Raw genomic sequence first — 52500 nt, forward strand, 5'->3', positions numbered from 1 at the left:
AGCCATGAGCAGGTTGAAGGTAAGGTAACACTTACTGGAGGACCGAACCCATAACTGTTGCAATAGTTCGGGATGACTTGTGGCTAGGGGTGAAAGGCCAATCAAACTCGGAAATAGCTGGTTCTCCGCGAAATCTATTTAGGTAGAGCGTCGACCGAATACCCCAGGGGGTAGAGCACTGGATGGGCTAGGGGTCCTCACCGGATTACCAAACCTAACCAAACTCCGAATACCTGGGAGTACTAGTCGGCAGACACACGGCGGGTGCTAACGTCCGTCGTGAAAAGGGAAACAACCCTGACCTACAGCTAAGGTCCCCAAGTTATGGCTAAGTGGGAAAGGATGTGAGGATCCCAAAACAACCAGGATGTTGGCTTAGAAGCAGCCATCATTTAAAGAAAGCGTAACAGCTCACTGGTCTAAATAAGGGTCTTTGCGCCGAAAATGTAACGGGGCTAAAGCCATACACCGAAGCTTAGGGTTCGTGAGCAATCACGAGCGGTAGCGGAGCGTTCTGTAAGCTGATGAAGCCGTACCCGTGAGGGGCGGTGGAGGTATCAGAAGTGCGAATGCTGACATGAGTAACGTAAGGGGAGTGAGAGACTCCCCCGCCGAAAGACCAAGGGTTCCTGCTTAAAGTTAATCTGAGCAGGGTTAGCCGGCCCCTAAGACGAGGCGGAAACGCGTAGTCGATGGGAACCACGTTAATATTCGTGGGCCTGGAGGTAGTGACGGATCACACAAGTTGTCCAATCTTATCGGATTGAAAGGGCAGCGGAGTGGTTCCAGGAAATAGCTCCTCCTTATAGACCGTACCCGAAACCGACACTGGTGGTCAGGTAGAGTATACCAAGGCGCTTGAGAGAACTATGCTGAAGGAACTCGGCAAATTGCACGCGTAACTTCGGAAGAAGCGTGACCCTTTTCTGCGCAAGCAGAGGAGGGTGGCACAGACCAGGGGGTAGCGACTGTTTATCAAAAACACAGGGCTCTGCGAAGCCGCAAGGCGACGTATAGGGTCTGACGCCTGCCCGGTGCTGGAAGGTTAAGAGGAGGGGTGCAAGCTCTGAATCGAAGCCCCAGTAAACGGCGGCCGTAACTATAACGGTCCTAAGGTAGCGAAATTCCTTGTCGGGTAAGTTCCGACCTGCACGAATGGCGTAACGACTTCCCCGCTGTCTCCAGCATAGACTCAGTGAAATTGAATTCCCCGTGAAGATGCGGGGTTCCTGCGGTTAGACGGAAAGACCCCGTGCACCTTTACTATAGCTTTACATTGGCATTCGTAGTGGCATGTGTAGGATAGGTGGTAGGCTTTGAAGCCTGGGCGCCAGCTCAGGTGGAGCCACCCTTGAAATACCACCCTTATCACTATGGATGTCTAACCGCGGCCCGTTATCCGGGTCCGGGACAATGTATGGTGGGTAGTTTGACTGGGGCGGTCGCCTCCTAAAGAGTAACGGAGGCGCGCGATGGTGGGCTCAGAACGGTCGGAAATCGTTCGCTGAGTGCAATGGCATAAGCCTGCCTGACTGCGAGACTGACAAGTCGAGCAGAGACGAAAGTCGGTCATAGTGATCCGGTGGTCCCGCGTGGAAGGGCCATCGCTCAACGGATAAAAGGTACGCCGGGGATAACAGGCTGATGACCCCCAAGAGTCCATATCGACGGGGTTGTTTGGCACCTCGATGTCGACTCATCGCATCCTGGGGCTGGAGCAGGTCCCAAGGGTATGGCTGTTCGCCATTTAAAGCGGTACGTGAGTTGGGTTCAGAACGTCGTGAGACAGTTCGGTCCCTATCTGCCGTGGGTGTAGGAATATTGAAAGGATCTGTCCCTAGTACGAGAGGACCGGGATGGACGGATCTCTGGTGGACCTGTTGTGGCGCCAGCCGCATTGCAGGGTAGCTATATCCGGACGGGATAACCGCTGAAGGCATCTAAGCGGGAAACCCACCTTGAAACGAGTATTCCCTGAGAACCGTGGAAGACGACCACGTTGATAGGCCGGGTGTGGAAGAGCGGCAACGCTTGAAGCTTACCGGTACTAATAGTTCGATAGGCTTGATCGTTCTCATTACTTATATCCATCAAGGCGCAATCCGAAGGATTGTCGCCATTCTCACTCACGCTTGTTCCGCCCTGCGGGCGGCGCTACGTGGGTGCGGCGCAACAGCGCCGACGGTCGGTCGACCTTGCGAAGCTTGGCTTCGAAGGGCGCCAGGCTGAAAGAACGTCAAAGGCACAACAAAGACCAGCGAACAGCTTAGAGAAAGCAGCAAATAGGGCTCCCTATTCGCTACTCACTATTGGCTATTCGCTCAAACAGCTTCTCGATTTGAACGTGCGTTTTGCCGACCTGGTGGTTATGGCGGAGCGGCTGCACCCGATCCCATTCCGAACTCGGCCGTGAAACGCTCCAGCGCTGATGGTACTTCGTCTCAAGACGCGGGAGAGTAGGTCGCTGCCAGGTCTGCAAAGCGCATGTTCACCTCACATCCAGATCACAGTCTCCGGATGAAGACAATCTTCTCTCTACGATCTTAAGGCCCGCCAAACGGGATCACGGGCCGCGCAAGCGGCCCTTTCATTTGGCGGCTCTTGAATCAGGTAAGATCAAACTTACCTCCAAGGACGCAAGCAAACGCTTGCTCGTAATCGCAAGCAAACGCTTGCTCGTGGTCGCAAGCAAACGCTTGCTCGTAGTTGACGCGGGGTGGAGCAGCCCGGTAGCTCGTCAGGCTCATAACCTGAAGGTCACAGGTTCAAATCCTGTCCCCGCAACCACTTTCATCATAAATCAATAACCGTCCCGGTCTAACCGGGGCGGTTTTTTCGTTTTAAGGGCGGATATGCATTGACCGCTCCAATCGGCCTCACGCCGCTGGAGTCCCTTCCCCGACCGCCTTGAGTCTACTACCCACTCGCACGCGGCGAGGGCATTGCTAATGCATACCCAATCGGCCGGAAGACATTCTGCTATCGGCCCAAAGCGGTCGCTACACGATTCATGCTGCGTAATTCAAATCAGGACGTTCCAACCCCGTCCTGCGCGCATTCGACGACTATGTTCACTGCTTCCTGAAGCAGCGTGCCCAACCGCCGGCCCTTTTGCCAGAACACGACATAGTGATAGAGCGCGCTTGGCTCGAAGGGGCGGACGTCCACAGGAAAAGACGCATATTGCCGGGCGGCGAAAGTGTTGCTGCTTGAAATACCCAGACCCGCGGCGACGAAACTGACCTCTTGGCCAATGATGTCGACCTGTATCGCGAGATGCGGCTCCGCCCCCATATAGCGCATGGCGTTCTCATTCATCAGATGCGACTGCATCTGGGGTTCGATATCCGCTAGCGGTTCCCCCACGAGGTCTTCAGGCCTGATGATGTCCTTTTGCGCGAACCGGTGGCCGCGGGGGAAGATGTAGACATTGGTCGCGATCGTTACCGGGCGCCAGTCGAAGACGTTGCCGTCCAGCGGCAGCCGTGAAATTCCGATGTCGGCGCGGCCTTCCAGAACGTGGTCCGCCACTTCCGGGTAGGTGCCGGATTTGAGAACGATGCCCGCGACCTGCTGGCGTGAGCGCAGCCTATGGAAAGCCTCCGGAAGAAGCCGCAGCGAGAAGATGTGCGGCGCCGCGATGCTGATCGTATCGCTGTCGATGCCCTTCAGCGTCTCGACCGTCTTGGCGATCCTCTCCATCTGGACGAAGGTCGCGTCGCTGTCGCGAAAAAGGATCATCGTCTGGGCCGTTGGCAGAAGCCGCCCCTTGTCGCGCACGAACAATTGCACCCCGAGCAAGCCCTCCAGGATCCGAATTTGCTGGCTGACGGCGGGCTGGGTGATCTCCAGCGCCTTGGCGGCAGCCCGCTCCGAGCCCGACCTGACCACCTCGCGTAGGATCTGTAGCTGGCGAAGCGTGATGCCGGTTTTCGAGATTTCCACCATGATGAAACGTCCGTGCGGCTGCCGATCGCGGCGTACTGCGTGCGAGGTCAACTTATACTGCCATGCCGATTGCGCCAGACTGATTGCTGCAATAGCGCCGATGGCGGTTATCCGGATTGAGATGATCTTCAGCCATATTAGCTGAGCTTATCGAAAAATATCTTCGCTTATAAATTGACCGCTGAAAGCTCCGCGGGCAATTGTGAAATCAAGACGCCGTCTCCGAAGGCGCTTGGCGCCGAGGCAAAGCGACGCTGCCACAGATCGACAACCGAAAGCAGAAGGATGATGCCGCTCCATGCGCGCAGCAAGGGCTTTGTCGTGTCCAGCATTCCCGGCGTTTCGTATCGGCGGCGCGCGATCTCCGGCGCGGAGCGCCTGATGCCTGGCGGTCCGATATCTGACCAGGCCCCGACGCACGGCATCCGCGCCGAGCGGATCGAAAAGCGGCTTGGCGGCAACGACGTCCTGCGCGGCGTCGATCTCGACGTCTGTCCAGGCGAAATTCTCTCGATCCTCGGCAGCAGCGGCTCGGGCAAGAGCACGCTTCTGCGGTGCCTCAATCTTCTGACCGTCCCCGACCGCGGCGACATCTGGATCCACGGCGAGAAGCTGGCGATCCGAGCGGCATCACAGCATGGCTGGCCGGCCGCCATCCTCGACCAGCGGCAGGTCCGAAGGGCGCGGACTTGCGTCGGCATGGTGTTCCAGAACTTCAATCTCTGGCCCCACAGGACGGCGCTTGAGAATGTCACGGAAGGTCCCGTGCTCGTGAAGGGACTTCGGCGCCATGCAGCAACCGATCTCGGGCATCATTACCTCGCCAAGGTCGGGCTCTCGGGCAAGGCGCACGCCTATCCCCATCACCTTTCCGGCGGGCAGCAGCAGCGCGTGGCTATTGCCCGTGCGCTGGCGATGGAGCCAGGCGTGCTGCTCTTCGATGAGCCTACCTCGGCGCTGGACCCGGAGCTGGTGGGCGAAGTGCTGCGCGTCATGGCAGCACTTGCTGAGGAGGGGCGCACCATGGTGATCGTCACCCATGAACTCGCCTTCGCGCGCGAGGTGTCGACGCGGGCGGCCTTCATGCATCGCGGGCTGATCGAAGAGGAAAGCCCACCGCGGCAATTCTTCTCCTCTCCCGTCTCCAGCCGCCTTCGCGGCTTTCTCGCCTCACATCGGTAGAAGGACCTCGCGCATGGACGGATTCGCCGCGCAGTTTGTCAGCGGACTGAAGACGACAGTCCTGCTGGCGCTCGTCAGCGGCGCGCTCGGCATGGCGCTCGGATTGCTTGCGGCGGCGGGGCGATTGTCGCGGTGGAGGGCTGTGAGCCTCTCGGTCGGCCTCTACACGACGATCGTTCGCGGCGTGCCCGAACTCATCATCATCCTGCTGATCTATTTCGGCGGAACAGTCGCCATCAGCGCCTTTTTCGGCCGCTATGTCGAGGTCAACGCCTTCCTTGCCGGGGTCGTCTCCCTCACCGTCGTTTTCGGGGCGTATGCGGCGGAAATCTTCCGAGGTGCGGTGCTTAGCATACCCACGGGACAGATCGAGGCGGCCCGCTCGCTCGGGCTGCATCCGTGGCAGACCTGGTTGCTGGTCATCCTACCGCAGATGTTGCGCATTGCCCTGCCGGCGCTTGCTAACCAGTCGATCTCGCTGGTCAAGGAAACCTCGCTGATCTCGATCGTCGGATTGACCGATATCATGCGGGTCGCCGCCATCGGCGCCGGCTCGCTGCGGGCGCCGCTGACGTTCTATCTCGCCGCATCGGCCGTCTATCTCGCGCTGACCAGCCTTGCGCTGGTGATCTTCAATCTTCTCGAACGGCGCTTTGCCGTTCCTGGACGGTGAGGCGCCGGGTCATGGACATCTCACTCCTCTTCACCAGCATCCTCACCCTTGCCGGCGGCATTCCGCTGACGCTGCTGCTGACATTCGCATCGCTCTCTGCAGGCCTCGTCCTCGCTGTGCCGCTGGCCTTCATGCGCGCGTCGTCTCGCAAGTGGCTCTCGCTGCCCGTGCTTGCCTATACTTATGTGTTCCGCGGCACGCCTCTGCTCGTCCAGCTTTTCATCATCTATTACGGCCTCGGCCAGATCGGCGCCATTCGCTCGAGCGTGCTGTGGATCCTGCTGCGCGATCCTTTCTGGTGCTGCCTGTTGGCCTTTTCCCTGAACGGCGCCGCTTACACGACGGAGATTTTTCGCGGCGGCATCCAGGCTGTTAGTGCAGGTATGATCGAGGCGGCGCAGGCGGTGGGCATGTCGCCGTTGCAGATCAAGCGCCGGATCATCTTCCCGATCGCCGTCCGATGCGTGCTCCCCTCCTATGCCAACGAGGTGATCAGCCTGGTGAAAGCGACGTCGCTCGCCAGCACCGTGACATTGCTGGAGATAACCGGCCTGTCGCGAAAACTGGTTTCGGAAACCTTCGCACCCTACGAGATCTTCATTGCCGCCGGCGTGCTCTATCTCGGCCTGACATTCCTCCTGGCCGGCTTTTTCCACCTGCTGGAAGCCCGGTTGAATGGCGCGCCAAGGGCAAAAGCACACCAGCATCGGGTCGACCTGCAGCAGGTGGCCCATGGACAATAGTCCTCGTCAAAACCCATTGCCCGTCGCCGAGACGGCCTGGCGTGAAATCAACCTGTCGGCCATCGCCTCAAACTATCGCGCCGTCCGGGCGGCGGTCGGCCAAGGCACGAAGATCTTCGCCTGCCTGAAGCAGGACGCCTATGGATGCGGGGCGGGCAAGGTCGCGTCTGTCTTATCCGCGGCGGGCGCCGACGCCTTCGGCGTGGTGTCGGCCGCCGACGCGCTGGCGGTGCGGGAGGCGGCGCCGGGAAAACCCATCCTCATGTATCCGGGCATCGGCCCGGACGCCGTCGATCTTGTTCGCGATCTCGACCTGACGATTTCGATTTCTGGCGAGGAGGATCTGGCGGGCTGGCTGGCGACCGGCGCGCCACTAAAGGTTTTCGTCAAGGTCGATCTGGGTTTCTGGCGCGCCGGCGTGTCTCCCGCGAACCTGCGACGCCTGCTCGATCTATGTGCTTCGCAGCGCAGCATCGCCGTTGCCGGTCTCTATGCTCATCTCAGCGAGTTCGGCGATGCCGGTTCCTCGGCGCCTGAGCAGGTTGCGCGCCTGAGCCCGCTTCTCGAAGAGCTGAAGGCAGCGGGGCGCCTCCCCAAAACGATCATGGTCTCAAGCAGCGAAAGCCTGCTTCACCATCCGGAATTCGACATGGGCGCGGTCGATCCCGGTGCGCTCCTCTTCGGGCTGGTCCGTTCCTGCGCCGGGCGCCGCACCTTATCCATCTGTGCGGCCTTGTCGGCGATCAAGGCGCGTATCGTCGCGCTGAAGACGAGTGACGACAGCATGGGAGCGCCGCCGGACCTGCCGGGGTATCGCCCGGACATGCGCCTCGCGGTGCTGGGCATCGGCTGGGGGCACGGGGTGCCGCGGCACCTCGATGCCTCGGCTTCGGTGCTCGTCAGGGGACGGCGTGCTTCAATCGTGCCGCCGATCCATCTCGAACATCTTCGTATCGATGTCACGGACATTCCCGAAGCCATGCTCGGGGATGAAGCGGTGCTGCTCGGCTCTTCCGGCGGCGACCGCATCACTCTGCCCGAGCTCGCCAGGGTCTGGAAGACAGACGAAACCGGCGTCGCCTGCGGCCCGCGTGAGAGCCTGCGCCGTATAGACGTTGCACGAGAATTCAAACCAAACCAACAAGAAGGGGAATGACATGAGAAGACATCCGACTTGCGCCCTTGCGGCTTTCCTGCTGGCCGCCGGTCTCGCCCATGCCGAAGAGCGCACGGCCATCACAATTGCCTCGGAAGGGGCTTCGCCGCCTTGGGATTTTATCGACACGAAGGGCGCGCTCGTCGGCTTCGATATCGATGTCGGCAAGGAGCTCTGCACTCGGATCAAGCTGCAATGCACCTTCGTCGCCCAGGATTGGGACGGTATCATCCCCGGTCTTCTGGTGAAGAAATACGATGCGATCATGGCCGGCATGTCGATCACCGAAAAGCGCAAGAAATCGATCGCCTTCTCCATTCCCTATGCGGTGGCGCCGAACCAGATTGTCATGCGCCGGGGGCTCGGCCTGCCCGCAAGCGATATCGATGCCAAACTGAACCTGACCAACATCGACGCGGCGAAGAAAGAGACTATCGAAAAGCTGCGGGAGAGCCTGAAGGGCAGGACGCTGGGTGTCCTTCGCTCGTCCAATTCGGAGGCGGTCGTTCGCGAGCTCTTCGGCGATATCGCCTAGGTTCGCAGCTATGACAGCCAGGAAAACATCAAGCTCGACCTCGCGTCCGAACGCATCGACGGCGGCCTGGGCGACCGTCTGATGTGGAAGCAATTCCTCGACACGCCGGAAGGCAAGGCGGTCGAATTCTTCGGCCCGCAGCTTTCAGGGGGCACCTGGGGTCCCGGCGTCGGTGTCGGTCTTCGCAAGGAGGATGCCGATCTCGCCGAGGCCTTCGATAAGGCCATCGACGCGAGCGTCAAGGACGGCGCGCTCGGCAAAATCAGCCAAAAATGGTTCGGCGTGGATATTTCCCCGCAGCTCGCCAAGTGAGCGCTCGCCGTCGATGTCCGGCGGCCTCAAAACGAGGATTTGAAGCGCGTCGCCTGATCCGTTTCAGCGCGACGCGCTTAAGGACGCTTTCCAAAAATATCTCCAGGGTTCGCTATTCATGTCTTCACCGTTCACGCTCGTCCTGACCGGGCAATCCCTCATTCATCACGATCTCCGGCAGGTCCATGACGAAGGATTTGCCGCGATCAAAGCGCTGATCCGGCAGGCCGACATCGCCTTCACCAATTTCGAGACGACAGTGTTCGGCCGGTATGGCGGATGGCCGATGAAAGGTTCCTTCTTTGGCTGTTCGCCGCCCGTCGTGCTGGATGCTTTGAAGGACGTCGGCTTCAACGCCCTGGCGCTCTCCAACAATCACGCCTTCGACCTCGGCCCCCCTGGCGTCCTGTCGACGCTCGAAGAGGTGGCGCAAAGAGAATTCCTTTACGCCGGCATCGGTGACGATGCCGCGCATGCGCGTCGGCCGGGAATGAAGACCTTCGGCAGGCGACGGGTGGCGCTTGTCGCCATGGACGCGGGGCCAGGCCCGGCGACCATGTATGCGGCCGACGCGACGGACCGGCGCCCCGCGAGGCCAGGCGTCAACGGGCTCGATGTATCGAGGCGGTTTGAGGTCGATCCCACAGTGTTTGCAAGCCTGACGGGTATTCAGGAAATGTTCCAAAGCAGTCGGATGGAGCGGGCCAACTATGCCCAGCCGCACGATCCGCCTGAACTCCGATCGCCTAACGAGATCGACTTTTACGGGACGATCTTTTGCCGCTCCTCGAACAACAGCCGCCGGATCCTGGTGGACGAGGCGAGCCTGCAAGGCCAGCTCTCGGCGATCCGTCGGGCCGCCGCGGAGGGGGCCTTCGTCATCGCCTACCTCCATCACCATCATTGGGAGCCGAATTGGCGGGAGGTTCCGGTATGGGTTCAGTCGCTCGCGCGCGCCTGCGTCGATGCCGGGGCCGGGGTGTTCGTCAGTCACGGCGCTCCCGTCCTGCAGCCCGTGGAGATCTATCGCGGCGCGCCGATCTTCTTCGGGCTGGGCAATTTCCTCTTCCATCTCAATGCGGGCGAGGTGGTGTGGAGCGCGCCGGACGTCTGGAAGAGCATGGTCGCGACGTGCAGCTTCGATGCCAATGCGCGGCTGCAGTCGATCGACTTCCTTCCCATCGTCATCGGCGGCGAGAGGATGCTTAGCGCCGAAAATTATCATGAGCGCATCGTTCCGGCTCCAGCATCGCAAAAGCTGGGGGCGAAGATGATTGAGGACCTGGCGGCCCGCTCACGCTCGCACGGCGTATCGATCGCCGTCGAAGCGGCCAATGAAATGACAGGTGGTTGCTTTCGAGCAGAAGGCTCGCTTTGACGTCTCGAAAGGTGAGAGGGATTCGGCGGACCGAGTGGGGAGTCCGCTTCAAAGAGAGAGGCACCTCGCCGCGGGCGATTCTCGCGCACCTGCTCAGTTGTGCGGCGCTCCTGCAAGCCTTCATCACGAACCCTTTTCTTTACCAACAGCGAGCGTCGGTATCGGCGGCTGTGGGTCCCCGCAACCACTTTCATACCTTGCGGTGCTTGGGCCACAAGCCTACCTTTCCCTTTTAGGCGGAAGAGAGGGGGTGGCCGTGATAGCCCGGATTTTCGCCTCGCTCGGATTGATATCGGTCGCAATTTTCTTCGGCGCCGCCGCACCGGCATGGGGTGACGAATGCCTCATCCCGAAGGCTAGCGGACTAGAGATCGGCGGCTTGGTCGTTGCTCAGGGTGCCACATCATTGCGGGGCGCTCCGCCGCAAGGCTCATTTGGGACTCTTGGAGCGAGCTTAGGCGCAACCAAAGCCGGTGCCTCATACACTGTTCAAGATAAAAAGTGCGTCAGAGTCATATTTTTGGGCGCCAGCTATGGCTGCTCCTTAAGGGCGCTGGTGGGGTTCTGTCCGGAACCGATGACGCGCCGTTCGAATATTTCACCCCTAAGAACTGAGGAGGATATCGTGTCGGGGGATGCTCCGGGCTTTTTCGAAGTCCATCTCGCCTTTACGTTAGCTTTTCAATCATGCTAGCTTTAGTCGGACTATTTTACTTTGGGGTTTGGTCGCGCTCGTACGTGTATCCGGCGCAAGTGATGGTTCCATTCCGACGTCAGCTCATCGCGGTCGCGCCGGTTGGTCTGATCACAATGGCTGTATATGCAAAGACGGTTTTGCCGGGCATCACCAACGGCGACGACGATGCAACCGATATAGCTTTGATTGCAGGTTACGCAATTATATACGGCATGCTGTCGCGCGAAACTCTAGACAGAATGCTCGCTGGCGTGAGGGCTCCGATCGCCCTCCCTCAGCCGAACGATCCGGCGGCGTCTGATCAGCGTTAGCGGGGTCATATTTTCCTACCGCCCACGACACATTGGCCAAATTAACCCGGCTCACTGTGAAGGTCTTCGCTCGCCTGTACTGTTCCAGCGGTCTGGCATGTCGCCTGGCTTCGGCGCTATGACGATCCGGCTGCGGCCCGTCGTGAATCTCGTCATCCGAGAGTACCAAAGCTTTCCTACCGTGCCCGGTAGTCGATCGGGGAGGTCTTCCCCTCAGCGGACCGCGTGCGAGGCGACAAGGTGGTCGAAATACTCGGATACATATTCGTCCACGACGTTGTAAGAAACGCGCGTTCGATCGAAGATCCTCTCTTCGTCCTCCTCGAACACCGCCGCTACAACCGGATCGGGCGTGCCCGCGAAGGCGGCGTCAAAAGCTGCCTTATTCTTGAACACGACTCCATGACAACGTCGAAGCCCGTGTCGCCGGTCTGCCCTGTGAGCCAGTCCGGCATGGGATTCAGGTGGCGACGCATGTAGCGGAGGATGCCCCGCCGATCGAGATACTTCTCAGCCAGCTTGCAAGTGTGGCAGCCCCCCCTTGAGGCAGTCGACCTCCACGAACAACAGGTCACGATTCTGTCTACTGTCGTCGTTATAACCAAGTGGACATTTGTAAATGCGTGGTTGCCCTTTGCTTGTGCTATGCCTAGAAGCACATTGCCGGGGGAAGATCAGGGGCTAGGTCTAGGGCGTGGGTTCTAAGTTCGAGAAGCTAAACAGGCTGCGCGAGTCTCTGCGCGAGTCCAACCATGATTTTCGTGCAAGTACCCAGCTGTTCAGTAGCTTGGACGTCTCGAAAATTGATCGCGATATGGATCTCGCTGGTCGCGGAAAGGAACGTGGCGAAGCGAACCAACCGCCAAAGAGCGCGAAGAATCTCGATGACGTCGAACATGCCATCGTCGAACGTGTCGAGGATGAGAAGAAGGCTTGCTATCATACTCTTGAGGACAGCCTCCAGCTTCTAGGTGGGCGTCTAGCCGGGCTGGATTTCGAAGAGCAGTTCGGCCTGATCCGCCAGGCGAATGCAGCGAGCGTATCGGATTTCAAGGCTTCGGTTGCCGTCGGGTTGGACGAGCTCCACGGATTGAGAAGGGCTCTTAACGACGCTGAGAAAGAGCACTCTTGGTTCAAGGAAAAGCACGGCTTGGTTCGAGCCGCGCGCGTGCAGCACGGCGCGGCTCACATTTTCAGGCTGTCGCTGCTGCTGTTCTTGTTCCTCATCGAGACTGCAATGAACGGCAGCTTCCTCGCGAAGGGAAACGAGCAGGGCTTTTTTGGAGGCATCCTCGAAGCCGCGGCATTCTCCTTCATCAACATCGGCGCCGCGCTGCTGTTGGCGGTTTTCTGCGCCCGATTGGTCACCCACCGGTCCATTTTTTGGAAGTTGGTAGGTATCGGTTCGATCATTTTCTACATTGCGTTGGCCGTGACCATAAACCTCGCCTTGGCTCATTATCGCGAGGTAAGTGGGTCGCTCGCAGACGGTGCGGGCGTAGAGGTTATCCGGTATCTGCGTGCTGATCCAATGGGTCTGACGGACGTGAAGTCCTGGTTGCTCTTTGGCATCGGGCTCATGTTCTCGCTTTTCGCGTTTATCGACGGCTGGTTCGTGTTCGACCCGTATCCAGGATACGCGGGCGTTGAGAATCGGCTGGTTTGCCGGCGCGAGGACTACATCGATCGCAAGAAGGAGCTGATCGAGGAACTGCAAGCTGTTCGGGACGATCACAACGAAAAGGTCGAGGACATCGTCAAGGAACTTGGCAGTCGTCGCAGGGAGCAACGCGCGATCGTCGATCATCGCTCGAGGCTTCTGGCGCTCTTTGCTCAGCATCAGGATCAGTTGGAGCGGGCCTGCAATCAGCTTCTTTCCAAATACCGCGAAGCGAACATCCAGGCCCGAACGGAGCCGGCGCCCAAGCATTTCGGATCGCCCTACAAGCTTGATCGGATAAAGCCCCACGTCTCGGGAGAGGGAGAGTGGAGCGAGTCTGACATCGGCTCATCGATCCGCGACGCACAGGAAGAACTCAACGCTCAGGTTCGGCTGATCGGCCAAGAATGTGAACGTGGTATTGAACAATACCGGGACCTCGACAAGCTTCATCCCGACAGTGTGAGCAATGGCTAGGCGGTCTCGTAGGCGCAAGAAGGGCCAAGCGGGCACGATCGTCGCAGCTGTTGCCCTAGGCATTTTATCGGTCGCAATGTTGGCCGGCTTTGGCTGGATGTGGTCTAGATCCGGCACTGGTCAGATCGATGCCAGCACGAATTGTCCGTTGGGCGGGCCGACCAGTCTAACCGCCGTTCTGATCGACGCTACTGATCCGGTTTCAGCAACGACGATGGCGGATCTGAAGAATGAATTCCGCAAGGCCATCGCTCGTGTCGAGCCGGGCGGCTATGTGAGGATTTACACGCTGAACTCTGATCCCGGCGATCTGACCGTGATGTTCGACGGGTGCAACCCAGGGGATGGGTCGACGGTGGACAGTTGGACCAATAATCCCGCGCGTCGCCAGAAGAAATGGGAAGACGCTTTCGGCGATCCCCTTAGCAAGCTCCCTGACGAAATTCCGAATAGCGACTCCGTGAGCCAATCGCCGATCATGGCTGGCATCCAGAAAATCAAGCTATCGCTCTTCGATAGCAACTTGGCGGGACCGGGCAGCGCAAAGCGGTTGGTTGTCGCGTCGGACATGATCGAGCACACGTCGCTTTATTCCCAGTACCGATCGGGCCTCGACTACCAGAAATATCTCAACAGCGCCGCCGACCGAACCTACGGCACCTCGCTCGATGGGGTGAACGTCACGATTCTCTATGTCGATAGGGCAAAGAAGCCATTCCAGTCGCTCGACCACGCCGAGTTCTGGACGCAGTGGGTCCAGAGCCACCATGGCGAGTTCGAGAAGCTGGTTGGCTTGGAAGGGTTAAACTGATGGCCAGGAAACACGACCATGCCTTGTTGGGTCATCCAGGTTTTCCGCTGGTTGTCTTTGCGGCGTTGACCCTTGGCGGCTGTGTCTTCATCGCTGTCGCCAAGCTGTATGGTGTGAACCCAATTGTGGCGGCGGGCATACCGGTCTGCCTGATGTTCTTCTATCTGGGCGTCTCGATCTTCACGGGTAAGCTGCGGCTTCACGATGAGCAGACCGGCGACAACCTCTACTACATGGGCTTCCTATACACACTGACGAGCCTTGGGGTGTCGTTGTTTCAGTTTGGTTCGGAGGGTTCGACTGAAACCATCGTCAGGAACTTTGGTATCGCGGTGACGTCGACGATCACGGGGATCGCGCTCAGAATTTTCTACAATCAGATGCGCCGGGACCCTGCCGATATTGAGCGGACGGCGAGACACGAGCTCGCTGACATGACGCGGCGGGTGAGAGCTGAGATGGAAAGCGTGACGAGGGAGTTTGCGGACTTTCGCCGCGTTAGCCATCAAATGCTCGAAGAGGGCTTCGCGGAGATTGCCGCGCAGGCGGAGCGCAACGGCGAGCACATCAGATCCGCCCTAGACAAAATTGCAATGGAGGCGATCAAGCCGGTCCAGGAGGCGTCAGGCAAACTCAGCGATGCGCTCAAGGACAATTTCGGGCAGATCGAAAGTCAGTTCTCGTCGATTGCGCAGCGCGTCGAGGCGGCCGCCGATTTGCTCGACAAAGCCAATGGCTCGATGTCCACGTCGGTGAGCAAGCTCGGCGCGCAAGCCGACACGGTGGCCACGAAGCTGGAGAAGGTGGTCGTTCCTGACGAGGTGCTGAAGAACGATTTGGCGCCGATGGTGAAGATGCTCGGCAGCGCGGTCGCGCAGTATGCCGTGAAGACCGAGACCGCCTCGCAGGAGCAGCAAGGTCGCATGACCAGTCTTGCCGATGCCGTGGCGAAGGTCGCGAGTGGAGTGGAGCGGGCCGCCGTTGCCGCGGAGAAGACTGCCGAGTCTGTTCAAGCCCAGCAGAACGTGACCCAGGCGCTCGCGGCGGTGGTGCAAAAGCAAAGCAAGGACACTAGCGAGCTCGTCGCAACGCTCGCGGAAAAGAGTCTCCACGTCTCGCGCCCGAACCATTCCGCCAACGGCACAATAGCAATCGAGCCGACACCTTCGGTGACGCCTGCGGCTAGTGTCGGCGAAGAGGCGCCGATCAAGATTGCGGAGAGCCCGCAAGGCGACTCCTTCCAAACTTTGAGCGGCACACCGCAAGCAGAGAAGGTTGAACCGCCGAGAAGATCCAGCTGGTGGGGCAGGTGAGCGACGTCGGCGGAACATCAGTCGCTTTCGAGCGCAAGGGCTATGGCCGCGGCCTAATCCTTGGCCTGACGATGGCCGAAACAATGCTGCTTCTCGTTTTCTGCCTTCTGTTGGCCGCCGGCGCCATCATAGCAAAGAAGGAGAAAGAGGCGGCGGAGGCACTGAAGGTTGCGCAGTCCGTCCAGGAGAACGTTCGCAAGCTCGAGGAGGAGAACAAGCGGCTGGTTGCTCAACTGAATGCGCTGATCAACCCCGCGACGGGCCGCAATGTGCCTGACCGGGAATGGCGCGAGCTTGTCCTGGCGAAAGAGGCCGTCGAAGCAATCAGGAAGGCGGGACTAACGGTTGAAGAGGTCGTGAAAAGGGCACCGGTCACCAAAGTCCTCGCCGAGAACGACGTGGACGTCGATCAGGCCAAAGAGATGTTCGAGCACATGAAGGTGCTGAAGGAATATGGCTACATTGGCGCGGCCAAGACCTCGAAGGACCTTTCAGACGCGCTGAAGAAGGCAGGTGAGGCCACGATAGCCGCCAAGCCACACGATTGGCCACCAATCATCAGCCTCAGCGAGCTTAAAGGCTATAATTTTGAATCCGGCAGCGCGGAGCTTTCCGATGGCTTCAAGACGAAGCTTCGTTACATGTCGAAGACCATCGCCAGTATCGCGACTTCGTATGGGGTCGACGTCATCGAGGTGATCGGCCACACGGACGAGCAAGCAATGTCTGGAACGTCATCGAACATGGACAAAGATCTCCAACCGGTTCTGGCCGGAAAGGTCCAGGTTGGTAAGCTACATCCAGCCGACAACGCGGGCCTTGGATTGGCGCGTGCAATTTCGGTCACGAGCATCCTTCGCGGCATGCCCGAGCTGAAAGGGTTCACCATCCTGCCGATGTCGGGTGGCCAACTGATATTGCCTGGCGACCGTCTGACGGACGGGGCACAGGCTGGCGACGTGAAGGCAAGACGACGAATTGAAATCAGAGTGAGGCAGCGCTCCCGCGAGACAGATCTGGCGCCGACGGGGGGATCGAAGTCATGAATGGGACAGAATGCTCGTGACCTAGCGCTCACAGCATCGAGTTGGGGGGCTCAAAGGGATGGGGTTTTACGTTCGCAAATCGGTCAGCGCAGGACCGTTCCGGTTCAACTTTTCATCGGGCGGCGTCGGTGTCTCCGTAGGTGTGAAGGGCCTTCGGATCGGGACTGGCCCACGGGCCCATTACATCCATGCAGGCGTTGGCGGTCTTTACTATCGCGGGACGCTCGGAAAGGCCGGCGCGAAAAACATTGCTAGACGGCCGGCGCCTCAAACACCGCACATACAGCCGCAACCGACTGCGCCGGAATACGTGGCCGACGGCGTCGTGATGAGGGAGATCGAATCTGGCGACGTGATGGACATGCGCGATGAGACCTCATCCGAAGTGCTGGACGAAATCAACGCCAGACAGTCGCAGACGCGGCTCTCGGTGATCCTGGCGGTCTTGTTCGGCGTCGTAGGTTTCCTTGTCGGAACGGCAATCGGAGGTGCCGGGCCGGTGGTGGGAGTAGCTGCCTTCTTACCCGGCATGTTGATCGGCAAATGGTTTGACGGCTATCGCCGGGTGAGCGTGCTTTACTACGATCTGGAACAGGACGCCGAGGCTGCCTATGGCAGGCTGGTGGCCGCATTCGAAACGCTTACGGGTTGCGCGGGAAGGTGGCATGTTGCGGCAGGGGGCAAGATCGAGGATTTGACGACTTGGAAACGTAACGCCGGTGCCAGCATGCTTGTCGACAAAAAGCCGACGACACTTGCAACCACGTTGCCGCAGGTTGTCCGCAGCAACGTCACGCCGCCTTCGATACACGTCGGCAGGCAGGTGCTCTATTTCATGCCGGACCTTGTCCTAGTGAAAGACGGAAATCGCTACGGCGCCATCGGCTATGGCGATCTTCGAATCCAATTTGCACCGAGCAATTTCATTGAGACTGGCCAAGTTCCATCCGATGCTCAGGTGGTAGGCCATGCTTGGGCGCATCCCAACAAGAACGGCGGCCCGGACAGGCGGTTCAAAAACAATCGTCAGATTCCGATCTGCCGATATGAGGCATTGCGGCTATCGAGCGCGAACGGATTAAATGAGCTCGTCGAGTTCTCGAAAACGAATGTCAGTCAGCCGTTCTGCCAGGCAATCTCAGCGCTCGCCCAAGTGCACGGGTCGCACCGATCGACACTGTACTCGGCGGGGCAGCGCAGCCTAACGTCCAGATCCTGAACCTTCGTACGCAGGTAGGTTGACCTGCGCAGCCAACTCAGCAGAGGCCCTCGCAAGGTACGCCATCGCCGTCTCGGTCGAGCTTGCCGCCCCATGAGCAGTTGTTCAGGTACCAATGCGCTTCCTCGCAGGAGGAGATTTGCGAGCAATAGCGTCGAGGCTGGCAGGAGTAGCTCTGCGCTACCTTGCCTTGGCTGATCAGGCCGATCTTATTATTCGTCGGCGGCTTTGGATCGTCCAAATGGCCGGCCCGCCACTCCCATGGGGCCTCGAATTCGCCAGTCCAGATTCCCACCTTGGCTGACTTTGCTTGCGCCTGCAGCTCCGCGTATGCGCCGTGGCTGTATCGGGGCCAATCAAGAGCCTGGCCGTGCTCAACCATCCAAGACGCTACGCTGGCGCCGTCCGCGCGGCGACAATCGCCCACGAAGCGGTGATACCTGTCCCACGACACGAAGTTGCATTGCACGGGGCGAGAGGCGGCCAAGAAGGTGTCCAAGGCCTCGGCTGCTCGACGCCCGCACGGATAATCGGCGCCAGTGGAATCTTTGCAGAGCTGCCGGCTTTCAGGTGCATCGATACCGTTGAAGCGGATGCGCTGACCGTGGATTTCGATCGTGTCACCGTCCACAACTGACGCGGTCCCCATTATTTCCGGTGGGTTGGCGGTAGTCCAGTTAGCTATGGTGGCGCCAAGTTCGCTGTGGCTGCCTCCAGTGAGGGAAAGGGCGGCGTAAGCTGAGGCCGCCAGTCCGACGATTGCTAGTGATACGACCGCAAGGGTCCGGCCGCGGGAAACGCGGACAACAGAGCTTCGGCGGCCGCGCCTTAGGCGCGACCGGTGTCTCTGGGATTGCCGATCGTTCTTCAATTGTTAGCTCCCCGCACGAAAAGGCGGCCTCAGCGTCCTCGTCCTCTCTTGGCCGGCGCCTTTCTTGCCACGGTCTTGCGGCCAAGACCGAGCGATTTGGCGAGGTTGGAGCGGCTTTCCGAATAGCTGGGGGCGACCATCGGGTAGTCGTGTGGCAGTCGCCATTTTTCCCGATACTCGTCGGGGGTGAGGCCGAAATGGGTGGCCAAATGCCGCTTAAGAGATTTGAATTTCTTTCCGTCCTCAAGGCAGATGATGTAGTCCGGCGTCACAGATCGCTTCGGATTGACGGCAGGGACCTGTGCTGGCTTTTCAGGTTCAACTGGTTGACCAATACGTGCCAACGACGAATTTACGCTCTCGATGAGGTCCGGCAGCGATGATACGGGGACAGCGTTTTTGCTGACATAGGCTGAAACAATGTCGGCGGTGAGTTCGATGATTGATCCCAAGTGGTTGTGAGGTTCGTCTGCCAATTCAAAGCCCCAAAAAATTTGCCAGCGTAGCTTGCTATCTCCGACCTTACTTCAAAACAAGCCGATCGATCGAATCAATCCTGCACGAACGATTGTATTGTTAACAAGAGGGTTTTGGCCGCGCCGATTGCGGAGGCCGCCTGACGACAGGGAAATTTTCTCTGTATAGAATCGTCGAACTCGCTTGAGAATAGGCAATTGGGGGACCTACACTGGGGCAAATCCCATAGAGGCGCCAATCGTGACATCTTCCAAACTCCCTCCCAAGAAACCGCGTAAGCGGGCCAGGACCGCCGAGGAACTTGAGAACTTGGGGCGAGCCCCGAGTGCCGGTGCCTTACGATTCCGCAGCGGGATTCGATGATGACAAAGACCTAATCGAAGCGGCCGCTTTCGCCGCGCGCGAGAGGCCGTCATCGTTGGATACCGACTGAGGAAGCGCCCCGACGATCGATCTCTTGGTCAACTCCTATAACCACGAGTTTCAGCCGCTTCATCGCCGGTCGTTGCAGCCTCCTGTGCGGCTACGGTTGCAACGCGCGAGATAATGTGGAACAAATAAAGAACGAAGTAAGATAGACTCATTAGTCGGGCCTTGGCCGGCTTTGTGCATCACTTCCTTACATTCGCGGGCCACTTCGCGATTGTTTGAAGCCGAGCCTAGAGCCGAAATCTAATGGTCCATGCTATCGCATCCATAAATGTTGAGGTGCAGTCGGCAAGAGATCTTTATTCACAAAGTCCAAAATGGACTGATTTTTTGTTGCGACCGCCACTGCGTAGGTTCTATGTGTTTCATTCTGCGCGGGGGGGTGTAGTTGTCAGACGTCGAAAAATCGGTCTTCCAGAGCGACCTGCCTCTGAGGGAGAAACTCGAGCGCGCCAGGATGGAGCTGCTCGATCTTTCCGCCCGCAATCGGCTTTTGAACGTGCCGCGGTTTTCCAAGAGCGCGAAGACGATCGACGTCGTCGATGAGCGGTCATCCGAGATCTATCGGTTGCTGGTGAATGAAGGCAAAGCCTTTACCTTCCTTGCCGGCAAGCCCGACAGGCCAAAGGCAGGCCAAGAAGCCGCCGTCGACGACGAGATTGATTATTCGCCCATTTCCCTTGCTCAGCCGGAGGATGATGAGACCGACGACCGAGGCGTATCCGTGCGACATTCAGACACGAAGCTGCAAACGCGGATGACTCCCACCGGCTTACAACGCCGGCTCCTTGACCTCTACCATGATGCGAGGACGCTGGAAGAGGAGCAGGGCGTCAACATCCTCTTTCTGGCTCTCGGAATGCTGAAGTGGATTGACCCAAACAACAAGGAAAACATCCGCCAAGCTCCGCTTATTTTGGTACCGGTCCGTCTAGAGCGAGGAACGGCTGGAGAGAAGTTCCGGCTGCGCGCCAGGCCGGAGGATCAGAGCGCGAACCTCTCCCTCGAGCTCTATCTCGATCGGATGCATAAGCTCGCCATGCCGAGCTTCGATGTGGGGGATGACTTCGACGCCTCGAAATATCTCGATGCCGTGGCTGAAGCGATCTCGACCAAGGAGGGTTGGGAGGTGCTCCGGGACGACATGGTGCTGGGCTTCTTCTCCTTCGCGAAGTTCTTGATGTACCGAGACCTTGATCCCGAGATCTGGCCCGTAGGATCGAAGATCATCGAGCAACCGAAGATCCGTTCGCTCCTTTCAGATGGCTTTGAAGCACGCGAGCCGCTGATGTCTGACGATATCGCGATCGATCCGCACATCGCCCCTGCGGAGATGTTGCATATCGTCGACAGCGACAGTTCACAGACGCTTGCGATCCACGATGTCCGGAAGGGCCGCGACCTTGTGATCCAAGGTCCCCCGGGCACTGGCAAATCGCAGACGATTGCAAACGTTATCGCGTCGGCCGTGGCTGACGGAAAGACGGTGCTTTTCGTGGCCGAAAAAATGGCCGCGCTTGAGGTCGTGAAGCGCCGCCTGGACAATGCCGGGGTGGGGGATGCCTGCCTCGAGCTCCATAGCAACAAGGCGAACAAGCGCATGATGCTGGAGGAGCTGCGTCGTACTTGGCAGCTCGGATCGCCTCGAGGACAATTCCCGTCTGCGCTCACCGACCAACTCTCGCGGGCGCGCGACAAGCTCAATGCGCATGCCGACCGTATGCATGTTCCGTTCGGCGCATCAGCCCTGACGCCGTACCAGGTTTTCGGCCAGCTGACCCGGCTCAGGCAGAACGGGCAAAGACCCGTAGATATCGAACTCGAAGGTGCCACAGATTGGACGAGCGAAGACGTTTCGTCACGCCGGAAGCTGCTAGACGAGGTCTCTCAGCGGATCACCGAAATCGGGCTCCCCATCCACCATCCCTGGAGAGGAGTTGGCCTGGATGTCGTACTGCCAACCACCGTCGAGCGGCTCGTCCCGCGCATCGGATCATTGCTGGATCAAGCGAGGGCCGTGCAGGCCAAACTGATCGACATTGCCGCGATGATCGAGGCCGAGCCTCCGAGAATTTTGAGCGACAGCGGCGAGATCGAAGATCGCGCAGAACTCCTAGCGTCGGCACCAGAGCTGCCCGCTGATGCGTTGGTCTCGCCGGTATGGGACGACCAGCCTAAAGAGATCTCGTCACTTCTTTGGACAGGATCGGATTTCGCCCGCAAATACGACGACGTTTCGCAGCACTTGGCGGCGACGGCGATCGACACTCCAATAGAAGATCTCGAGACAGAGCTTGCAAAGCTGCCGTCGGAATTTTCGACAGACGGCTTCGTTCGCGCGCACCAGCTGACTGTCCTGCTCCCGCGCTTGCGGGATGAAGCGGAACGGCTGAACCAGGAGCTCGGGTCGACGGTCGTACCGGACACGCTGGCAGGGGTCGTTAGATTGATCGCGACGGGCGAGAGAGTTGCGGCTGCCCCTGACGCAAGCCCCGAGGCGTTTGCCGCAACGGTTTGGGACTCAGGTCTCGAACAAGCGGCAGACCTTGCCGAGAGCGTCGCGACGCTTGAGGCGGTACAAGCAGAACTGAAGGGCAAGGTCGTCGATGTTGCCTGGAACACGGATGTAGCAGCAACAAGGCAAGCCCTCGCCACTCATACGGGCCTGTTGAAGGCATTGAGCGGTGATTACCGGCGCGCCAAGGCGTTGGTTCGATCCCTTCTGGTCGGTTCCAACACGCCTTCGACTGAGATCGTGCGTCTCCTGGACGTGTTGATGAAAGGGCAAGCGGCAGCCGCAAGGGTTCGTGATGGCGACGCCTTTGGTCGCTCCGCCTTCGGCGCGGATTGGCGCCGCGAGAAATCGTCGTCGGCACCGCTCTTAGCGCTAGTGGAATGGATGCGCACGCTGAGGGGGCTAGGCTCGGAACCGCGACTTATCGCTGGGCGGATGGCTGAGCGCTCCGAAGCAGGTGCGCGGGCACTACGGGTTCGCAAAGTGATCGATATCGGCCGGCCGATGATCGAGGGTTTCTGGAATGATCTCGGCCACCTTGCGCCATCCATCCTGGGTGACGTGGCGTCCGCGGAAAGGGCTTCACTACAGCTGATGGAAGCGAAGGCGCGCTCCGTGGCTCAAGCGGACGAAGCGTCTCGAGGGGTTCTGGCCAGCCTGCCCGATCAGTTGTCGCATCGGCTGGAGCTTGTACGACGCCTCGGCGCTCTACAAAAGCTCGCCCAAGAGATCGATGCTGCTGAGGGCCTTGGTCTATCCGCTTTCGGCTCGTCTTGGCTTGGGCGAGGATCCAATTGGGCCGCGCTTACGCAGGCCGAGCTCTGGTTGAAAAACAACGGCGCGCTCCGACATCTGGTCGCGCGTTTGCCTGACAGGGTCGAGATCGCGAAATCGGCCCGTTCAACGCGAGAAGCGACCCAAGCTGCGGCGCTGCAGTTGAAGTCGCTTGCCCAGGATCTGAAAACTGATGCCTCGTCGTTGTTCGCAGTTGGCGATTTCTCAGAGGTCGAGATTGCCGAGTTGATTGCTCGATTGGAGGGCTGGGTCGAGCACCAGGAACAGCTCTCGAAATGGGTTGCCTACGAAGAACGATCCGAAAGCGCCCGAAAGGCTGGACTAGGACAGTTGATCGACGGCGGCCTAGCCGATGGCCAGATTCCGACCGCATCGGCGCGATCGGTCTTCGACATGGCCTATTACGAGAAAATGCTGACGGCGATGGCGACCAAAGAGCCGGAGCTCGGGCGGTTCGACGGCGAGCTCCATTCCAGAGCTGTGCGTGACTTTGCGGATTTGGACCGGCAACGGATCAAGGCTAGCGCCATCGAGGTCGTAACCGCGCATCATCGCAAGATCCCTTCAAGAGATGGTGGAGCTGGCCCTGTCGGATTGCTTCGATCTGAGATGGCGCGCAAAAGGGGCCATATGCCTATCCGGCAGCTGATGCTGAGAGCAGGACCTGCTGTCCAAGCGCTGAAGCCGGTGTTCATGATGAGCCCGCTTTCGGTGGCGCAGTTCTTATCGCCCGGTCGGATGTCGTTCGACCTCCTGGTTATGGATGAGGCGTCTCAGATCCAGCCGGTTGATGCGCTCGGTGCGATCGCCAGGGCAAACCAGGTGGTGGTCGTTGGCGATGAACGCCAACTGCCGCCAACGACATTCTTCGCGAAGATGACGGGCTCGCAGTCTGAAGATGACGACGGCGAGGGTGCGCAGGTCGCTGATATCGAAAGTATCCTCGGGCTTTTCACTGCCCGTGGTTTGCCGCAGCGCATGCTTCGCTGGCACTACCGCAGTCGACATCAATCGCTGATCGCGGTGTCGAATAGCCAGTTCTACGAGAACCGGCTCTTCATAGTTCCGAGCCCCTATACCCAAGAGGCCGGCATGGGGCTGCGGTTCCATCACGTGCCTGACGGAGTGTTCGATTCAGGTGGTACAGGGACGAATCCGATCGAGGCGCGAGCTGTAGCAGAAGCGATCATCCGTCACGCGAAGTCGAATCCACAAGAGTCTCTTGGCGTTGCGACTTTTTCTGTTAGCCAACGTCGTGCGATCCAAGATGAGGTTGAAGCGCTGCGGCGGCTGAATCCGGATACCGAAGACTTCTTCCACGCCCATCCGAGTGAGCCGTTTTTCGTCAAGAACCTGGAAAACGTTCAAGGCGACGAGCGGGACGTGATCATGATCTCGGTAGGATACGCGAAGAATGCCCAGGGCTACATGGCCATGCGCTTCGGCCCACTCGGTTCGGAAGGTGGCGAGCGTCGCCTCAACGTGCTCATAAGCCGGGCAAAGCGCGCCTGTGAGGTGTACGCGTCCATTACAGATGAGGACATCGACCTTGAGCGCGGAAAGGGTAAGGGGGTTTTCGCCTTCAAGCTCTTTTTGCATTACGCAAGGACTGGTCGCATCTCGCTCGCGCAGACCACGACCCGCGAGATGGATTCAATCTTTGAAGAACAGGTAGCCAACGCATTGATTGAACGAGGCTATCAGGTCCATGCGCAGGTGGGCATCGCGGGCTTCTTCATCGATCTGGCAGTCGCGGATCCCGAGCGGCCAGGACGCTATCTGCTCGGTATCGAATGCGACGGCGCTGAGTATCACTCGTCGCGTTCGGCGAGAGATCGCGATCGGCTACGGCAGGCTGTACTTGAAGACCATGGCTGGATCATTCATCGCATCTGGAGCGCTGACTGGTTCCAGCGCCCGCGCGAACAGCTCGAGAGGACCGTGGCAGCGATCGAGGCTTCAACAAGAGAACTCGCTGAACGTGCAGAGTTGGGAAACCAGCGAAGCCGTGCTGCGGCCGTGCAGGTCGTGACGGTCGACCGTGGCAGCGTCACGGAAATCGGCTTGGAAACCACGAACGGAGCCGCGGCACCAGATCGAGCCTACGCGGAAGCCAGGGTGCAGATACCGCACGGGCAGTTTGAACTTCACGAGACGCCGACCGGTCTGCTGGCTGGGCTGGTCGAGCAAGTCGTGGCTGCAGAGACGCCAATCCATCTCGACGAGGTGGTCTCGCGTATCCGGGATGCATGGGGCCTGCAGCGGGCCGGCGGCAGAATCCAGGACGCAATTGAGCGCGGCCTTGTTGTCGCCGAAGAACGGGGAGCGGTGGCACGTCGAGGCGATTTCTGCTTCAAGCCTGGCGCCTCTATTCAGCTACGCGACCGCAGTGGTGTCTTGTCTCCTGGATTGCGTAAGCCAGAGATGATTTCGTCGGAGGAAGTCGCCCAAGGAGCAATCGAGGTGGTGAAAAGCAACCTGGGTGCGACGGAGGACGAAATCGCAACGAGCGTTTCGAGGATGCTGGGCTTCAAAGCCACCAGCGCGCAGTTGAGGCAATTGATTTCATCGGCAGTCGCCGGCGCGGTCGCGAATGGATCGTTGCGATATCAAGACGGACTGCTGATCGACGGCGCAAACGGTCAGTGAGACATCAGCGACAACGCGAGGGCGGCTGCCGCCCTCGCTAGATCTGACGAACCTGGGACGAGGACTGTCCTTGGCTGGAGGCTGAATGGCATTTCGATTTGTTCACACGGCCGACATTCATCTTGATTCACCGCTGCGGTCGCTTGCGCTGCGAGATCTCGAACTCGCGGAGCTCGTGGGTGATGCCAGCCGCCAAGCCTTCATTTCGATAGTGGACTTGTGTCTCGAGGAACGCGTGGACGCGCTGGTTGTTGCTGGCGACCTCTATGATGGCGATCAGACTTCAATGAAGATCGCGCGATTCGTGGCGACACAGATCGGACGGCTGCACCAGGCGGGTATCAGGGTCTTCAAGATCCGCGGCAACCATGATGCCCTCTCACGCATCTCAAAACAGCTCGTGTTTCCGGACAGCGTGACCATTTTCGGCGGCCGCGCCCAATCGGTTTTACAGACCTCGGGTGGTTTGGATGTGGTTTTCCATGGCCTGAGCTTTACGCACTCCAAGGCGCCAGAAAGTCTGTTGCCGAAATACCCGACAGCTCGTGAAGGCGCGGTCAATGTCGGTATTATGCATACCAGCCTGGCCGGCTCGCCCGGTCACGACGTGTACGCGCCCTGCAGTGTGGCCGACTTGCACAATCATGGTTTCGACTACTGGGCGCTCGGGCACATCCACGTTCGCCAAGTCTATCCAGGGGCACGCGCAACGGTCGTGATGCCGGGTATTCCGCAGGGTAGGGACATCAACGAGGCCGGCGAGAAATCGGCAACGCTTGTGACGATACGTGATGACGGTTCTGTTGGGATCGAGGAACGGCTGACCAGCGTCGCGCAGTTTGAACGTCTCAGCGTCGACGTTACGGGGACCGTTGAATGGCCCGATGTTGTCACGCGGATGCGCGGCGCGCTTGAACGGCTGCGATCCAATGTTCGATCCAGGCACGTTCTGGCTCGAGTGAATTTGACCGGAGCATCCTCGTTGTCGTGGCAGCTCATTCGCGACGGGGACCTCCTTCTTGCCGAGGCGCAACAGGTGGCCGGGCAACTGGGTGGCACGTGGATCGAAAAGCTCGATCTCGACGTCGTTCCGCCTGGAGCCGAAACAGTCGAGGACATCGCTGATCCCATTTATGAATTAGTTGCGTCGATGCGCAGCGACGCCACGTCGGAGGCGTTCCGCGCCGAAGCGAGGGCGTTTATTCAAAAGACCGTTGCCGAACTTCCTCCGGAAGGCCGCGACTTTGCTGGCAAGAACGATGCCGAGCTCGACCTCTTTCTCAATAGGGCGCTAGCGAGGGGCATTGATCAGGTCACCGCACGTCTCAAGGCTGGTGCCTCGTCATGAGACTGCGACGCCTTGATCTCGTCCGCTATGGGAAGTTCACCGATCGGACGATCGACTTCGGACCTAAGCCCACGTCCGGGCCGGATTTGCACATCGTGTTCGGCCTCAATGAGGCCGGCAAGTCGACCGCTCTTGCCGGCTTTCTCGACCTCTTGTTTGGCATCGAGGAGCGCAGCAAATACAACTTCATTCACGAATATAGCGCCATGCGGCTCGGTGGTGTGCTCGACTTGGCCGGTGTGGAGCACGAATTCACTCGCACGAAGCAGCGCAACAATTCGCTCCTTGACGCGACCGGCAAGCCGGTCAGCGATATGGCGATCACGGCACATCTTGCCGGCCTATCTCGCGATGCCTACGCGACAATGTTTTCGTTGGATGACGAGACGCTGGAAGCAGGTGGTAAGGCAATCCTGGAATCACGCGGCGATCTCGGCAAGCTGTTGTTCACCGCCAGCGCGGGCCTTGGACATGCGGGCGATACGTTGAATGCCTTGGAGGCAGAGGCCGACGCAATACATCGCAAGCAAGCCCAAGGCACACAGATCGCGCTGTTAAAGAAGCGCCTGGCTGAGCTGAAGTCGCGGAAGGATGATATCGACACGCTGGCTTCGACTTACGAGGGGTTGGAGGCCGAACGCCGAGACGCGTCACAACAGTACGACGGGCTGATCAACGAAAGGGCGGTGCTGGCCGCGCGGCTCGAGGCGATTGCGCGGCTCGAGCGCGCGCGACCGATGCTGGCGGATATTCGGCGCAAACTCGTCCAATTGGACGGGCTACCGGAAACTGCTTCACCAACTCGCACTTGGACGGGTTCGATCGCCGAGCTGATCGATGAGGATGCGAGCCTCAGAACGCGTTTGGCTGGCAATGTCAGCGAAGTTGACCGCCTGATGGCAAGCATCGAGTCCGCTGACGTTGACGAGCTGATCTTAGGGGTTTCCGAGCGCATCAGAAGCTTAGCAGAGAGCAAGGTTCGCTATTCGTCGGCGGGCTTTGATTTGCCCACCCGCAAGGTCCAGCTGCAAATCCTCGACAACACCGTCGCGACTTGCCTAAGCGCTTTGGGGCGCACTTCTGAACAGGATCCCGCGAAGCTGCTTTTGCCTGCAGCGACGGTGGGCATCTTGCGCACAATGATTGAGCAGCGATCCGGGATTGCCACGGCAGTAAGCGCTGCCTATGACGAAACTGCAGCTGCGCTCGATGCGCTCCAATCGGCTCGACAGCGCGTTGGTGAAGAAAGAGCCGTGCCCGAATCCGTCAGAGCGAAGCTCGGTTCGGCGTTGTCGAAAGGCCGCGCCAGCAACCATCTGGCGGAAGTTGCGGCGGCCCGCGAGGAAGAAGATGCGGGGACAATCCGATGGGAGGAGTTGCGGGCTCAGCTGCGGCCATGGATCGGCGATGCCAGCGCGCTTGCAAGCATCACGGTTCCGAGCACTGGTCAGATCGCTTTCTGGAAGACGACGGCAACAGATTTGGCCAGAACCGGCTCGGTGCTCGCCGAGCGCCTTGCTGAATGTGAGAGCAATTCCGCGAGATACGCGGCACGACTGGACGCATTTCGTGCGTCGAGCGATGTGGCCGACGACGAAGCTGCGGCCGCGAGCCGGCGCGCCCGTGACGCAGCTTGGGTGACGCATAGGGCGGCGCTGACCAGTGAAACAGCTGACGAATTTGCTGTAGCGCTGGCTCGCGACGACGGTGTCGGCACAGGCCGATTGGCGAACGCGTCGGATTTGGCCGAGATGCGCGCAACGACCAGGGCACTTGCCGAAGCATCGGCGGACCTGTCTCGTTTGCGTCAGCAACATGCTCAACTTAGCCTCGACCTGGACGCCAAAATGGCTGAAGTCCGTCAGGCCGGCGGTGAGTTCCTAGGAGACGTGATCGAGCCGTCGATAGAGCGCCTGGTAGAGCGCTTCGAGGATCGAATTGAGGTGCGCGCCGATGCACTCGCTGCATGGGGGCAGATCGAGCTGTCCCGCAAGAAGGCGGAGCGGGCTGCCGAGGCGGGCGAGCAGATCCGACTGGAACTGATCAGGGCGTTGACGAGCGTCGGAATAACACCGGCGCCGGATGACACGCTGGAGGCCGCTATGGCCCTAGCGGAATTGTTTCTGGAGCGGCAGCGCAAGTTAGACGCCGAATACGCTGAAGCTCTTAGAACCGTGAGTGGCAGGGAGGAGGATCTTGCCGCTAGACGTCGTGCTCTCGCCATGGCCGAGCGACGTGAGGAGGAGTGGCTCGCCACGATAGGCGAGACGCTCAAGGGAACTTGGCTCGAGAATGGCGTGTCTGCCTCCGGCTTAAGCACGGTACTTGAACAGTTGAGTAATTTGGCCAAAAGCGCGCAAGAGCGAGACGCTCTCCAGCTGCGCATCGACAAAATGGAAGATGACCGGGCTGATTTTCTCAGCGAGCTCAGCGCTATCGCAGCAGACGTTGGAGAGGCAGCGAAGGATGGAGAGGCGGAGCAGTTAGCAGTTCGCCTTAGCGACCGCCTGGATCGCGCTGAAAGGGCGCGTGTCGCCAAGGCAGGCCTATTGGCCGATTTGGAACGCTTGCAGGGCGAGCGCGATGTCCTCGACAGCGAGATTTCGATCCATGAGCACCGCAAGAATGAGGTGCTGGTCGCGTTCGGCGTCGACACCTTAACCGATGTGGCGCAACGCGACGAGTTGCTGCGCCTGAGGGACCATTTGCGCACCACCGTGGCCGAGCTCGAGGATCGCGTGGCGGCTGAACTTTCATTGGAAAAGTTTGAGCAGGCTCGCTCGATCCTGGACGAGATCGACTTCGAAGGCCTGACGATCGAGAAGGGACAGGGCGAGCAGCGGCTCCAGCAGCTCGACGGCGCCCTCCAACAGCAGCTGATCCGACAAACGCGAGCGGCAGACAAGATTGACGAGATTGGAGGCGACAGCGCTGTCGCTCGTCTTGATGCCGAACGTCGAACCATTCTGCTGGAAATCGAAGATAGCGCGGTTCGCTATATTGAACTCAAGCTCGGCATCATGTCAGCCGGGAATGCTCTGCGCGCCTACCGCGAGCGCCATCGATCAGGAATGATGGCGCGTGCGTCGGACGCGTTCAAGCTGATGACGCAAGGCCAGTATTCTGGCCTCACGACCCAGCCTGTGAAGGGTGGCGAGGTCCTGATGGCGATGCAGCGCGACGGCCAATCCAAAGTCGCCGATGCGTTGTCAAAAGGCGCGCGATTTCAGCTCTATCTGGCCCTGAGACTCGCTGGCTACTATGAATTCGCGCAATTCCGACCTTCGGTTCCGTTCATAGCGGACGATATTATGGAAACCTTCGATCATGTTCGATCCGAGGAGGTATTCAGGCTGTTCGGCCAAATGGCGAACAGAGGGCAGGTAATCTATCTGACACACCACAAGCATTTATGCGAAATCGCAGCTGCTATCGTGCCTGATGCAGGCATTCATCAAATTGCATAGTTTTTTTGAGCCAGAATTACCATCATTTGAATCTAATAGAAGGCAGTAGGAGCCGAATTGGCATTGCGCCTGCGAGCAGCTCTCTTAGCATGAGCTTCACGGATGATATGCCCAAGTGGATTCATTCGTTCGCGGCGGCAGAGTTAAGGGGGGCATGACATGATTTATCCGAAGGGGCGCCATCCGGGAGCGGTATGGCGAAAAACCGACTTTCAGATACATACGCCTCGCGATGCGGGTTGGTCAGGAAGCCGTAGTCTCGCGGGTGGTACCGAAGAACTGGAAGAGGCTAGGGAGACGTGGGCGGATGATTTCGTCTCGGCCTGCCTGCAGCGAGGCATCGGTGCAATCGCCATCACCGACCATCATGACATCGTGATGTATCCCTATGTCGCGCGTGCGATTATGCGCTCTCCTGACGCAAGAGGAAAGCTGTGGCTATTCCCGGGGATGGAAGTCACCTGCAATGACTCGGTCCAGTGCCTTATCCTTTTCGACCAGAGCACTGAATATAAAGTCGTAGAGAGGCTTTTTGGAAAGATGCCGTCGATAGCGGCTCCGGATCCTCAGGTTGAGAAGGCACCGCAGACTCAACTCTGTGGCCGAGACCTCAAAGATCTCATTGGTGATTTATTCGAGGACAGATCCCTTAGGGGCAAACATCTTGCTCTGCCCCACGCCAGCCAGGGTGGCCACAAGGATATTCTCAGAAAGGGCTTTCATCCCAGGTTCGCCGAACTGGAGGTCGACGGCGTTTATAATGAGAAACTGTACGCTGACCTCGACTCGACGACCCTCAAGAAGATCTACGGCGAGATATCCGATTGGGGAGACCGCCGGAGGGGCATCATCACCACAGGAGACAACCGCAAGGCCAGCTATGAGGATCTTGGCAAGAACGCTTGCTGGATTCGATTGGGAGAACCCACGGCCGAGTCCATTCGGCAGGCAGTCCTCGCTGATGAAGCTCGCATTACTTATGACAAACCGACGATCCCTAGCCAACGGGTGCTAGAGTTGCGGATCAACTCGAGCCTGACCGGCGCCGATTTCCAGCTTACGCTCAACGACGGTTTCAACACATTAATCGGCGGTAGGGGGTCGGGAAAATCCGCAATCCTGGAATACCTAAGATTTGCGATCGGGCGAAGCATTGTGGATACCGCCGACGACGAGTCGTACGACAGAGAACGAGATCTTATCCGGTCTACGCTCACTGGAGGATTCGTTGAGGTTGATCTGGACCGAGATGGAGTTCGGGAGACTTGGCGCAGAACGCTCGAAAAGCAGGGCGTTATCCTAGTTACTTCCGAGGGCGTCTCGCCTATCGAATTGCCCATTCCGATTGCCCAGGAGCGCTTTCGCGCGCGAGCCTTCTCGCAAAAGCAACTGTCCACCATGGTGCGGCGGCCAGAGACGGCAGATGAGCAGATTACCGGTATCGCCGCAGCGGAGAGTGTTGATCGGCGCAGGCAGGCGGAACAGGATATCGACGACGCTGAAAGAGCCGTTCGCGCGGCTTCGCAGCAACTCGTCCAAAGCTGGGCGGCGCAAGCTGCATACAATCGCGCCGAAGCCGTAACGGCCGATCTGCGCAGAAGGTTGGAGGCCGTCAGAGCCCGTCTTGAAGAGGGGGGGCTGACCGCCGAACAGCAGGAGATTCTAGATAAGCATCCTGTGTACAATCGCATGAGCGCGCAGTTCAAAGATGCTCAAAGAGAGATCGCCGACAAGGTGCAGAAAGTGAACGCTATCGGCGTAGTGGCGGTATCCGGTTGGGAGGGCCTTGCCGAATTATCGCCCGTGGCTGGTGCCAGAGAAGCCATCACGCGCCTCAATGACCGGGTCGGCGTGGCAGTTAGCGAAATAATCGAAGCCCTCGCGATCGCAGCAGAGCAGATACGCGACGCGGAGGCGCGTTATCTGATCGATTACAGCAAGTTCAACGAGCAGTATGGCCTGGCCAATCAGGCCCAGTCACATCTCGCAACCCAATTTGCCGATTTCCAGAGGATCACCCTCGATCTCCAAACAGCCGAGGCCAATCTCCATACGGCAGATCAGGCACGTGGGAAATTTGCCACCGCTGAGGAGGCATTGGCAGTGGCTAGAAACAACATGCATATCCGCCTTGGAAACTTACGCGAAGTCCTCAATGAAGCGTCTAAGCGGGTCGAGGCTATGTCGAATGGTGTCCTCCGAGCCCACGTGGAAGAGGAGACCGTTCCTCATCGATTCATGGAAGCGCTGCAGGATTTGTGCGAACGTAGCAACATCCGAGATCTGGAGCTTCGCTGCCAGGAGCGAGTAAGTGCTGCTGCACGCGACAATAGACAAGGATGGGAAGAACTCATACATCACCTGCAGCGCGTGAGGCGAAGCAGAGTGATACGAGGAGATACCGCGGATATTTCCCCCGATGATATCGCCGACTTGAAGCGAGCCTTGGGTTGGGATCTTACCGATAATCAAGCTCGTTCGGTATTGGCACGCCTTGACGATGATCGTCTAGGAAAGCTGCTGTCAGCTTGGGCTTTGCCGTTTATTCGGTTCGAGTACAAGGATCGCGGAAGCTATATGGCATTCGAGCGCGCATCTCCCGGACAGCAGGCAGCAGCGTTGCTGACCCTTCTCTTGAACCAGGAGGCCGGCACGCTGATTATCGACCAGCCTGAAGATGATCTGGACAACCGGGTGATCATGCAAATCGTGAAGCTTCTGCAGACGACGAAGCGAAAGCGGCAGCTGATCTTCGCTACGCACAATCCAAATTTCGTGGTGAATGGAGATGCCGACAAGGTTGTCGCACTTGTGCCCAGCGTCGAGCCGAACGCCTCGCAATCCATCCCGTCCGCACAGGTTACCATTGAAGACGACGGTTCTATCGAAACACCTGCCGTGCGAGATGCAATCACAGGGACTATGGAAGGCGGCTTGGATGCCTTCCAACTGCGAGGTAGGAAGTACTCTGTGGTTTAGTTGCAAATCCGAAAGCATCTGCGGGCGGCGGTCGTGACCGATCCGGAGGCGATCCTCGCGATCCTCGAACCGTTCCTGGAGCGGCTGCGCCGGGTCGGCCAGGAGGCCGGTTCGCTGTCGCGCTGGCTGCATCCGGAGCTGAAGAAGCTGGGCCTGCCGGCGATCTGCCCCGGGACGGTGCGTGTGCGCGCGGCGATGTCGGCGCAGCGCAACAAGACTGATAAGGCGCTGGGCATTGCTCATCTGATGCGCACCGACTAGTCCAGGCCTATGTCAAGTCGGAAACCTGCTACCGCACGAAGCTGCTGCTCACGCACGAGCGCAACCTGAAGGCCAAGTTCCTCGACTTGGAGAACGCGATCCGCCGCTCGCTGAAGTCTTTCGGCGTCCGCCTGAGCGAGGTCGGACATGGTGCTTTCGAGCAGGCATTGCGAGCCACAGTCACGGACGATCCGCTGTCGGCCGAGCTGATGGACGCCATGCTGACGGCGCGCGCGGCGCTGTGGAAGCAGTACTGCCAGCTGCACGATCTCGTCGTGAAGATCGTCGCGCGCGATGAAACCTGCCGGCGCTTCATGGCCATCCCCGGCGTCGGGCCGGTGACCGCGCTCTGGTTCATGACGGCGATCGAGGATCCGTCTCGCTCCCGCCGCTCGCGCGACGTCGCAGCCCACTTCGGGCTGACGTCCCGGCGCTGGCACTCAGGCTCAACGATCGACATCCAAGGCCGCAATCGAGGGCTGGCGACGCGGACGTTCGGCGCGCGCGCTACGAGGCGGCGTCGGGATTGATGACGCGCTTCAAGGGCGCAGACAAGGTCAAGAGCTGGAGCCAGGCGGTCGCCAGGCGCTCGTGCCACCGCAAGGCCTGCGTCTCGGTGGCGCGCACGCTGCCGGTCATCATCCACGCGATCTGGAGCGACGGCACGTTCTACGTCGGCGATCTAGCTGCAGACAACACCGACGCGGCACGACACGCGCATGGTAAGGCCCGCAAGGTGTTCGGAGCGCATCGATGAGCAGAACAACGATAGCCGAAACGCGTCACGTCCGCACAATGATGGACGTGAATTGAACATGGAGATTCGCTCCGGCGGATGAGGACCGATGCAGACAGGAACGACCGAACGCACATTATCCTGCCTGCGGCCGCGCCGATCGAAAGACGCCCGGGCCGCGCTCGATTGCCTGTGACGCACTGCTCCGTCAGACCGATGGCAAATTGCGTCACGACGGCTCGAGCGCTGCGTCCGGTGCAGCCACAACACACTGTCGCAGAGCGCGGAAGACTGTACGGGGCATCGAAACTCGACGCTAGAACACCGGATCGTAGCGCAGAGGATAGCTTCGTGTATTATCGCATTCCGGAAGAGGAATGACGATGCTGCAAAAGTCTCGAAAAGCACAACCGAAACGACCGAAGACTGATGGCAAGATAAAAGGACGCACATTGTGCCGCATTCGGTTGGTTGTATTTGCAATGAGTTACGATGCGGTTTTTGCAATGTGCGGGGGTTTACCGCACATTGCGAGAAGCGCGATTTCGCGGTGATTCCCGCGTCTTAATGCAGTGTGGCCGAGGACCGGCAGGACGAGACCACCGCGGCACTGATCCGGGTGATAGCCGTGGCGGGCTGCCGGCGCAGCGAAGTCATCAGTCTGCGTTGCGGCGAAGTGCCGACTGTCAGCCGTCACACGTCAGATCGGGTACGGCGCGATGGTGGTGTCGCATGGCCAGGATGACGGGTGTTCCCACGAGTTCAAGCAGTGTCTGGCTGGCAAGCCAGGACCCGACTTCAGAATAGGCGCGCTGCCAGCGCCATCGCATACGACAGCCGTCAGAACCTGACCTTCGGGGCCGTCGAAAAGGCTATGGACGGCACCTCCGCCCAGCCCGCCGGAGACTGGTGCGCGACCGTCTGGCCGACTTGCGACTGGGAAACGCTTGATAGGAAGGCCGAGAGGAAAACAACTCACGGAAGTTAGCCCATCTAGCTCAAGGCCGCCGGGTCGATAGCTTGGCGAGGATATCCATGTTGGCGCCTTCAACGCCGACCGCGAAGAACGGAAAGGCCTTTGCCGCCTCACCCGCCTTGATCGCCTGTTCGGCCGCCGCCACGCTTTCAGTCGGCGCTCCGTCCGTGATTAGGAACACCCAAGGGGGTAATAGGAGATGCCGTTGGCCTTGTTTGCGGCGCCGGAGCATTTCCAAGCCATGATCGATCGCCTCGCCTTGGCCGCCCCTTCTTAGGCCTTGACGCACACGACCCGGTCCCATTTCCCCCATTAGGATTGCAGCCGGTTGCCTGCCCGCCGTAGAACCCTTGCGACGGGTTCTTTCGCTGTTTGCCGGCCGCTTAGAAAGTTCTGATGGCCGCCCACTCGGCCATGATCACGGGCGCCTCTATCTGCGTGCGACGTATCAACCGTCGCCCAACTCGTGAATGACCGGTTGCATGTGGCTGGCCGTGACATCGACTGCCGCCAACGTGATCGGCAGCTTGAAGCGCCGCCGGCCGGCGCTGCCAGGATTTAAGTAGAGCACCCCATCAACGGTCTCGATCATCGGCACGTGAGAGTGGCCCGAGATTACCATGTCGATGCCAAGCGCCGCGGGCGAGATCTGCAGCGTCTTTAGGTCGTGAAGCACATAGATGGTTCGCCCCGCAAACCGCACGTGCTCAGTGTCAGCGTATTGCGCGGCCCAGCTTCCGGTGTCCACGTTTCCTCTGATGGCGGTAACCGGCGCAATCCTGCGAAGCGCGGCGATGATCTCCGGCCCGCCTATATCTCCGCCGTGAATGATGTGATCGACACCGGCCAGGCGACGCTCTGCCTCAGGCCTCAACAAGCCGTGCGTGTCCGAAATGATGCCGATCCTGAATATCATCATTTGAGCCATGGGACCCAAGGTGTTTGTGATCAGAAACAATCGATGTAAAGGCGCGTCCCCATAAATCTGGTACGCGCGCGCGGAGATCTCCGGGTCCGATGGCTCGCCGCTCAATTAGCCAAAATGTTGGCTGACCCGCCGGATTTCACGCGATTGGCGAGCGGGCCCACTCGATCCGCTCGGGCGCCGGACGTTCCCTTTCTTCGCCCCAGGGTTAGCACGACTGACCACTCTCAGGCAGCTGGATTATCGTTATGACTTCAACGCTCGTGCTTCAGGTTCGCGCCCAAAAGTTCACCGACCAGGTGCTTCAGACGCTACTCGCGACTCCGCGCTCGCTCCCGGACCACTACCTCGGGATGCAGCTACAGGGGTGCGCTATCGCGGCGCGAGCCTCCGTCGCGACGTGACCGCGTCCTACCGCCTACTGCATGTTAATGCCGGCCACGACCAAGGTCGTAGCAATGGCTTCGTTAGGTAATCCTCGGGCTGTTGCGCTTGGCCAGAAACCGGCTAAGAGAGTTAGGCATTTGTTGCGAGGATCGGAGATATGCATGCCGGAAGAGATTGAGAACAGCCGAAGCCAGTTGATCGAACTCACTGCCGATATAGTGTCCGCGTACGTCAGCAACAATGCGGTGCCGGTTGCGTCTCTCTCGGATCTGATCGCGAACGTGAACTTCTCGCTTTCGAAGATCGGAGGATCGGCCGAACCAGAAACGCCGGCCCAGGCGCCCGCGGTCAATCCGAAGCGATCGGTTTTCCCTGACTACATCATCTGCCTCGAGGACGGGAATAAGTTCAAATCTCTGAAGCGTCATCTCAGCGTGCACTACGGCCTGACGCCTGACGAGTACCGGGCCAAGTGGGGCTTGGCGCGCGACTATCCAATGACGGCGCCAAATTATGCCGCCCAACGGTCAGAATTGGCCAAGGCGAGCGGACTCGGTCGAAAAACGGGAGCAACGCGCGTTGCTAAACAGACCAGAAGGCGAATGCAAAAAGCCTAAAAGCCAAGGTCCGCTCACTGTAAATTGCAATGCACTCATCAACTCTATTTTCGGAAGCGACGCCCTCCTATCGTGATCGTCAACACTGCTCACTCGGGCAGTCGACTTCTCACTAGCATTTTGGTGGACGCTGGCGTCTACATGGGCAGTAACGTCAGTGGCTCACTAGACTGCCTGGAGATGGTGCCATTGGTTGAGCACGCCATTCTATCTTCGAGAAGCGGCGTGCCTACAGGGGAACGAACTTCGCGACCCGGAAAGCCGGCGCCTGGCGAAATGTCATATCGGCAAACACCTGCAGAACATTGGCCAAGCGGAGCGGTGGGGATGGAAGCTGTGCGAGACGCTTCTCATTGTTCCTTTGATAAAGGCCTATTTTCCGCAAGCGAAATTCGTTCACCTGATCAGGGATGGTCGTGATGTGGCGTTGAGCCCTTTCGTGGCGCCTAAGGCGCCATTGTGGCGAAAAGTCTATTTCGGCAGTTCCGAACTTTCGTCGTGGCACGGATTTCCGATGACGCAACGAGCATACCGAGCCCATGGCATGCTCTTCAATGCGCACAGGTGGAGGTATCACGTCGACCTCGCCAGAGGGTTTTCTCGATGGCTTGGCGTTCCCGCTTGAACTTGCCAGAGGCTCCGCCCAAGAAGCCGCGGCTCTCAGCGAAGTCGATTGGAAAGTGGCGTCGATTATCGCCGACTGATCTCGACTCTTTGGCCGCCATAATGGAGCCTACACTGGCCGATCTCGGATACACACAACGCGGTGCGATCCCTCCGGCGCGACGTGCGACGTTGTTCGAGAAGCTTGCGTATGGTCGGTATTTTTGAAGATGGTTTCGTGGGGCCGTCCGCTACTCATCCCGCCAAATCACCCGCCTCTCCCATCGGATTTCTACCAGGCGCCGAAAGCGGATCGTATGGGCCTGCTCGCCGGTCGCGTGGAATAGCTGCGCGCTCATCCACTCCCGGCTGCCGCACTTCTGACAGCGCGCCTTGTCCCTCACTTCATCGATCGTGACGTTGCCGATCACCTCCCGTAGCTCGAGCGGCTTATAGTAGCGCGTGATGTTGCAGCGGGCGCAGCGGATGCCCGCCACCTGCCCCGCGTCGTGAGCATGGGTCAATGTCCAGGCGGCGCCTCTCGGCCATTTTTGCGGTTGTTCCGGCATACTCTGAAATGAGGAACATATTCCTGCTTGGTCAAGAGCCTCTTGACTCCAGTGTTCTCATTTTGTTCACTGATGCCCTGACAGCCACAGGAGGCCGGTCATGGACATTATGATGGACGCCAGGGGAGCCACCCCTGAAGAAAAACAGCGCGGTCTCGCCGCAGCTCGGGCCGTGATCGAGCAATCTGGCTTGACGGCCGAGGAAGCGGCGGAAGGCTCATTCGCAGTCGAAGGCTGGGATGAAATGGGTTTCCCGCCTGATCAAGAGCCATCGGAAGACGAGTATGCCGCCGCTGAAATTTGGTGGGCGGCGAGCAATGCCGCAATTAAGGCGTGTTGCGAAGGGTGGCCGGACGAGAAGCGCATGCAGGTCAGTGGCCTGCAGTTGCTGCATAACCCGGATATGCAGCTCGCCGACCGCACCACTGCACTCAGCCGCATGCGCGCTATCATCCAGGCCGAGGACGGCAAGCACGAGTATCACGACGATAGGGTCTTCTTGCTTGCTCTCGCCGCCACTGCAGAGGTTCCGGATAGTTCGGAAGCGCAGCAACTCGTCAGCGCCGTAACGGTTGCCTATACCTCTCTGTCGCTCGCAGGGTTCCACCCAAATGAGCCTATCGAGCCAAAGCGCCAGGCAGTGCTCGACGCAATCGACGCTCTTGAAGCGGGGTCAGCGCCGCTCAACTGAGAAAGGCCATTGAATGTCCACGCACGTCCTTCCGGAGCAGAAAAAGCCGAAGCTGATTGTTGTGGTCGCATTCGACCGCGGCGACGATGGCGAGCTGTTTGCTATGTACGGCCCGGCCGATCAGCAAAGCGAAGAGCGGGCGATCCGAACCGCCAAAGCACTGGCTGACAAACACGTTGGTGTCATCGCTTGGAGCCGGGATGCCGATCCGGCGCTTGGGGACTACGGCCCGCCAAACACTTTGTTTGTGAGCGGTGATGTGCTCGACATGGAGTGATAGACATGTGCGGGCGCTACACCCGTTATCTGCCTTGGTCGGAAATCCATCGCCTCTATCGGCTGACGGCGCCGGCCGATGTCGGGCGCAACGATGCGCCGCGCTACAACATCGCGCCGACCGACGAGGTGCCTTTCATCACCGCCGCAGATGACGGTGACCATAAGGTTCGCTCGGGCCGCTGGTGGCTGGTGCCGTTCTGGGCGAAGGAAATGCCGAAGGCCGCCACCTTGAACGCCCGTATCGAAAGCGTCGACACCACGCCGGCGTTCCGCGACGCCTTCAAGTCGAAGCGCTGCCTGATCCCCGCCGACGGTTTCTACGAATGGACCATCAGCCCTGCCGATCGCGGCAAGGACCCCTGGCACATATTCATGCCCGGCCACGCGCCGTTCTCCTTCGCGGGGCTTTGGGCCTACAACAAGGCGCTAGATCTCACGAGCTGCACGATCATCACCGGGCCGGCCGGCGACCCGATGCGCCAGCTTCATGACAGACAGCCGCTGATCCTCGATCCAGCCTACTACGATGCCTGGCTGAATGCGGAGACGCCGGCGAGCGACCTTAAGGCGCTGCTCTCCCACGACATTGACGGGCAGCTTCAATTCAACCGCGTCGGACGCGAGGTGAACGCCGCGGCGATCAACAAACAGCCCAACGACCATTCCGGCCTTGTGGGACCCATCAATCCGCTATGAGCGACGAAATCAGAATCCCGAAGCCCGAATACGCCACGCCGGCTGGCGTCCAGCACCACGTTTGCGAGCACGACGGCTGCAGCAAGGACGCCGGTTGGGGCTTTGTCAAGCCGAAGTATGCGCCGCACTGGTTCAGCTATGAACACAGGGCCGAAGGCGAGCACTTCCTGTAGGAGCATGACCGATGTCCCGCCATCAATTCGTGCATGAACTGGAAAGCACCGCCGACCACATTTCGGACGCTTCTCGGGCGGACCTACAGGTGCTGTTGCGTCGGGCCGCGCTGCTGATCAGAAACGCCGGTGGGGTCTGCCTTGATCCCCGCACCGACGACGCGCTGACCAGCCTGGCGGCCGAGATGGGCACTGCCAAGCCGGATCTGGTAGAAACGATTGTCGGCGAATGGCTCGTCGCCAACGCTTATCTGCCGGTGCCGCGACAGTTGGACGAAGAGAGCACGGTGGACGGCAACGGATGATCAGCAGACCGAGACGCGAAGGCGACTACCCCGACCGAGAGGTCGGCTGTCAAGAAGCTATGGAGCCCGGTTTTCAGGCGATCGTGGACTGCATGCTTGAAGCAGGATGGGCGCGCGGCGAAGTGCTGCGCTCGCTGCGTCGGCTGATTGCGGCCGACAATTTGACCCAGAAGGAAAACGCCAAGGTCGAGGCAGAGCTTGCCATTGCTCGGGCGATGATCCGGGCCGGCAGGCAACTTTGATGGAAATGGCAGTTCCGATCTACATAGGCGCGATCGGCTAGCCCCCGGCCATTTCCCCCTCAGTGCTTTTTCGGCTGCGGCGTGATTTCATCGATTGGCACCTTGCCACCAAGCTCCTTTGCAGGCGGCGGCGCGTTCGGGTTTGAGCAAGCAGGGTTTCACGATTCACACGGGGAAGGCCTATCGCCCACGCCGCCGTAACGTTCCACGAGTTTTGCGAATCCGTAGGCGAAGGCGAAGAGAAGCGCCAGGACAACCGCTATTCGGACTGCCATACAGAATTCTAGCAGCATCTCGCGCCGGATTTGACCAGCTACAGGTAGAATGGAGCTTCTGCGATTGTCCGCTGATGCGATCGGCGATCAATTCTCTTCGCGAAAATCCGAAGCGAGGCATCCAGTCGCCGCCCTTTGGGCGGCTGATCGACTAACTCCGGTTCCATCGGACGAATGAAAGACAGCCGGACCGAGAACCAAACCACTCGAATTTGATTCAAATATCGCACGGTCATTTCAGTTCCGTTAGCAGAAGCTAATGGGAACGTTCGCTGCTTGGAACATTCGTTGCCCGCTGCTGTTCTCCCTCACGACGAGGAGGAACAGCCATGGCGGACGACAAGAGCAAGCGCGGTGCGCGTGACCGCGACCGGGTGTCGGCGGATGAGGATTATGAGGTTCGCCACTTCGCCAACAAGGTGGGCCTGACGGTTCAACAGGTTCGAGATCTGATCAAGCAACATGGCAACGATCGGAGGACGCTGGAACGCGAGGCGGAGAAGCTTCGAGGATGAAGATTTCAGAGCTTGGCCGCCCTATTGTCGGACGGCGCCATGACGGCGAGCCGGCCCGGGAGTCCGATCACTTCCTCGTATGCCCCACCTGCGGCCAAGCCATTGACTTGCGTGATTTGCGGCAGGTGATTTGGCACCAGAGGCCAGCCCACGAGCCCCTTGAACTAGACAGCTAGTCCGGAATGCGTCGATAGCGGAAGTGATTGCGAATGTGGTCGTTGAAAAAGCGGCCTTTGACAAACGCCGACCGGAACGCGGTGTAAGTCTCCGGAGGAACCCCCTCAAAATCGTAACGCTGGCCGCTGGCCACAAACCAGACGGACAAGATCCTGCTTGCCGGATCGTATTCGGTTTTCCTGATCGAGGTGGATGGCATGGCGCACCCGCTGGTTTGCAAATCGCAAACGATCGGAACGCAGCTTTTGTTTCAGCACGATGGTAACCGCCCATCTGGCGCCGCTATTGCTGATAAGGCGCGTAGGATGAATTAACGCCGAGTTATACGATGCCCGGCCTGCGGGACGTCAGGGGACTTGGCAAACAGGCCGGGCCCTTACCCCGTGTGCGGCGCGGGGCAGAAAAGCATCATGCTCCTTCTGCTTTGACGACGCATTAACAAATTTAGCTGTTGCTAAGGAAGAGCCCGTCCCAGCTAATGAGGCAAGCAACGGGTCTCCTGCGGCTTCCAAGACGGCTACACCCCTGAGGAGGGATCGGCCGTCTCGACCTAGTTGATACGAGAGCGGCGGTTCGCCTCTGCTCTGATTGTTCGCCGAAGGAAGCGCTTGGCGCATTCCTCCCAGTCGACAGGTGTCGTCCCCTGCTCGCGAATAGACTGTTTGAAGGCCTCTCGCAGCGCGTCGGCTCGAACACCGAAAATCGTTGGCCTTCTTCACCATGGCCCCGCCGCCCCTGGAGATCATCGGCGGCCTCGCAAATGCGCATCAAAGATTGCGAGCTTGAGCCCGTCAACGAACGGGAATTCGTTGCCCATAGCGGCCTCCAAGAGGTCGCCCCATGCGAGTCCGAAATAAGAACCTCGGTCGCGCTTGCCAAGGCCTTCCGCGATCACACCATGTCTGAACCAAGATGTTTTAGCTAAGCTGCATATGCGGCGGACCACGGTTCGCCAGGCCGGCGCGCGCTCAGGCAATCTCCCCAAAGAGGCGCCGGCCACCCTTAGCCCGTCGCTAGGTGTGGGGGCACACCGGGCGGCGGGCTATCGGCGAACATTAGCAGTCGCTTGACGAACCCGCAGGCCGCGCCAGAGTCATGGTATGGCTAAGGAGAACACCAAGGTAGGCGACACGGTTGCGATCACAGCAACGATCCGCAAGCGCGTCACAGAGGACCGGATTAGCGTGCTGATCCCTTCCTATCACCAGCCGCATTCGATCGTAAACACATCGCCGAACATCAGCAGCGGGCAGAAGATCGAGCTTACCGGCGAAGTCCTACGCGTCGATGAGGACACTGTGACGGTTGGCGGCAAGGATCTGGGGATCACCGTGAAGCGTAGCGCCGTAAGGCTCGTCACGAGCCACTTGGCACCGAAGCGCAAGACATCGGAACAAAAAGCCCGCCGCTAATTGACCAAAGCGGCGGGCTGTAGCTAGGGGGCTATAACGGCGAGCGAATCGGAGGGACAAATTGGCCGCTCACCCGTAGAAACTTGCCGGGTCGACACGGTTCCAGGCTGCAATGGAACATTTTAGCTAAACTGAATGTTTGTTCGTTCCCTTGGAAGCCGTGGAGCGGTCAACAGCCCCAAAAGAGAGCCCGCAGCCGAGGGACGGACTGCGGGCTTTCTTGCGCCGCAGGCTGCCAGGTCTGATGCGACGCGACGGACGCTCGGGAGTGCGCCACGCTTTCCGAACTTGCGTTTGCTTGAATGGTTGCACGAGGCGGTCAAGGCCTTCGGTTCAAGACGCGCGCTTCTCGCAAGAGCGATGCCCAAGCGGTGCTGCGAAGATGGTCCCCCGGTCTGAGCGGGTGCAAGGATTCGGAGCGCGGCAGGGTTGCGAGACTTGGCTACTCGTTGTCCCTGCCCATTCCCCTCCGCCGCTCGATCAGCCGGTTTGCGGCGCCCCCGATGGGTGGCGACTTATGTGCATTCCTTGCACGGAAGTCGCGTCTTACGTTCCGGCGCAGGGTGAAGGCCTTTGCGATTTTGTGCTGCGCTTTCGAAATCGTGCGGAAAGTGTGGCTTCCACGCATCTCCCGAACAATATCCACGCCTTCGAACTTGGCGGCGTTGACAATCGATGCGCTTCGGCGACATCGCTATCTCACTCGGGTGGTGACCTTGGGCCATTCATCCGACCAGGCAACAAAGGGGTATTCCCGTGAAACAGGTTCTTCTCGCTACCGCTCTCGTCCTAGCTACCAGCACCGCCTATGCGGCTGACGTATTGCAGGAGGCGCCGGTTGCTGCTTCCTATGACTGGACCGGCGCATATATTGGCGTGAACGCCGGCGGCGGTTTCGGCACGTTCAGTCTTGATCCTGCCGGCGGCGGCCCTGGTGGTTTCGATCTCAGCTCGAGTGGCTTCCTGGGCGGCATTCAGGCCGGTTACAACTGGCAGGTTGGCCAATTCGTCTACGGCGTGGAAGCCGACATCCAGGCTTCCGACGTTAAGGGCGAGCTATCGTTCGGCGGCCCCTCTCTGGAAACAAAGGTTGATTGGTTCGGCACGGTGCGTGCTCGCATTGGCTATACGCCCGTCGACCGCTTCCTGGTCTACGGCACTGGCGGCTTGGCCTACGGTCACGAAAAGGTCTCTGTCCCTGGGGCCGACTTTTCCAAGACCAAGGTCGGCTGGACCGTTGGTGCGGGCGCTGAATACGCTTTCACCGACAAATGGTCCCTCAAGTCCGAGTATCTTTACACCGACCTGGGTAAAACGACGTTCGACGACATCGGTGCTGAAGTCAAAGTGCCCTTCCACACCGTTCGCGTCGGTCTGAACTACAGGTTCTAATTTTTCGGCGGACCTAGCAGAAAGCCCCGGCAGGATTGTCCGGGGCTTTTTTGCGCGGCGATCTTAAACCGCAGCGGGAGCGGGCGCCGAGTCGGGGCGCATGCATCGCGGCAAACGAACCAGCATCCAACGTTGCTTGTTCCAACAAAAAAGCCCGCCGACCGGAGCCGACGGGCGATTCAGACTATCCGCGGCGTGGGTCAGGTCGGCGGCACGACAACGACAACAGACGGCCCCGCAACGACTGCGGAAAGCTTGCCCTTGCGAATCAGCGTAGGCTTCTCGTAGGTCTTCTTCATGGGAATTCCCCGTTGGGTCGATGATCCCTCAAAACCCGATGAAGCTGATCGTGCTCTTGCTAGATGTCAAGAGAGCAGAAGGTTCTCAAGAAACAAAGCACAGCCGAGCCAGGTGGGGCTTTTCCAACGGGAAGAGCGGCCATGAGCAGTTATCACTCCCATTTCGACAACGGCAAATTCATCTCTGGCAACAAGGCACCGGCCGGCTGCCGCCCCGCGCTCTAAATGAGTTCAAGATGCGATCTCCGAAACAAAAATCATAGACACGGGATACGAAATTCCCTCAGTATCGGACGGGGGGATAATCAATGAAGGCGACAGCAATTATTTCGAGCGCGGCTTTGTTCCTGGCCGGCTGCTCGACGAGCACGAATATTTCTGACGGCCAGTTAGCTGCTTTGGACACCAACGCGCTTTGTCATGCGCTCGCAAGCAGCAGAGACGAGCAATATCGAAGTCGAGTTACGGCGCTTCTGGTTCGGCGTGGTGCAACGACCGAGAAGTGCCTCCGGCTCATACAAACGGACAATGCCGTGGCGACTGGCATTGCAGTCGGAGGACTGGCCGTGGCCGCCGGTGCTGCAGCAAAGAACGGCGGCGGAGGCTATTACGTCCCACGACCGCAAGCCTACGGCGTGGCATGGGATCAGTTTTACGGCCCGAACTATAGCCTGATATGGAGGTGCCGGGACATGGCGACCGGTCAATTCGTCTACGACTACAATTGCGCCGGCATGCCGATGGTCGACAGCACCTGGCCCGGATGGTCGGCTTAAAGCAATGGACAGGTCGCGCTACGACAATCGCTCAGAGCAGTGGCGCAAGCGCACCGGCGCAAAGCGCTCCCGAACCTTGCGTTGGGCGAGCGTCCCGCGGCGCCTCATCTTCGTCACCGTGGCCGCAGCCGGCGCCTTGGCCGTGCTCACCGCGATGCGGCATAGCGACAGCTTGCAAGAGGTCAATCTGCAGAACCTTGTTGGCGCCAAGCCGGCGTCGATCACCGGCGTTGCGTCCCTCATCGATGGCGACACGATCGAAGTTCACGGGCAGCGGATCCGCTTCAACGGCATCGATGCGCCCGAGAGCCGGCAATACTGCGACGACGCCAATGGCTTAGAATACCCGTGTGGCCGCCGCTCGGCCGAAGCGCTGGACGCGTTCCTGGCCGCCTCGAGGCCCGTCCAATGCACATTCGTCAATTGGGATCGCTATCACCGCTTCGTCGGCGACTGCCGGCGCGCCGACGGCGCCAGCGTGGCGGCTTGGATGGTCGAGCACGGCCAGACGCTGGACTGGCCCCGCTACAGCCACGGGGTCTACGCGCAGCAACAGGCGAAAGCGGAAACGGCGAAGGTCGGTCTATGGGGAGGCAAGTTCGAAGCTCCGTGGAACTGGCGCGCGTCGCACGCGGACGGCGCCGCGTCGGCCAGCCAGCCGCTCGGCATCATCAGCCGCAAGCTGGTCGCGCAGAGCGGCTACTCGTGCGAACCGCGGCGGACGTGCAAGCAGATCGGCTCGTGCGAAGAAGCTCAATGGTATCTGCAGAACTGCTCGTGGGGTGGCAAGCTGGATCGGGACGGGGACGGCGTGGCGTGCGAAACGCTGTGCTAGAAGAGGTAGGGGCAAAATGGACGACAAGTTTTACAATCGCGTGGGCGGGGAACGCATTTCCTCGCGCCAGGTTGACGAACTGATCGGTCTCGCGCGAGGCGTGGCGGCAGATGGAAGCATCAACAAGGCGGGAGTAGAGTTTCTCCAAAAATGGCTGGCGGCCAACGTCGAGATCAGCAACCAGCCGCTCATCCGAACCTTTTACCGCCGCATCAATGAGATCCTTGCAGATGGTGTGCTCGATTCTGATGAACACACTGAGCTTCTGGACACGCTGAATAGTTTCTCAAATCGTGATTTCGAACTCGGTGAGGTGCTTAAGCCGATGACCCTGCCACTCTGCGATCCGGCACCAACTTTGACGTTCCCCGGCCGTTTCTATTGCTTCACTGGCACATTCAATTACGGGCAGCGGAAGCACTGCGAACAGGCCATTGCCGATCGTGGGGGATCCTCTGCAGGGCTAACTCAGAAAACGAATGTCCTCGTCATTGGAGCCTACCGTTTGCTCCAGCGGCTTTCCGCCGCCTCTTAGCGATCTCCGCGCGCCGCTCCGGCGTCATGTTGGCGGCGCCCTTCTTCCCGCCCTTTGAACCAAGCTTCCTTAGCGGCGGCGCTCTTGCCGTCCGGCACGTGGTCAATTTCCTCGCCCGTCGCAATGCGCATGACGTGGACGGCGTTGCACATCGGCAGGACGCTTCTGGCCTTGAGGTCCGGTCGGCATCAGTTTCCCTCTGCTTCAATCTCGCGAGCAGTTCCTTAGAACTCTCGATAGTGCGCTCCGTCTCTCTAATTAGATAGCGCAGGCCGTCTATCTCGGCTTGGGATGCGCGAACCCACGCTTTTGCAGCCGTAAAATCGGCATCCGGAATTTTGAGAGGGTCGCGCTCCACATGAATTGCGCTAAGCATATATGGAACCGGCACCGGGCGCGACAAGCGCCGGCCAAAATTTCAGACTGAGACACTATCTCACGGCAAAGGGCCTTGACTTCATCGCCGACGATGGCGGCTTAGGCGCGATATTGGGTGACGTAACCGTCCGGCTACATTGGGACGCCTTGCGCGATCTCCTGATTTCCAGGGTGCAGTCATCCGGGGAAGACGAAACTGTGAAGGCGAAGGTCGTAGCAAAGCTAAAGAGCTTCCTAGCGACGCGCTCGGGTCCCTAGCTACGAAGGCGCTCGATGCCAGTCTTGCCAGCCTGCCTGCGGTAGCCACTTGGATGCTGGCCCTGTTAGCCAAGTAGGTCCGCGATTCCACTCGTTATGTGGGATGGTTATGCGGGAAGACGGGAACGGAACGAACTGATCTGCTAACCCGTCGACTTTGCTGGCGAACCCGACAACATTCGAACTTGTGAGCTCTGCCTTCGGAAGGCGGCCCTCAGGAAGTGGGTGCCCAAGCCGCGTTTCGGTGATGCTTCAGGCTGCGGGGAAGGGTGGGCTAGGCAAGACGCACACGGAGTCGCCCACAGTGCCTCTTGGTCGTATATCGTTAGGAGCACCCAAATCAAAAACGGCGAGCGAGCCTTACGCCAGGGCCACCGCCGTTTTCAGCAATAAACTCGATGCCCGCTGCCTCCAGCGCGCTGCGGATTGCCCTTCGATTAGCTAAGGTCGTCGGCGGAATGCCGTCGTCGGACTCGGCACGTCTTACAGTCGCCACGCCCACGCTCGCCGCTTCGGCGAGATCTTTCGCGCTCCAACGGACCAACGCGCGCGCGGCCCGCATTTGTGCGCCGGTGATATCTTTTAGATCATGTGATTGCAAAGTGATCTCGGATAGGTTAAAGGTATGGATAAACTTGCCGCTTCGGCCGCTTGCAAAGACGTAAGTCCTCGCAGCTATCGGCCGTGCGCGACTATGGCCGGGCGACATGCTCTTGCACGCACCCAGCCCAACCACAGCCAAGCTGTTGGGAGCTCGGATCATGGCTGATTCCGACAATACCACGACTTTGTCCTTCGTCACGCGCAAGACGGGGACGGTTCAGTCGGCGAATGCGATCGATGAATCGCCAGCAGAAAGGGAAATCCGGACTGAGTCCGACCTATCAGTCGGTGCTGGCGTGTCGGCAGCGAAGCAGCCCGCTGTTCTCGCCGCAACCTGCAACGAGCCAGAATTGCAACCGGCAGCCCTGCGCGATCCCGCACTTCTGCTGGCGAGCGATTGGCAAATGGCTCGGTACACCTCCATGCTGTTATGCCGCGTGCAGCAGCGGTTGGAGAGCCAAATCATGGTCAATCCCGGAATTCAGGTATTGGCCGCAGATTCACTGACGGGAGTTCAACGAAAAGCGGCGCGCACTCTCGGCGGTCCACGGGACTATGCAGTTGCGCGGGAGGCCGAGGTCTTTGCGATGACCGAAGCTCTGAAGCTTCAGGATTCAATCCCCGAAGTCGCGGCTACATCGCTCGTCGGCGTCATCGCCAAGTTGGAAATGATCGTGGGTGCCGATCGGGATATTGGTGACCCTACCGACTTCCCGTGGCCGCACATAGCTTCCGTGCTGCGTGACTTAAAGGCGATCGCGGGAGACTTGCCGGCTGGTCGCCGGAGCCGCGGACGGACGCGGAGCGACGTTGCCAGGCATTGGGAGTCCGCCGTCGAGCTGGTCGCAGCGCTGAAAGAGGAAGGCGAGGCCGAATACCGTGGCGATGTAACTGTCTTCTGACACGCCCCCTTACCACTTGTCGCCTGGAGCCGGACCTTTACGATTGAGACGAAACCGCACGGCGCAAGTCATTGCACGCTGTGACCCCACGACATGAATTCGTGCTTTTCTTCGCCGTCCGGAGGACTCTGATGGTGGGCGATCCACTTGGGAGAGCGACCGGCATGTCGGAGGAAACCAGCACCGGGCCGCAGGCTTTGCTTCCGGCGAACGACAACGGCGCCCTCGCCAGCCGCGAGGATCGCCCCGAAAACATTGCGGCGGCCAAGCTGGACCGGGTGGTGCTGGATGTCGCTCGGCTGATCGCCCGGCGGCTGGCGCGGGAGGCCTTCGAGGCGGAGCAGGTGGCCAACGACAATCGGCCGGGCCGCCGAGAGGGAGAGGGCGGGGGGGCAGATGGCAAACCCCTTGGGAACAGGAAAGAGGATCTGCCGCCATGACCCGTGTCGCACTCTATGCCCGCTATTCCTCCGACAGCCAGCGGGATGCCTCCATCGAGGATCAGTTGCGGCTGTGCCGAGAGCAGGCGGCGCGCGAGGGCTGGAGCGTTGCGGGATCCTATGAGGATGCAGCGATCTCCGGCGCCAGCACAGTGCTGCGGCCGGGCATCCAGCAATTGATACGCGATGCCCAGCGCAGCCGCTTCGATGTGGTGCTGGCCGAGGCGCTCGATCGTATTAGCCGCGACCAGGCAGATGTCGCCACCCTCTTCAAGCACCTCAAATTCGCCGGCGTCGCCATCGTCACCTTGGCCGAGGGCGAGATCAGCGAGTTGCATGTCGGCCTCAAAGGCACGATGAATGCATTGTTCCTCAAGGACCTTGCTCTCAAGACCCATCGTGGCCTGCGGGGGAGGGTGGAGAAGGGCAAAGCCGGAGGCGGGCTGTGCTACGGCTACCGGGTGGTCAAGAAACTGGATGGAGCAGGCGAACCCGTCCGTGGCGATCGCGAGATCGTGCCGGAGGAAGCGACCATCGTGCGCCGCATCTTCCGCGAATTTGCTTCCGGCAAGAGCCCGAAGGCGATCGCCACGGACCTCAACAAGGAAGGCGTTCCTGGTCCGCTCGGGCGGCACTGGGGCGATACCAGCGTGCGCGGGCATGTGATCCGGGGCACCGGTGTCATCAACAACGAACTCTATACCGGCGTGCTGGTCTGGAACCGCCTGCATTTCGTCAAGGACCCTGCCACCGGCAAGCGAGTCTCACGGGCCAATCCGCCGATTAAGTGGATTCGCACCGAGGTGCCGCATCTCAGGATCGTCGAGGATGAATTGTGGCAGGCCGTGAAGGAGAGACAGAAATCCATCGCCAGCCAGTTCGAGGCGGTGGCGATCGCCACGCGCAAAGCCCGGGCGAGAAAGCTGCACACCATGAAGCGGCCGGTCTCCCTCCTTTCCGGCTTGCTCACCTGCGGCTGTTGCGGAGGGCGCTACGGCCTGTTCACACGCGATCGCTATGCCTGTCTCAACCACCAGCGCCGCGGCATCTGCAACAATGGCCGCACTATCACGCGCGAGAAGATCGAGCAGCGCGTTCTCGCAGGCCTGAAGGAAAGGCTTGTCTCGGCAGATGCTGTGGCCGAAGCGATCAGAGCCTATGCGCAGGAGACTAACCGTCTCAACCAAGAGCGTCGCGCGCAAGGCGAACAGGACCGTAAGGCGCTCGACAGAACCGAGCGCGCCATCGCGGGCATCATGGCCGCGATCGAGGATGGCCTTTACCAACCTTCGATGAAGGCGAGAATGGAAGACCTGGAGAGACAGAAGGCGGAGATCACCGCGCGTCTGGCGTTGGCGCCCACTGACGTGCCCGACCTGCATCCCAATATCGCCACTCTCTACCGCAAGCGGGTCGAGCAACTCACACAAGCACTCGCCGATCACGAGGACGGACGTCCAGCCGCCGATGCGGTGCGCTCGCTAATCGGAAAGATCGTGCTCACGCCAGGCGACAAGCGCGGCGTGGTCCATGCCGAGTTACGCGGCGAGCTGTTCGGCATCCTCGAACTCGCCAAACCCGAAGAAAATCAATCCTCCGACAATGTTATGACAAAAGAGGTTGCGGGTCCCCGCAACCAAACAAAAAACGGCCCGCTCTACGCGGGCCGTTTGCGTTTGTGTTCGCAGGACGGACACGAAGGTCAGGGCTCTCACCAGACCGAATCATTCAACCAACATCGACCCGCATCGGCGCGCTCGTCATGGCGCTGCTCGCTAGCTGGAATCATGAACCGCGGGCGACGAGGACGTCAAAGTGAGCGTGGCAGCGCACTCAGGGATCGGCGTGCAACCAGGCACGAAATAATATTAGCCGGTTGAGTTTTAAACTCAGCCGGCTCCCGCGTCTCAGCTGCCTCGAAAATGGCGCAGAGGTCGTGGAATCGGCCGCCTAGCGATCCTCGATCGGCGCCGGCGTATCGACCCGAAATTTTGATCTCTGCCGATTCGGGTACTGTTGGGCCTTCACCGAATCGCGACGGTGAATTGGAATCGAATCAACCCACTGCCAATTGTTGCTATCTATTGATATCCCCGCCACCCGCCCCCACATTCCGGAGGACGCCTCCATGCCCAACTACGCTTTGAACGACCACTATGAGCGCTTCATCAGAAAGCAGCTCGAATCGGGCCGCTACAACAATGCCAGCGAGGTTGTCCGCGCCGGGCTGCGCATGCTCGAGGATTTTGAGGCGGAGCGTGAGAAGTGGCTGCGTGAGGAAATCCCGTCGCGCGGGGCCGAGCTCCAGCAGGATCCGGCAAAAGCTATTCCCGCCGAAACGGTGTTTTCCCGGCTGGAGCTGCGTCATCGCGCAAGGCAGGCGAAAGCCAAGTAGGGGATGGAGTACCGGATTGTCTTCCATCCGAAAGCGGAAGCCGAGCTCGAGCAACTCTATGACGATATAGCCGAGCGTGCGTCGCCGGCGATTGCCTGGGATTTTGTTGTGGACATCCGCGATCTCTGCCTTGGCCTGTCGACATTTCCACAGCGCGGCACCGAGCGGGTGGAGACCATGCCGGGCTGCGGATCATTGGGTATCGTCGCGCTGTCAGCATCGTTTTCGCTGTCGACGGCGAGCGCGTGCTGATCCTGGGCATCCTCTACGCAGGCCGGAATATCACGCCCGAATTGCTCGAAGGACGGCTCTGAACTGCGGGTCACAGGACCGCGACGATCGACATTCGGCTAAGTGCTGGTGGCTGCGTTAGGTCGACCGCATTCACCCGGGGAAGCGGTTGTGACGGGTATCGCTGCAACGGAAGCGCCGGCCAAAATTCAACCAAGCCAGCTTACGAATTTTGCCTTCGTGGATATCTCCACGAGAAATCGAAAAAAGAGCGATCTAGGCTGTTGACAGTTTGGTCGGGCGGCGACTATATACGGCCCACGAACGAGGGCGGTGCGCCGCTGGCGACGAAGAAGTTTGCTTCTAGGTCTGCCCTCTGTTGAAATTCAAGAGAGCCGCGTGAGCGACACTCGAGTGGCCCCGAAGCCGAAAAGCGAGACGGGCCGCGACATTGCGTGAAGCGATGTCTGTTCTTTGACAATTGAAGATTGAAGAAAGAGAAACGTGGGCGGCAGAGTCCTGCTGAGCCTCTTACTCCGCCAGGGGTAATTGGTTCGAACGAGACTTTGGCGGATCACGTTTCGTGAGAATAAGTCTACCAAGGCATTAAGTTGCCTAGGTGTGAA

Annotated in this window: 43 protein-coding genes, 1 tRNA gene, 2 rRNA genes and 3 pseudogenes (1 of these 49 running past the window's edge); 39 read left to right on the forward strand and 10 right to left on the reverse strand. The window is 59.5% G+C overall.

What is annotated here, in order from left to right:
- The 3 genes from LB526_RS24700 to LB526_RS24710 all read left to right on the forward strand — a co-directional run.
- Positions 1-2072: ribosomal RNA gene (locus LB526_RS24700) — 23S ribosomal RNA — on the forward strand (it extends 752 nt beyond the left edge of the window).
- Positions 2073-2358: 286 nt separating this feature from the next.
- Positions 2359-2473: ribosomal RNA gene (gene rrf / locus LB526_RS24705) — 5S ribosomal RNA — on the forward strand.
- Positions 2474-2710: 237 nt separating this feature from the next.
- Positions 2711-2787: transfer RNA gene (locus LB526_RS24710), tRNA-Met, on the forward strand.
- A gap of 240 nt (positions 2788-3027) precedes the next feature.
- On the opposite strand, the gene LB526_RS24715 is transcribed toward LB526_RS24710, so the two are convergent.
- The gene (locus LB526_RS24715) at positions 3028-3948 is read right to left on the reverse strand and encodes a LysR family transcriptional regulator (RefSeq protein WP_224630112.1); all 921 of its coding nucleotides are present in this window, start codon (positions 3946-3948) and stop codon (positions 3028-3030) included.
- Between the two features lie 381 nt (positions 3949-4329).
- Between LB526_RS24715 and LB526_RS24720 the strand changes: the two genes are divergently transcribed.
- The 6 genes and pseudogenes from LB526_RS24720 (at position 4330) to LB526_RS24745 (ending at position 9927) form a co-directional block, all read left to right on the forward strand.
- Entirely contained in the window at positions 4330-5130 is an 801-nt protein-coding gene (locus LB526_RS24720; RefSeq protein ID WP_224630153.1) for an amino acid ABC transporter ATP-binding protein, read from the forward strand.
- Between the two features lie 13 nt (positions 5131-5143).
- Positions 5144-5803, forward strand: coding sequence for an ABC transporter permease (locus tag LB526_RS24725; RefSeq protein WP_224630113.1), 660 nt, complete (start codon positions 5144-5146; stop codon positions 5801-5803).
- An 11-nt stretch (positions 5804-5814) separates the two neighbouring features.
- A complete protein-coding gene (locus LB526_RS24730) occupies positions 5815-6546 on the forward strand; it encodes an ABC transporter permease (RefSeq protein ID WP_224630114.1) in 732 nt (243 codons plus the stop codon).
- Positions 6536-7702 carry an alanine racemase gene (locus LB526_RS24735; RefSeq protein WP_224630115.1) on the forward strand — a complete coding sequence of 389 codons (1167 nt, stop codon included), beginning with the start codon at positions 6536-6538 and terminating at the stop codon, positions 7700-7702. Before LB526_RS24730 ends, LB526_RS24735 begins: the two co-directional genes overlap by 11 nt.
- 1 nt (position 7703) lies before the next feature.
- Positions 7704-8549 (forward strand): annotated as a pseudogene (locus LB526_RS24740) (transporter substrate-binding domain-containing protein).
- Positions 8550-8667: 118 nt separating this feature from the next.
- Positions 8668-9927, forward strand: coding sequence for a CapA family protein (locus tag LB526_RS24745; protein ID WP_224630116.1), 1260 nt, complete (start codon positions 8668-8670; stop codon positions 9925-9927).
- Positions 9928-11148: 1221 nt separating this feature from the next.
- On the opposite strand, the gene LB526_RS24750 is transcribed toward LB526_RS24745, so the two are convergent.
- A complete protein-coding gene (locus LB526_RS24750) occupies positions 11149-11331 on the reverse strand; it encodes a hypothetical protein (RefSeq protein ID WP_224630117.1) in 183 nt (60 codons plus the stop codon).
- A gap of 298 nt (positions 11332-11629) precedes the next feature.
- Here LB526_RS24750 and LB526_RS24755 point away from each other — a divergent pair, with 298 nt between their 5' ends.
- The 6 genes and pseudogenes from LB526_RS24755 to LB526_RS24780 all read left to right on the forward strand — a co-directional run bounded on the left by LB526_RS24755 (position 11630) and on the right by LB526_RS24780 (position 17461).
- Complete coding sequence (locus LB526_RS24755) at positions 11630-13072, forward strand: hypothetical protein (protein ID WP_224630118.1); 1443 nt, start codon at positions 11630-11632, stop codon at positions 13070-13072.
- Positions 13073-13220: 148 nt separating this feature from the next.
- Positions 13221-13883, forward strand: coding sequence for a hypothetical protein (locus tag LB526_RS24760; RefSeq protein WP_224630119.1), 663 nt, complete (start codon positions 13221-13223; stop codon positions 13881-13883).
- Positions 13883-15196 (forward strand): apolipoprotein A1/A4/E family protein, encoded by a 1314-nt coding sequence (locus tag LB526_RS24765; RefSeq protein ID WP_224630120.1) that lies wholly within the window; start codon positions 13883-13885, stop codon positions 15194-15196. Before LB526_RS24760 ends, LB526_RS24765 begins: the two co-directional genes overlap by 1 nt.
- Positions 15193-16242 (forward strand): hypothetical protein, encoded by a 1050-nt coding sequence (locus tag LB526_RS24770; protein ID WP_224630121.1) that lies wholly within the window; start codon positions 15193-15195, stop codon positions 16240-16242. Before LB526_RS24765 ends, LB526_RS24770 begins: the two co-directional genes overlap by 4 nt.
- Positions 16243-16300: 58 nt before the next feature.
- Positions 16301-16447, forward strand: a pseudogene (locus tag LB526_RS29850) (DUF4236 domain-containing protein); the annotation flags it as partial.
- A 105-nt stretch (positions 16448-16552) separates the two neighbouring features.
- On the forward strand, positions 16553-17461 hold the full coding sequence (locus LB526_RS24780) for a hypothetical protein (protein WP_224630156.1): 909 nt from the start codon (positions 16553-16555) through the stop codon (positions 17459-17461).
- Positions 17462-17498: 37 nt separating this feature from the next.
- Here the strand turns inward: LB526_RS24780 and LB526_RS24785 are convergent, their stop codons facing one another.
- Positions 17499-18092: a thermonuclease family protein gene (locus LB526_RS24785; RefSeq protein WP_224630122.1), complete on the reverse strand. Its 594-nt coding sequence runs from the start codon at positions 18090-18092 to the stop codon at positions 17499-17501.
- Positions 18093-18361: 269 nt separating this feature from the next.
- Positions 18362-18808 (reverse strand): MucR family transcriptional regulator, encoded by a 447-nt coding sequence (locus LB526_RS24790; RefSeq protein WP_224630123.1) that lies wholly within the window; start codon positions 18806-18808, stop codon positions 18362-18364.
- A gap of 818 nt (positions 18809-19626) precedes the next feature.
- Here LB526_RS24790 and LB526_RS24795 point away from each other — a divergent pair.
- From LB526_RS24795 to LB526_RS24815, 5 genes and pseudogenes are all read left to right on the forward strand, one after another.
- Positions 19627-25197, forward strand: coding sequence for a DUF3320 domain-containing protein (locus LB526_RS24795; RefSeq protein ID WP_224630124.1), 5571 nt, complete (start codon positions 19627-19629; stop codon positions 25195-25197).
- An 85-nt stretch (positions 25198-25282) separates the two neighbouring features.
- Entirely contained in the window at positions 25283-26545 is a 1263-nt protein-coding gene (locus LB526_RS24800; protein WP_224630125.1) for an exonuclease SbcCD subunit D, read from the forward strand.
- Positions 26542-30012: an ATP-binding protein gene (locus tag LB526_RS24805; RefSeq protein ID WP_224630126.1), complete on the forward strand. Its 3471-nt coding sequence runs from the start codon at positions 26542-26544 to the stop codon at positions 30010-30012. Before LB526_RS24800 ends, LB526_RS24805 begins: the two co-directional genes overlap by 4 nt.
- 159 nt (positions 30013-30171) lie before the next feature.
- The gene (locus tag LB526_RS24810; protein WP_224630127.1) at positions 30172-32991 is read left to right on the forward strand and encodes a TrlF family AAA-like ATPase; all 2820 of its coding nucleotides are present in this window, start codon (positions 30172-30174) and stop codon (positions 32989-32991) included.
- Positions 32992-34009, forward strand: a pseudogene (locus LB526_RS24815) (IS110 family transposase).
- 977 nt (positions 34010-34986) lie between these two features.
- On the opposite strand, the gene LB526_RS29665 reads toward LB526_RS24815, so the two are convergent.
- Positions 34987-35109 carry a hypothetical protein gene (locus LB526_RS29665; protein ID WP_263483446.1) on the reverse strand — a complete coding sequence of 41 codons (123 nt, stop codon included), beginning with the start codon at positions 35107-35109 and terminating at the stop codon, positions 34987-34989.
- A 303-nt stretch (positions 35110-35412) separates the two neighbouring features.
- Positions 35413-35880: a metallophosphoesterase family protein gene (locus LB526_RS24820; RefSeq protein WP_224630154.1), complete on the reverse strand. Its 468-nt coding sequence runs from the start codon at positions 35878-35880 to the stop codon at positions 35413-35415.
- A gap of 557 nt (positions 35881-36437) precedes the next feature.
- Between LB526_RS24820 and LB526_RS24825 the strand changes: the two genes are divergently transcribed.
- Both LB526_RS24825 and LB526_RS29855 read left to right on the forward strand, forming a co-directional pair.
- Entirely contained in the window at positions 36438-36893 is a 456-nt protein-coding gene (locus tag LB526_RS24825; RefSeq protein WP_224516822.1) for a MucR family transcriptional regulator, read from the forward strand.
- A 193-nt stretch (positions 36894-37086) separates the two neighbouring features.
- Positions 37087-37518, forward strand: a complete 432-nt coding sequence (locus tag LB526_RS29855; protein ID WP_224630128.1) for a sulfotransferase — start codon at positions 37087-37089, stop codon at positions 37516-37518.
- A gap of 229 nt (positions 37519-37747) precedes the next feature.
- Here the strand turns inward: LB526_RS29855 and LB526_RS24835 are convergent, their stop codons facing one another.
- On the reverse strand, positions 37748-38020 hold the full coding sequence (locus LB526_RS24835) for a hypothetical protein (RefSeq protein ID WP_224609211.1): 273 nt from the start codon (positions 38018-38020) through the stop codon (positions 37748-37750).
- A 145-nt stretch (positions 38021-38165) separates the two neighbouring features.
- Here LB526_RS24835 and LB526_RS24840 point away from each other — a divergent pair, with 145 nt between their 5' ends.
- From LB526_RS24840 to LB526_RS24870, 7 genes are all read left to right on the forward strand, one after another.
- On the forward strand, positions 38166-38756 hold the full coding sequence (locus LB526_RS24840; RefSeq protein ID WP_224630129.1) for a hypothetical protein: 591 nt from the start codon (positions 38166-38168) through the stop codon (positions 38754-38756).
- Positions 38757-38769: 13 nt separating this feature from the next.
- Complete coding sequence (locus tag LB526_RS24845; protein ID WP_224630130.1) at positions 38770-39033, forward strand: hypothetical protein; 264 nt, start codon at positions 38770-38772, stop codon at positions 39031-39033.
- A gap of 5 nt (positions 39034-39038) precedes the next feature.
- On the forward strand, positions 39039-39731 hold the full coding sequence (locus LB526_RS24850; RefSeq protein ID WP_224630131.1) for an SOS response-associated peptidase: 693 nt from the start codon (positions 39039-39041) through the stop codon (positions 39729-39731).
- A complete protein-coding gene (locus LB526_RS24855) occupies positions 39728-39904 on the forward strand; it encodes a hypothetical protein (RefSeq protein WP_224630132.1) in 177 nt (58 codons plus the stop codon). Before LB526_RS24850 ends, LB526_RS24855 begins: the two co-directional genes overlap by 4 nt.
- An 11-nt stretch (positions 39905-39915) precedes the next feature.
- Positions 39916-40209 (forward strand): hypothetical protein, encoded by a 294-nt coding sequence (locus LB526_RS24860; RefSeq protein ID WP_224611452.1) that lies wholly within the window; start codon positions 39916-39918, stop codon positions 40207-40209.
- A 92-nt stretch (positions 40210-40301) separates the two neighbouring features.
- Positions 40302-40451 (forward strand): hypothetical protein, encoded by a 150-nt coding sequence (locus tag LB526_RS24865; protein WP_224630133.1) that lies wholly within the window; start codon positions 40302-40304, stop codon positions 40449-40451.
- A gap of 604 nt (positions 40452-41055) precedes the next feature.
- Entirely contained in the window at positions 41056-41241 is a 186-nt protein-coding gene (locus tag LB526_RS24870) for a DUF3606 domain-containing protein (protein ID WP_224589517.1), read from the forward strand.
- A gap of 172 nt (positions 41242-41413) precedes the next feature.
- Here the strand turns inward: LB526_RS24870 and LB526_RS24875 are convergent, their stop codons facing one another.
- Positions 41414-41617: a KTSC domain-containing protein gene (locus tag LB526_RS24875; protein ID WP_224609194.1), complete on the reverse strand. Its 204-nt coding sequence runs from the start codon at positions 41615-41617 to the stop codon at positions 41414-41416.
- A gap of 901 nt (positions 41618-42518) precedes the next feature.
- Between LB526_RS24875 and LB526_RS24880 the strand changes: the two genes are divergently transcribed.
- Complete coding sequence (locus LB526_RS24880) at positions 42519-42830, forward strand: hypothetical protein (RefSeq protein WP_224609188.1); 312 nt, start codon at positions 42519-42521, stop codon at positions 42828-42830.
- A gap of 756 nt (positions 42831-43586) precedes the next feature.
- Complete coding sequence (locus LB526_RS24885) at positions 43587-44222, forward strand: outer membrane protein (protein ID WP_224609185.1); 636 nt, start codon at positions 43587-43589, stop codon at positions 44220-44222.
- 200 nt (positions 44223-44422) lie between these two features.
- Here LB526_RS24885 and LB526_RS24890 read toward each other — a convergent pair whose 3' ends face one another.
- Positions 44423-44521 (reverse strand): putative RiPP precursor, encoded by a 99-nt coding sequence (locus tag LB526_RS24890; protein WP_224609182.1) that lies wholly within the window; start codon positions 44519-44521, stop codon positions 44423-44425.
- 308 nt (positions 44522-44829) lie between these two features.
- On the opposite strand from LB526_RS24890, the gene LB526_RS24895 reads away from it, so the two are divergent.
- From LB526_RS24895 to LB526_RS24905, 3 genes are read left to right on the forward strand one after another with little or no spacing between them, the layout of a single operon-like run.
- Positions 44830-45297, forward strand: a complete 468-nt coding sequence (locus LB526_RS24895) for a hypothetical protein (protein WP_224609179.1) — start codon at positions 44830-44832, stop codon at positions 45295-45297.
- Between the two features lie 4 nt (positions 45298-45301).
- Positions 45302-46132: an excalibur calcium-binding domain-containing protein gene (locus LB526_RS24900; protein ID WP_224630134.1), complete on the forward strand. Its 831-nt coding sequence runs from the start codon at positions 45302-45304 to the stop codon at positions 46130-46132.
- A 16-nt stretch (positions 46133-46148) separates the two neighbouring features.
- Complete coding sequence (locus LB526_RS24905) at positions 46149-46667, forward strand: NAD-dependent DNA ligase (RefSeq protein WP_224609173.1); 519 nt, start codon at positions 46149-46151, stop codon at positions 46665-46667.
- A 976-nt stretch (positions 46668-47643) separates the two neighbouring features.
- On the opposite strand, the gene LB526_RS24910 is transcribed toward LB526_RS24905, so the two are convergent.
- Positions 47644-47865, reverse strand: coding sequence for a transcriptional regulator (locus tag LB526_RS24910; RefSeq protein WP_224609266.1), 222 nt, complete (start codon positions 47863-47865; stop codon positions 47644-47646).
- 199 nt (positions 47866-48064) lie between these two features.
- Between LB526_RS24910 and LB526_RS24915 the strand changes: the two genes are divergently transcribed.
- From LB526_RS24915 to LB526_RS24935, 5 genes are all read left to right on the forward strand, one after another.
- Positions 48065-48808 carry a hypothetical protein gene (locus LB526_RS24915; RefSeq protein ID WP_224609171.1) on the forward strand — a complete coding sequence of 248 codons (744 nt, stop codon included), beginning with the start codon at positions 48065-48067 and terminating at the stop codon, positions 48806-48808.
- A gap of 164 nt (positions 48809-48972) precedes the next feature.
- On the forward strand, positions 48973-49248 hold the full coding sequence (locus LB526_RS24920) for a hypothetical protein (RefSeq protein WP_224630135.1): 276 nt from the start codon (positions 48973-48975) through the stop codon (positions 49246-49248).
- Entirely contained in the window at positions 49245-51128 is a 1884-nt protein-coding gene (locus LB526_RS24925) for a recombinase family protein (RefSeq protein ID WP_224630136.1), read from the forward strand. The genes LB526_RS24920 and LB526_RS24925 overlap by 4 nt, the downstream gene beginning before the upstream one ends.
- A 248-nt stretch (positions 51129-51376) precedes the next feature.
- Positions 51377-51643 carry a type II toxin-antitoxin system ParD family antitoxin gene (locus LB526_RS24930; protein WP_224630137.1) on the forward strand — a complete coding sequence of 89 codons (267 nt, stop codon included), beginning with the start codon at positions 51377-51379 and terminating at the stop codon, positions 51641-51643.
- A gap of 3 nt (positions 51644-51646) precedes the next feature.
- Complete coding sequence (locus LB526_RS24935; protein ID WP_318013286.1) at positions 51647-51895, forward strand: type II toxin-antitoxin system RelE/ParE family toxin; 249 nt, start codon at positions 51647-51649, stop codon at positions 51893-51895.
- Positions 51896-52500 lie beyond the last annotated feature (605 nt).

Origin of the sequence: Mesorhizobium sp. CA6, assembly GCF_020165035.1 — a bacterium.
GTDB lineage: Bacteria > Pseudomonadota > Alphaproteobacteria > Rhizobiales > Rhizobiaceae > Mesorhizobium.

Bases quoted from the DNA above. Each gene is read 5' to 3' on its own strand.
- LB526_RS24715 (WP_224630112.1), bottom strand. From the start codon at position 3,948: ATGGTGGAAATCTCGAAAACCGGCATCACGCTTCGCCAGCTACAGATC.
- LB526_RS24720 (WP_224630153.1), top strand. From the start codon at position 4,330: ATGCCTGGCGGTCCGATATCTGACCAGGCCCCGACGCACGGCATCCGC.
- LB526_RS24725 (WP_224630113.1), top strand. From the start codon at position 5,144: ATGGACGGATTCGCCGCGCAGTTTGTCAGCGGACTGAAGACGACAGTC.
- LB526_RS24730 (WP_224630114.1), top strand. From the start codon at position 5,815: ATGGACATCTCACTCCTCTTCACCAGCATCCTCACCCTTGCCGGCGGC.
- LB526_RS24735 (WP_224630115.1), top strand. From the start codon at position 6,536: ATGGACAATAGTCCTCGTCAAAACCCATTGCCCGTCGCCGAGACGGCC.
- LB526_RS24745 (WP_224630116.1), top strand. From the start codon at position 8,668: ATGTCTTCACCGTTCACGCTCGTCCTGACCGGGCAATCCCTCATTCAT.
- LB526_RS24765 (WP_224630120.1), top strand. From the start codon at position 13,883: ATGGCCAGGAAACACGACCATGCCTTGTTGGGTCATCCAGGTTTTCCG.
- LB526_RS24800 (WP_224630125.1), top strand. From the start codon at position 25,283: ATGGCATTTCGATTTGTTCACACGGCCGACATTCATCTTGATTCACCG.
- LB526_RS24805 (WP_224630126.1), top strand. From the start codon at position 26,542: ATGAGACTGCGACGCCTTGATCTCGTCCGCTATGGGAAGTTCACCGAT.
- LB526_RS24810 (WP_224630127.1), top strand. From the start codon at position 30,172: ATGATTTATCCGAAGGGGCGCCATCCGGGAGCGGTATGGCGAAAAACC.
- LB526_RS24820 (WP_224630154.1), bottom strand. From the start codon at position 35,880: ATGATATTCAGGATCGGCATCATTTCGGACACGCACGGCTTGTTGAGG.
- LB526_RS24825 (WP_224516822.1), top strand. From the start codon at position 36,438: ATGCCGGAAGAGATTGAGAACAGCCGAAGCCAGTTGATCGAACTCACT.
- LB526_RS24840 (WP_224630129.1), top strand. From the start codon at position 38,166: ATGGACATTATGATGGACGCCAGGGGAGCCACCCCTGAAGAAAAACAG.
- LB526_RS24845 (WP_224630130.1), top strand. From the start codon at position 38,770: ATGTCCACGCACGTCCTTCCGGAGCAGAAAAAGCCGAAGCTGATTGTT.
- LB526_RS24850 (WP_224630131.1), top strand. From the start codon at position 39,039: ATGTGCGGGCGCTACACCCGTTATCTGCCTTGGTCGGAAATCCATCGC.
- LB526_RS24855 (WP_224630132.1), top strand. From the start codon at position 39,728: ATGAGCGACGAAATCAGAATCCCGAAGCCCGAATACGCCACGCCGGCT.
- LB526_RS24860 (WP_224611452.1), top strand. From the start codon at position 39,916: ATGTCCCGCCATCAATTCGTGCATGAACTGGAAAGCACCGCCGACCAC.
- LB526_RS24865 (WP_224630133.1), top strand. From the start codon at position 40,302: ATGCTTGAAGCAGGATGGGCGCGCGGCGAAGTGCTGCGCTCGCTGCGT.
- LB526_RS24870 (WP_224589517.1), top strand. From the start codon at position 41,056: ATGGCGGACGACAAGAGCAAGCGCGGTGCGCGTGACCGCGACCGGGTG.
- LB526_RS24875 (WP_224609194.1), bottom strand. From the start codon at position 41,617: ATGCCATCCACCTCGATCAGGAAAACCGAATACGATCCGGCAAGCAGG.
- LB526_RS24880 (WP_224609188.1), top strand. From the start codon at position 42,519: ATGGCTAAGGAGAACACCAAGGTAGGCGACACGGTTGCGATCACAGCA.
- LB526_RS24890 (WP_224609182.1), bottom strand. From the start codon at position 44,521: ATGAAGAAGACCTACGAGAAGCCTACGCTGATTCGCAAGGGCAAGCTT.
- LB526_RS24895 (WP_224609179.1), top strand. From the start codon at position 44,830: ATGAAGGCGACAGCAATTATTTCGAGCGCGGCTTTGTTCCTGGCCGGC.
- LB526_RS24900 (WP_224630134.1), top strand. From the start codon at position 45,302: ATGGACAGGTCGCGCTACGACAATCGCTCAGAGCAGTGGCGCAAGCGC.
- LB526_RS24905 (WP_224609173.1), top strand. From the start codon at position 46,149: ATGGACGACAAGTTTTACAATCGCGTGGGCGGGGAACGCATTTCCTCG.
- LB526_RS24910 (WP_224609266.1), bottom strand. From the start codon at position 47,865: ATGCGGGCCGCGCGCGCGTTGGTCCGTTGGAGCGCGAAAGATCTCGCC.
- LB526_RS24915 (WP_224609171.1), top strand. From the start codon at position 48,065: ATGGCTGATTCCGACAATACCACGACTTTGTCCTTCGTCACGCGCAAG.
- LB526_RS24920 (WP_224630135.1), top strand. From the start codon at position 48,973: ATGTCGGAGGAAACCAGCACCGGGCCGCAGGCTTTGCTTCCGGCGAAC.
- LB526_RS24925 (WP_224630136.1), top strand. From the start codon at position 49,245: ATGACCCGTGTCGCACTCTATGCCCGCTATTCCTCCGACAGCCAGCGG.
- LB526_RS24930 (WP_224630137.1), top strand. From the start codon at position 51,377: ATGCCCAACTACGCTTTGAACGACCACTATGAGCGCTTCATCAGAAAG.
- LB526_RS24935 (WP_318013286.1), top strand. From the start codon at position 51,647: ATGGAGTACCGGATTGTCTTCCATCCGAAAGCGGAAGCCGAGCTCGAG.